This is a genomic window from Streptomyces sp. AC550_RSS872 (genome assembly GCF_019049285.1).
Classification (GTDB): domain Bacteria; phylum Actinomycetota; class Actinomycetes; order Streptomycetales; family Streptomycetaceae; genus Streptomyces.
Genome location: NZ_JAGMUL010000045.1, coordinates 56601 through 111822 on the forward strand (window position 1 = coordinate 56601; position 55222 = coordinate 111822).

Sequence of the window (55222 nt, forward strand, 5' to 3'; positions counted from 1 at the left end):
GTCGGAGACGTCGCAGCCGACCGCGATGGCCTTGCCGCCGGCCGCGGTGATCTTCTCCACGGTGTCCTTGCAGGCGGCCTCGTCGAGGTCGATCACGGCGACCGCGCGGCCCTCGGCGGCCAGTCGTACGGCGGTGGCGGCGCCGATGCCGCGCGCTCCGCCGGTGACCACGGCGACCCGCTGCTCAGTGGTGGACATGGATGACTCTCCTCGGGTGAGCGACCGCTTAGTACCTTCGATGGACGTGACGCTAGAAGCCCTGGCACGCGGTGTCAACGGCCACCGCGGGCATGTGATCCATTACCCGTTCCGTCAGCTGATCCGTCACTTCACCAACAGATCGAGCAACCGCTCCGCCTCGGCCGCCGGATCGGAGGTCAGTCCGGTGTGCACGGGGCCCGGCTGGACGACGGTCGAGCGGGGCGCGACCAGCCAGCGGAAGCGCCGCCCGGGATCGTCGCCCGCGGCCTGCCCCGCCGCCTCGCCGCCCGCGCAGACACCCTCGACGGCGCCGAGTGCGGCCCGCACCCCGGCGACGTCGGCGTCGGGGTCCAGCGCCCGCAGCCTGGCCTCGTCCAGGTGGGTCCGTGCGGCGACGAAGGAGCGGGCGCGGCAGTACACCAGCACGCCGGCGTTCAGACACTCCCCGCGCTCGATGCGCGGGACGACCCGCAGCAGCGCGTACTCGAAGACGTCCTGGGCGCGGGAACGGGTCCCCAGCGTGCGCTCGCTCACTTGATCCCCTCGATGCGTTCGTGGATGACGGCGGCCCGTGCGACCAGCGGCCGGGCGTACGCCCTGCGCAGCGCGTCCGCCGAGGCGAACCCCGGTTCGTCCGCCAGCCAGACCTCCGGGATCTCGGAGGTCACCTCGGCGAGCAGTTCCTCGGTGACGAACGGCGCCAACTCCGCGGCGGCCGCCCGCACGTCCGGTGCGAAGGAGGCGAGGGCATGGTCGGAGGCGTCGTACGGACGCGCCGCCGAGGCCCCGGCCCCGGGCCAGTTGTGCTGCCAGATCATGGTGGCGCCGTGGTCGATGAGCCATGGTTCGCCCTGCCACATCAGCAGGTTGGGGTTGCGCCAGGACCGGTCGACGTTGTTGACCAGGGCGTCGAACCAGACGATCCGCCCGGCGTCCTCGGCACTCACGTCGCATGCGAGGGGGTCGAAGCCGAGCGCGCCGGAGAGGAAGTCCATGCCGAGGTTGGTGCCGCCGCTGGACTTGAGGAGTCCCTGCACTTCCTGGTCGGGTTCGCCGAGCCCGAGCACGGGGTCGAGCTCCACCGTCACCAGCCGGGGCACCCGGAAGCCCAGCCTGCGGGCGAGTTCACCGCAGACGACCTCGGCGACCAGTGTCTTGCGGCCCTGTCCGGCGCCGCTGAACTTCATGACGTACGTCCCGAAGTCGTCGGCCTCGACGAGCCCCGGCAGCGAACCGCCCTCACGCAGCGGCGTGATATAGCGGGTCGCGATGACTTCTTTGAGCATCGCCCCAGGTTACTGGCGCGCAGGCGGGGGCGAGGGACGGGCCGGGCGGGCTGCGACAGGTTTGCGCCGACAGCGCATCGACAGCACTGGACAGTGAACCGACAGCTCCGCTTTACCCACCTCCTGGCCGGACCGGGTCAGGATTTCGACTGCGTCTGAACAGCCGGTCCCGAAGGACCGTACCTCTCGGCAGATCAAGAATCCGCGGAAGGAACGTCAGCATGACCAGCGAATCAGTTCAGCCGGTGTCGGGCCCGAGCCGCCGTACCGTCGTGGCGGCGGTCGGCGCGGCGGGGCTCGCCGCTGCGCTGACCGCGTGCGGGTCGGACGACGACGCGTCCGGCTCGGCCACCGAACAGGGTGCCCCCGCCGGCGGCGGCGCGAGCACCGAAGCGGGCGGCGGCTCGTCCACGGAGGCGGGCGGCGGCGGTGCGGCCCTCGCCAAGACCGCCGACATCCCGGAGGGCAGCGGCAAGGTCTTCAGCGACGAGAAGGTGGTGGTCTCGCAGCCGACGGCGGGCGACTACAAGGCCTTCTCGACGATCTGCACCCACCAGAACTGTCCGATGACCGACCTCAAGGAGGACACCCTGTCCTGCGCCTGCCACGGCAGTCAGTTCTCCGTTCTGGACGGCAGCGTGAAGAAGGGGCCGGCCACCCAGCCGCTGGCCGCCAAGGAGATCAGCGTGGCGGGCGACTCGATCACGCTCGCCTGACACGCGGACGCCTGAAGCCGTCCAGTACCTCGTCCGTGGTCGCGACCGTGGCGACCAGGGCGAGGGTGTGGCGGATCATCGCCGGGGTGTAGTCGGAGGGCACCCCGGCGACGGCGTCCCGGGGCACGACCACGACGTAACCCCGGTTCACGGCGTCGAAGACCGTGTTGGGGATCGCCACGTTGGCCGAGACGCCGGTGACGATCAGCGTGCGGCAGCCGACGTTGCGCAGCAGGGCGTCGACGTCGGTGCCCTGGATCGGGGACAGGCCGTGCAGACGGCGTACGACGAAGTCCTCCTCGGCGACCTCGATCGGCGCCGCCACGCGGACCGCCTCGCTGCCGGACAGCTGCTGGACGGGGAGCCGTTCGGCGGCGCGGAAGAGGCGGGCGTTGTGGCTCGCCCCCCGTCCGTCGGCGCGGCGTTCGGCGATCGCGTGGATCACCTGGACGCCGCTCTCGTGGGCGGCCGCGACCAGCCGGGCGATGTGGGCGAGGGTGCCCGAGGAGCGGGCCTCGGCGGCGAGTTCGGGCAGTGCGCTGTCCTGTCCGACGACGCCCTCCTGGCATTCGACGGTGAGCAGGACGGTGGTCGCGGGGTCGAGGAGCTCGCTGAGTTCGGCGTACGACGGCATGGATCCCCCTGGGCCGGACGGCGGCGTGGGCGGGCGAGCGTAGCCACGTTCGAGTCAGGACGGAACCACCATTGCCTCCGCGGGGAAGACGACTCATCCTTTTCTGACGTGATGTCAGAGGATCTCTCCTCTGGCACGACGTGAGAGAAGAGGGGGCCGCATGACCGTCACTCAGCGCCGGGGCCGGAAGATCATGATGACGCCCGGTGAGCTGGACGAGTTCCTCACCACCCAGCGCACCTGCCGGGTCGCCACGGTGTCCACCGATGGCTTTCCGCATGTCAGCGCCCTGTGGTTCGCCTGGGACGGCAACTCGCTGTGGCTGTACTCGGTCGTCCGCAGCAAGCGGTGGGCCGATCTGTGCCGCGATCCGCGGGTCGCGATCGTGGTCGACACGGGTGAGGAGTATGAGCAACTGCGGGGCGTCGAGCTGTCCGGCACCGTCGAGTTCGTGGGCGAGAGCCCTCGCGTCGGCGAGCTGCGCGCCGAACTCGACGTCCCCGAGACGCTGTTCGCGCGCAAGAACTTCGGCCTGGACGAGATGCCGCACGACGGCCGGCACGCGTGGGTGCGGCTGACGCCGGAGAAGATCGTGTCCTGGGACTTCCGGAAGCTGGGAGCGCTGTAAGCGGCAGGAGGCAGGCTGTAGGCGGTAGGCCGAGGCGGCGTCAGGAGACGTTCTCCCCCACTTCGCGCAGCGCCCGCACCGCCGCCCGGATCGACGGGCGGCGGTCGGCGTCGGCGCGCCAGACGACGTACACATGCCGCCGCACCCGCTGCTTCAACGGCACCGTCACCACCCCCGCGGGCATCGGATGGCGCCCCATCAGCGGCGCGATGCACACGCCGAGTCCGGCCGCGACCAGCGCGAGCTGGGTGTGGGTCTCGGGGGCGCGGTGGCCGAGAAGGGGCTCGATGCCCTTGGAGCGCAGCGTGAACATCAGCCACTCGTGGCAGAACTCGCCCTCGCCCCAGGTGATCCACTCGTCCTCGGCGAACTCGGCGAGGTCCACCTCGTCGCGGTCCGCGAGCCGGTGACCGACCGGCATCGCCACGTCGGCCGGATCGTCCAGGATGTGCGCCTTGACCAGGCCCTCGGGCAGCGCCATCGGCTTGTTGTACCAGTCGAGCACGACGGCCAGGTCGAAGTCGCCGCGGATCACCCCGGCGATGCCGTTCTCCGGCTCCAGCTCGCAGGAGCGCACGCGCAGCGCGGGGTGCTCGGCACGCAGGGCGGAGAGCGCGGACGGGAACAGCCCGCGCGCGGCGGTCGGGAACGCCGCCAGTCTCAGCTCGCCGACGACCTTGCCGCGCTGCGCCTCCAGGTCGGACTGGGCCAGCTCGACCTGCGACAGGATGCGCGAGGCGTGCTCGGCGAGCAGTCGTCCCGCGTCCGTGAGCCGTACGCCCCGGCCGTTCTTGGCGAGCAGTTGCTGGCCGACCTCGCGCTCCAGCTTGGACATCTGCTGCGAGACGGCGGACGTCGTGATGTGCAGGCCTTCCGCCGCGCCGCTGACCGAGCCGTGGCGGGCGAGGGCGTCGAGGGTGCGCAGGCGCTCCAGGTTCAACATGTAAGCAATACTACGAGATACCGGGTGCGAAATCTCGGTTGTGCTACGAAGTCGTGTGCCGCATTGTTGCTGCCATGACCACCGCCACCGACTCTCGTGCCCCGGCCCCCGCCCCTCCCCTCGCCGACTCCCGCCCTCGCCCCCGCGCGCGCCTCGACTGGCGTCTGCGTTTCGCCACCCTCTCGCTGATCTGGGGGTTCAGCTTTCTGCTGATCAAGGTGGGCACCCATGGCTACGCCCCCTTCCAGGTCACCCTCGGGCGGCTGGTGTTCGGTACGGCGGTACTGGCGGCCGCGATGGCGGTGAAGCGGGAGCGGTTGCCGCGCGGGGCGCGCACGTGGGGGCATCTGACGGTCGCCGCCTTCCTGCTCAACGCACTGCCGTTCTCGTTGTTCGCGTACTCCGAGCTGACGATTCCCTCCACGCTCGCCGGCATCTGCAACGCGACCTCGCCGCTGTGGGGCATGGCCCTGTCCCTGGTCGCGCTCTCGGAGGACCGGCCGACGCGGGTCAGGGTGGCCGGGCTCGGGGTCGGGTTCCTGGGTGTGCTGACGGTGCTCGGGGCGTGGCAGGGGTTTCATGGGCTGGATGCCACGGGGACGGTGATGGCGCTGCTGGCGTCGTTGAGCTATCCGATCGGGTGGATATACGTTCGCCGTACGTTGGCCGGCTCCAGTGAGTCGCATCTGTCGCTCACGGGGGCGCAGTTGTTGTTGGCGACGGTGCAACTGGCTGTGGTGACACCGGTGTTCACGTCCGTGCCGAGCAACTTCCCGGTGCTGCCCCTGCTCGCGATCGCGGGGTTGGGGGCGCTCGGTACGGGGCTGGCTGTGCTGCTTCAGTACGGGCTCGTGGCCGAGGTGGGGCCGACGACGGCGCAGATGGTGACGTACTTCATTCCGGTCATCGCGACGGCTGCGGGGGTTGTGGTGCTCGGGGAGTCGCTTCGGTGGACCACGCCGGTCGGGGCGGTGGTCGTTCTTGTGGGGGCGGCGCTTACTCAGGTGAAGCGGGGCGCCTAGCGAGGTGGGGGCAGGGAGTGACAGCGACTGCCGGTCGGATGTGGCTGGTCGCGCAGTTCCCCGCGCCCCCAAAGGCAGTTGGCTGCACCCCGTCTCTTTCCAGACGTAGCCCCTCGCCGGTGCGAGGCCAACCGCCGTCGCCACCGCGTCCGCTACTCACGTGAAGCGGGGCGCCTAGCGAGGTGGGGGCAGGGAGTGACGACGACTGCCGGTCGGATGTGGCTGGTCGCGCAGTTCCCCGCGCCCCCAAAGGCAGTTGGCTGCGCCCCGTCCCTCTCTAGACGTAGCCCCTCGCCGGTGCGGGGCCAACCGCCGTCGCCACCGCGTCCGCCAGCGGGGCAACCTCGTCGGCGGCGAGCGTCGCGATGGTGATGCGGATCCCAGGCGGCGCGCTCATGCGGAAGCGCGCGCCCGGGGCTACGGCCCAGCCCGCGTGCAGCAGGCGGGCCACCGCGCCCGTCTCGTCGGGTACCGGGACCCAGACGTTCAGGCCGCTCCGGCCATGGGCGGTGATGCCCCGGTCCGCCAGTGCGGCGATCAGGGCGTCCCGCCGGGTGCCGTACGCGGCTGACACCGACTTCGGGACGACGGCACCCTCGGCCCACAGCCGGACCAGGGCACGCTGGCCGAGGCGGCTGACCCAGCCGGGGCCGAGGCGTTGGCGGCCGCGGACCCGGTCGACGGTGACGGGGTCGCCGGTGAACACGGCGAGGCGGAGGTCGGGGCCATAGGCCTTGGCGGCCGAGCGGACGAAAGCCCAGGTGCGGGTGGTGCCGGCCAGGGTGTGCAGGGGGAGGTCGACGATGCCGTGGCCGTGGTCGTCCTCGACGAGCAGGACGTCCGGGTGGTCCCTCAGCACGGATCGCAGGGCACGCGCGCGTGCGGCGCTCACGACCGCTCCCGTCGGATTCTGCGCCCGGTCGGTGACGATCAGGGCGCGCGCGCCCGCCTCCAGGGCCCGGCGCACGTCGTCCGGGAGCGGACCCTCGTCGTCCACGCCGACCGGGGCCGTCCGCAGTCCGACGGCCGGGACGAGGTCGAGCAGGCTGCCCCAGCCGGGATCCTCGACGGCGACGGTGTCGCCGGGCTTGAGGTGGGCCGCGAGGACGCGCTCGATCATGTCGAGCGAGCCCGAGGTGACGGCGATCGGTCCGTCCGGAACGCCGTCGGCGTCGAAGGCGGCCCGCGCGGTGCGCGCCAGCTCCGGCTCCACGGCCGGGTCGCCGTACATGACCGGCTCCCGGTCGTTCTGCTCGGCGGCCGCCGCGAACGCCTGGGCCAGCGGTGGGAGCAGCAGCGGGTCCGGGTTGCCGCTCGCCACGTCCCGTACGCCTTCGGGTACGTCCACCCGGATGGACTCGCGCCCCGTCGTGGCCGGTTTGGGCCGCACCCGGCTGCCCCGCCGCCCGGCCGTCTCGATGACCCCGCGCTCCCGCAGGATCCGGTAGGCGGCCGCGACCGTGTTGGGGTTCACACCGAGCTCGACCGCCAACTCCCGCATGGGTGGGAGCAGTTGACCTGGCTCCAGCTCGCCGGCACCCACCGCGCGTTCGACGCTCGCCGCAATCTCTGCTGCGCGTCGCCCTTCGATCCGATATCCTCCTAGCACAAAGTAGATTGTGCACTAGTGCAATACAGAGTGCAAGAGCGCACCAGAAACGCAAGGGAGACCGTCATGCAAGGGACCGAAACGTCGACGTCGCCGGCCGCCGCCTACACACCGACCGGCCGCACCGTCCCGACCCGCTCCCCTGGCCGGGCGTCGTACGACAAGGAACTGGTGCACGCGATACTCGACGAGGCCTACGTCTGCCACCTCGGCTTCGTCCGCGACGGCGCGCCGGTCGTGCTGCCCACGTTGTACGGCCGGGTCGGCGAGACGCTCTATGTCCACGGCTCGACGGGCTCGCGCCCGCTGCGGATGACCGGGCAGGCGGACCCGGGGCTTGCGGTGTGCCTGACGGTCACGCATGTCGACGCGCTGATCCTGGCCCGCTCGGCGTTCCACCACTCGATCAACTACCGGTCCGTGGTGGTGCACGGCACCGCGTACGACGTGACGGACCCGGAGGAGAAGCGGGTCGCTCTGGACGCGCTGGTCGATCACGTCGTGGCGGGCCGGTCCCGCGACTCGCGGCCCGCCAACACGAAGGAGCTCGCCGCCACCGCCGTCATCCGCCTCGACCTCGACGAGGTCTCCGCCAAGCTCCGCACCGGCGGCGTGAACGACGAGCCCGAGGACCTCGCGCTCCCCCACTGGGCCGGCCTCGTCCCGCTGCGCAAGGGGTACGACGCGCCGGTCGCCGACCCCGGCCTGGCCCCCGGTACCGAGCTCCCCGACTACCTCGGGGCCCTGTGATGCTGATCCACCCCTGGGACGCACCCCGCGACGACGCCGAGTGGCAACGATGGCTGGCCGTCCACGACTTCGGGCAGCTCGTCGTCAACGGCCTGGACGGCGAACCGCCGCACGTCCAGCCACTGCATTTCGCGTACGACGGCGAGCGCGGCGAGGCCGTCACGCACCTGGCCCGACCCAACCCGATGTGGCCCGCGCTGCTGGCGAACCCCGAGGTCGTGCTGAGCGTGGTGGACGACTACGTCTATGTGCCCGGCCCCTGGCAGGCGGACCCGGACACCCCGCCCGAGCACGGCGTGCCGACCAGCTTCTACGCTGCCGTCCAACTCCGCTGCCGGGCCCAGGTCGTGGACGACCCGGCCGAGAAGGCCGAGCTGCTCAACCGCCAGGTCGGCCACTTCCAGCCCGAGGGTGGCTCCGCTGAAGTGACGCTCGACGAGGCTCCGTTCGGCCGCCTGCTGTCCGGCATCCGGGGCCTGCGTCTCGAAGTCACCGGCGTACGCGCCAAGTTCAAGTACGCGGGCAAGCGGACGAAGGAGGTCCAGGACCGGATCGCGACGAACCTGACCCAGCGGGCGGGCCCGGGTGACCCCGGGGCCCGCGAACACATACTGCGCCGCCGCCCGGCCTGAGCCTGGGGGTCTGGGGGGCGAAGCCCCCAGAAGGGGCGCGGGGCTGTGTCGATTTGCGGCTCCGCCGCGTGGGCGCGACCAGCCCCCACCCGCCCGCACCCGAAGAACAACCGGGATCCGGGGCGCAGCCCCCAGCAGGGGCGCGGGGCTGTGTCGGTTTACGGCTCCGCCGCGTGGGCGCGACCAGCCCCCACCCGCCCGCACCCGGGGTCGAAGGGGCGGAGCCCCTGGGGATGGGACGGGTAGGGGCGGCGGGGGCGAGGAACCGGGCGCCCCCACAGAAAGCTCCTGTCACGCCGACAGCCGTTGCGTCCCCCGTGCCTCCGCCAGAGCCAACCCCGTGACGGACCCCAGCATCAGCAGCGTGCCCGCGAGGGTCGGAGTCGTCAGGTGTTCACCGAGAAGGACGACGGCGAGCACCGCCGCGCTGACCGGCTCCAGCAGCATGATCACGGACACGGTGGCCGACCGCACCACGGCCGCGCCCGCGAAGTAGAGGGCGTACGCGAGCGCCGTGGGGACAGCCGCGATGTACATCAGGAGCCAGCCGAGCCGGACAGGGTCGGCCGTGTGCGGCACGAGGCCTTCGGCGAGGGCGAAGGGCAGCAGGCTCAGACTGGTCACCGCGAAGGCCCAGAGGGACGTACTGGCGGCGTCGGCCCCGCCGTCGCGACCCCACTTGCGGGTCAGCAGGGTCATCACGGAGTACGCGGCCGCGGACACCAGCGCCAGCAGCACGCCCCACGGCCGTACGGTCGCGCCCTCGCCGAGGGCCAGCACGGCGAGCCCGGCGAGCGCACCGGCCACGGCCGCGACGCCGCCACGCCCGAGCCGCTCGCCCAGGGCCAGCCGGGCGCCGAGCGCGATCAACACGGGTCCGGCGCCGAGGGTGACGACGGTGCCCACGGCGAGCCCGGTGGCGTCGACGGCAGCGAAGTAGGCCGTCTGGAACACGGCGAGCCCGATGCCCGTGACCCCGGCCCGCAGCGCCTTGCGGCCGAGGGGCTGGGACACGCCGGTGCCCCGAAGGGGGCGCGGACGCAGGAGGCGGACGGCGAGCAGCAGCACGAAGCCGGCCGCGCAGCGCCAGAAGGAGAGGGCGATCGGCCCCATGTCACTGGCCCGGTAGACCAGGGAGGCGGCGGCGCCCGCGGTGCCCCAGGCGGCACCGGCGACGATCAGACAGAGAAGGCCACGCCCGATGGGCAGGCCGGAGACAGCAGCGTTCGACACGAGTTCTTCTCCGCAGACAGGCAGAAGTTCTGGAAGGACCGCGGCTCAGCGGGGTCCGTGGACTTCGTCTGCGGGCAGCACCGTTCCGCCCGGCGTGCGGCCGGGCAGGCGTTCCGGAGGGCCCGCCTCAGGCGGCCGGAGGCGGAAGAACGAGCGTCGAAGGCATGTTCGGGACCTTATGCGAGCGTCGAGCGGCTGGACAAATCCCTTTCCGGCCCACCGCTCGCCACCGGTTCGGGGGAGCCCTTCGCGGGCGCCGACGACTGCGCGATGAAGGCACCGACCAGGACGATCACCCCGCCGACCAGCTGCGGGGCGGAGAGGTGTTCGCCGAGCAGGACCCAGGCGAGGACGGTCGCGATGACCGCTTCGAGGCAGGCGACGACACCGGCGACCTGCGGCGAGAGCCGGCGTACGGAGACGACGCCGGTGACGTAGGCGATGACCGTCGCGACGAGGACGATCCAGGACAGCAGCAGGGGCGCCGCGACCGGGGTGCCGTTCATGTGCGCCGTGCTGCCCAGCACGGACCAGTCCATCGTCCAGGGACGCGCCACGACCGTGAGGACGCCCGCGCCGACCAGGAGGCCGTACGCGATGACGCCCAGCGGGTCGGGGGCGTCGGCACCGGAGTCGCTGCCCTGGTCGGACAGGACGAAGTAGCCGACCTGGCAGCAGGCGGCGCCGAGCGCGAGGAGCAGGCCGAGCACGTCGAAGCTCAACCCCGACCAGACCTCCACGACACAGGCGAGCCCGCCGACCGCGAGGACGACACCGAGGGCGGCGGCGGGCGTGACGGGCCGTCGCTGCACGAACCGCACCCAGCCGAGGACCAGCGCCGGGGCGAGATACTCGACGAGCAGCGCCACCCCGACCGGGATACGGGATATCGAGGCGAAGTAGAAGGCCTGGACGCCGGCCACGCCGAGCAGTCCGAACCCGGCGAGCAGGGCGGGCCGGCGACGCAGCAGCGCCCGATGGCGTACGGCGAGCGGCAGCATCACGAGGGCCGCGCCGGCCACGCGCAGCCACACCACGTGAAGCGGGTCGAGCCCCGCCTCGATCAGCGGCTTGGCCGCGACCCCGGATCCGCCGAAGGCGACCGCCGAACCCATCGCCAGACCGAGCCCGACGCCCCTGCCCCGGCCGGCCCCACTGCTTTCAGACATACGCACCGGCACATGATGACAGGCGACGACATGAGCGTCACCCCCAATGACACCTGTCTCGCCGAGTGGACGGCGAGGGCGAGGGAGGTCGGCCTAGCGAGCCGTGTCGCCGCCGCCCACGCCATCGCCGACGCCGCCCACGCCACCGCCGCCGACGCACGCGTCACGTCGTTCGTCGAGCCGCGCGTACAGCGTGGTCGCGTCCACGCCGGCCCGGGCGAGCACCTCGACGGCGCGGGCCTGCGGGTCGGTCACGATCGCCGCGAGCAGGTCGATGCCATGGGCCTGCGGGTCGCCGCGCCGGGCGGCCCGTCGGGAGGCGTGTTCCATCGCGCTCGCCGCCAGCGGGGAGAAGCCCTCGCCGTCCCTCATCACGGGTACGGCGCCGGAGTCCTCGACGGTGCCCTGCCAGCGCAGGCCGTAGCCGATGGTGCGTTGCACGAGATAGCCGAGGAGGCGGGCGATCTGAGGGCCGTCGCCGAAGACGGCGTACACATCGCGGTCGTGCTCCAGAAGCGAGTGCAGCAAATGGGCCGTGTCGATCTGCCGGTCCCCGTCCCTGACCGCCCGGCGGCGGGCACCGGAGACCACCGCTGCCAGCTCGTCGCTGAGCCTGGCATCGTCCGCGGTGGCGGCCGGGCGCCGACAGTCCTGCTCCTGGGCCGACCGCCAGGGAGTACGGGGTTGCACATCCCCTACCCCATCAACCACTTCGAGCCGAGTCATCCCCGGGAGGAAGCATTTTCGCGTCCCACAGAGAGTGGACTCCGTCGGCCGATATCTCCTCCTTACGGATGAGATCACGCAGAGCACCCCCGAGGGGCGTGCGCCGCCTCGCCCTACGCCCTCTGCGCAACCATGGCGCCCCGCCCTGACGTCTTTGAGGGGCATGGAGCGCAGGTGCTGGCTGGTGTCTTTGTCTGCCGTCGATGGCAGACAGTACGTCTACCGCGTCTACGCACCGGAGGACGCCCTGCCCGCCGACCTGTTCTGGGAGGCGTGGCACTGCCATGAGGAGAGCGCGTTCCCACGCGCGTGGGACGTGTTCGACGCGGCGGTGATACGGATGGTGGGCTGAGCCGAGCCCGCCCCGCCCCGCCCCGCCCCGCCCCGCCCCGATGGACGCTGGATCCGTGGGCCGGGCCCAGGTCTCCACATTTTCTGACGGTTCATCAGTATTGAATGTTCCAGGCCCCAGGACTACGTTCCGCGACACCGTAGCCCGAGACGAAGGGGTGGTCGCATGGCCGAAGTCAGCGCGGAGGCACGCATCGAGGCACCGGCCGAGAAGGTCTGGGCACAGCTGACGGACTGGTCGGCGTACGGCGAGTGGAACGCGACCCACACCAGCTTTCCGGGCGGCGGCCCCACGGCCCTCGAAGTGGGCGGGACCTTCCAGGAGAACATGAAGCTGATGGGGTTCCCGGCCGAGGTCGAGTGGACCATCGAGGAACTGGAGCCGACGCGGGTGCTCGCCATTCGCGGCAAGGGCCCGATGGCGGTGACCGTGGCCACGCGCTACACGCTGACGCCGGACGGCGACGGCGGGGGCGCCACGACGGCCCGTATCGACGGGGAGTTCACGGGCGCGGCCGTGTCGCTGATGGCGGGCAAGCTCAAGGACTCGGCCACGGCGGCACTGAACGAGTCACTGCGCAAGCTGGCGGGCCTGGTGACCTGAGCGCCCTCGGCGCACCTTCTGGCCCCAGCGCACACCCCGAACGCGTCCTGGCCGCACACACCAGAACGTCAACACGAAGGCGCCCCGCGGTTCAGGCCACGGGGCGCCTTCACTCAGGACGGACGGGCCGCCGGACCGGCTCAGTCCTCATCGGCGAGGATGAGGTACAGCCTCTTGCGGGCGTCGTTGATGACGGTGAGCGCCTTCTCGCGCTGCTCCTTGCTGCCCGTCTTCCAGACCTGCCCGAAGGCCTCCATCAGACCGAATCCGGCCTGCCGGATCTCGCCGAGGGCCTCCCAGTCGACACCACGGGAGGCTTCCTCCCAGGGCGCCTCGGGCCCGGCCTCGGCCGCCTCGCGGCCCGACTCCGTGAGCGAGAACAGCTTCTTGCCGCCTTCGCTCTCACTGACGATCAGCCCCTCGTCCTCCAGCAGTTGGAGGGTGGGGTACACCGAGCCGGGGCTGGGCTTCCAGGCCCCGCCACTGCGCTCGGCGATCTCCTGGATCATCTCGTAGCCGTGCATGGGGCGGTCCTTCAACAGGGCGAGGATCGAGGCGCGTACGTCACCGCGCCGCGCCCTCCCTCGCGGTCCACCCCGGCCGCCCTTCGGCCCCCAGGGGCCGGGCCCGAATCCAGGCCCACCGAAACCACCACCGGGTCCGCCCGGCCCGAAGGGCCCGAACGCACCGCGGAGGCCTTCGAAACCGCCTCGGCCGTGGTGCCCGTGTCCACCATGCCCACGCTCGAATCCATGGGAACGCATCGCAATCACTCCATTCCATCGTTGATCTGTCGCGATGCCTCAACGATATATCGGAACAGTTCGCCTGACAAGGCCCACCGACGCCCGACGCCTGTCCTGTGACAGCGAATCTCGTTCGATTGCCACTGAACTTTGACCACCGGTACGTTCCTGCCACCGAACTTTGACCGTTGCGGTTGGAGGCGTGGTGGGGGCACCGGCTCATGCGTACGGAGATCCATCGTTATCCGCCTTTGAACTGGACTTTCTTGAGTCTGGTGAGCGTTGCCGCGGGCCGTTGGGCCAGTTGTGGAGTACGCGGTTCGAGGGCGTTCAGCCGGTACGTGAGTTCCGGTGGGCAAAGGGCGGAGAGAGCTTCCCGGGCTGGTACTTCGCGGCGACGACCAGCAGCCACGTGGGCTACGAGTCGTGGCTGGAGCGAGACTGCCTGATCTTGCTGGACCGTGATCCGGAGGTGGTCGGGATCGCCTCACAGCCCTTCTGGTTGCACTGGCAGGGCGGTCCGGAACAGCGTCGCCATGCGCCTGACTACTTCGTACGCCTTGCTGACGGGCGGGCCAGGGTGGTCGATGTCCGGTCCGCGGACCGGCTGGACGAGCGGACCGGGGAGGCGTTCGCAGCGACGCGTCGGGCCTGTGAGGCGGTGGGCTGGGAGTTTGCGTGGATGGGCACGCCCGAGCCGGTGTTCATGGCGAACATGCGCTGGCTGGCCCGCTACCGGCGGACCCGCTCGGGGCGCCCGGAGGGGGTGGCGGCCTCGCTGGTGGAGGTCTTCGAGGAGCCGCTTCCGTTGTGGTCGGGAGCCGGGCGGGTGGGCGACCGGCTGCAGGTCCTGCCGGTGCTGTTTCATCTGCTGTGGTCCGGGCGGCTGGGCACGGACCTGGAGTCCGCGGTGCTGGGGGCGGACAGTCTCGTTTGGGCCGAAGGGCGGGCGGCATGGGCAGGATGACGCGGCCGGGGCGGGTCGCGGTCGGTGACCGGGTGCGGTTCGAGGGCCGGATCCGCGGGGTGCTCGCCGTTGCCGCCCAGGCAGTGACGCTGGCGGAGGGCGAAGAGCGGTATCGGGTCGTGCCGTTGCTCGAGTTGTTCGCGGCGGCCGATTTCGAGGTCGTGGACAGCCCGGTTCGGATGCCGTTGCCGGCGGTCTCGCTGCTAGAGGCGTTTCCCGTCCGGGAGGTGGAGAGGGCTCTGTGGTGGGAGATCCACATTCTGGAGGTGCTGCACGGGCTGCCGCCCGAAGCGGAGCCCGGCACGGCGGTCCGGCCTGAGTACAGGCCGGACGGTCCTTGACCGCCCGGCAACGGGCGAAGGCCGCTGAGCTGACCGCCGCTGGTCACAAGGTCTCTGCCAGTACGGTCGCCCACCGTCGGCGTCGCTACCAGGAACGCGGGGTGCTGGGTCTGGCCGATCACCGGCCGGTCCGCAGGACGGCCGAGTTCGGAGAGGTCGACGATGCGGTGGTGGCCGCGATGCGGCAAGCGATCAAGGAAGCGGTGGACGCCTCGACCCGCACGGGGACGTTCATTTTGTGGCGGACCGGCGAGATCCTCAAGGAAGCACCTGGTGGGCAGGGAATCGGGCTTCCCTCGCAGCGGACGCTCTACCGGCTGCTGGCGAAGCTGACTTCGGGCACTCACACGTCCGGCTCGGCGGTGACCCGCCGGTCCAGGGCCCACGGGGCCACGACGCCGCACGGGGAACTGCCGGTGTTCGCACCGGGCGAGGTCATGCAGATCGGCTCCACGCCGCTGGATGTGCTGGTCCTGCTCGACAACGGCGTCACGGGCAGAGTCGAGCTCACCGCCATGATCGATGTCGCGACCAGGACACTGACCGCGGCGGTGCTGCGGCCGACCACGAAAGCTGTGGATGCCAGCGTGCTGCTGGCTCGCACCGTCACTCCCGAGCTGATGCGGCCGGGCTGGTCGGACGCGCTCAGGATGTCCCGCTCGGTGCTGCCGCACCGCAGGCTGCTGGCTCTGGACGAGCGGCTGGCCCATGCGGCGGCCCGACCGGTGATCGTCCCGGAGGTCATCGTCTGCGACCACGGCAAGGCTTTCCTCTCCCGCAACTTCGTCTCCTCCTGCCGGTTCCTGGAGATCGAAGTGCAGCCGGCCCATCAGGGCTCGCCCTTCGAGAAGGGGCATATCGAGAAGATGCTGGGCTCGGTGGCCACGCTGTTCGCGCAGTTCCTGCCCACCTACACCGGCCGCAGCAGCGACCACCGCGGCCGACACCTGGAACGCGAACGGGTGTGGTCTCTGCTGGAATTGCAGGAGCTTCTGGATGAGTGGATCGTCGCGAAGTGGCAGAACCGCAAGCACGACGGTCTGCGCGATCCGGTCCACCCGGGCCGGCTGTTCACGCCGAACGAGAAGTACGCCGCCTTGGTGGAGGCCTGCGGCTACGTCCCGGTCGCACTCAGCGGCGACGACTACGTCGAACTCCTGCCCGCGGAATGGCGGGTGGTCAACGACTACGGCATCCGGATCAAGAACCGCACCTACGACAGCCGGGCGTTGGGGCCGATGCGCCGCCAGAACTCCGGGGTCCGGGCGAAACGCGGCCTCTGGGAGGTCCATCGCGACCCCTACGACGTCTCCCGGATCTGGGTACGCAACCACCGCGGTGACAACGAGTGGGTCCCGGCCACCTGGAAGCACCTGAACCGGGCACCGGTCCCCTTCGGTGACCTGGCCTGGGACCACGTCAGCCACCAGCTGCCCCGCGCCACCGAGGCGGAGATCGCCGATGCGGTCGCCGCCCTGCTCACCCGGGCCCACGGCGGCCCGCAGAGCGAGCCCGGTCCCAAGCCCGGCAAGCGCGACCGGCGGGTGGTGGCCCGCACGAAAGCCGCAGGTCCGCTTACTCCGGCGTCCGTTGCCGTTGCTCAGGCGGAGCCGGAGGGCGAAGCGGACGAGAGCGAGGAGTCGGTGGCCGAGGTGATCCCGCTCGGACTGTTCGACCCGATGGAAGACCCCTGCAAGCGCTCATGACGGCATCGTCCGCTCTGCCTCAGGACTCCCAGCGGCACCTGACCACGATCGACGGCTGGCGCCGGTTCGTCGAAGGACCGCCGGGTCCGCCGCCCCGGCTGACCGACGCTCAGTACGACGCGCTGGGCGAGGCCGGCCAGGCGGCCTTCGACGAGGCCCGTCTTGACCATCACGGCCGTCTGCTGGTGGTCGCCACCTCCGTCGTCCGGCACACCGTCGCCACCGGCCGCCGCCTGGTCGTGCTGAACCGGCATGCGATCAGTGCACGCCGCGGCCTGATCGTCTCCGGCCCCGCCGGCACCGGGAAGACCATCGCAATCACCCAGCTCGGCCTGTCTCACGAGCTGCTGGACCGGGCCCGGCACCCCACCGCCACGGATCGCAAGCCGGTCATCTACATCACCGTCCCGCCCGCCGCGACACCCCGCATGATCGCGGCCGAGTTCGCCCGTTTCCTGGGGCTGCCGGTGATGGCCCGCATGAACATCACCGACCTCATCGAGTCCGTCGTCGGTGTCTGCACCGATGCCCGCACCGGCATGATCCTGGTCGACGAACTCCACAACATCTCGCTCACCACCCAGCACGGCGCCGAAGTCGCCGACACCCTCAAGTACTTCTCCGAGCGGATCCCCGCGACGTTCATCTACGCGGGCATCGACATCGAGCACGGCAGCCTGTTGACGGGCACCCGCGGAGCCCAGATCGCCGGCCGTTTCACCCTGATCCCCACCCGCCCCTTCCCTTACAACAGTGAGTGGCGGGGCCTGGTCGCCACCATGGAGAAGACCCTTGCCCTGCGGCGGCACCGGCCCAGCACCCTGGCGAGACTGGACCGCTACCTGCACGACCGCACCGGCGGCATGATCGGTGCCCTCTCCCACCAGATCCGCGGGGCCGCGATCGACGCGATCTTCAACGGCACCGAGAAGATCACCAAAGCCGGGCTGAAGGCCGTCCCGCTGGACGTCGCCGCCGAATCGCCTCACTTCCGCGGGCCCAGGTCCTCCCGATGACCCACGAGAACGTCCGCGTCCTGCCCTTCCAGGTCCGGCCCCGGTCCGGCGAAGGCATCCGGTCCTTCATCGTCCGCCTGGCCCACGCCAACCATCTTCCGCCCCGCTACCTGCGGACCTACCTCTGCGAACCGCCCGAGCATCTCGGTCTTCCCAGCTGGACACGGCTGGCCGCCGCGACCGGCCGCGACCCGGAGAGGCTGCTGACCACCCTGGAAACGAGGCGCTGCCTGGAGTGCGACGCGGAGATACCGCCCTCGGACGTCATCGGCCGCCAGGCCCTGCGCTGTTCCCAGGCCTGCCGCGAGAAGGCATACCGGAAACGGCACCCTCGCGCTCCAGTGCAGAAAGCTCCCTGCAGAGAGTGCGGCAAGAGCATGAAGATCCAGCCCGGACAGCGTTATCGCCTGTGTTCATCCACCTGCCGACGGGCCAACTACCGCAAACACGAAGAAAAGTGGTTGGCCGAGGCAGACTCAGCCGATCCATCCAGACCACGCGTCTGCCCGGTCTGCGACGGCCCGATGTTCTCAGCAGCACGCCGGACATGCTCAGACCGATGCCGCCAGCGAGCACGTCGCCAACAGCTCAAGCAGCCTCCTTCGAACCCACCTTCTCCACCGCCGGTGACACCGCCGGCACCGAAGCCCGCACCACCGCAGTCACCCGAACCGGCGCCCACGGCATCATCAAGACCCTGCGAGACCTGCGGAGGATCGCTACCACCAGGGCACTGCCAGGAACAACGACGGACATGCTCACAGCGCTGCCGCCAGAAGGCATACCGGCAACGGAAAACAGCACTCACCGCAGAAGAGACGGCCACCCGCCTGCTCGTGACCGTCACCGACGTCCTACGACCACCGCGCCTTCCCCTGGACGGCCCGTGATCTTCCGAAGCAGATCGAGAAAATCGCCTTGAACCTGTTCACCAGCCGCAGAGAACGGGTCTGCCGAACGCCGAAAGTAGACAGCACAGGAGACCGCAGCGGGCGCAAGACGGGAGTCCTCGGCCAGGCTTCCGCCGGGAGTCACAGGCCGCATACCTTGGACGATCGCCTCACCAAGAGGACGCGCGGCGACCGCTTCCAGGATGCGGATGGCACAGGCGTGCTCAGTTGGACTCGGCTCCCACTCGCTACTGTCGAATGCGGCATGCAGATCACGTATCTGTGTCGCTAAGTGCTCGATGTCGGCTGCCATGAGCCGACCATACTGAGTCTGCCGCTGACGCACCGGCGCTTCCGCGGTCCCCAGGCCACAGCCGCAGCGACCGCCTTTGGCAGCACGGGATGGTTGGCGGTCAAACTTCGCTGACAACAGTCAAACTTCACTGTCACAGGACACCCGACGCCCCTCCCCCGTGCTCTACTGCCGCCATGCCGCTCCTGCTGCTGGACCTCGACAACACCCTCGTCGACCGGGACGCGGCGTTCCGGGACGCCGCCGCCGGCTTCCTTGCCGGCCACGGCCTGCCCGCCTCCGACCTCGGCTGGGTGACGGCCACGGACGCCGGCGGCTACACCCCGCGACGCCGGCTGGCCGCGGCCATGGCCGCCCGATACGGGAGCGCGGTGCCGGACACCGCCATCCGCTCCCTGCTCGACACCGGCGGCGCCGACCGCGTGGTCCTGGCGCACTCCTCCCGCCGGGCGCTGGAACGAGCCGAGGCCGCCGGCTGGACGTGTGTGATCGTCACCAACGGCCGCGTCGCCCAGCAGGAGGCGAAGATCCGCAACACCGGGCTGGATCGGCTCGTCCAGGGCTGGGCCGTCTCCGAAGCCGTGGGCCGCAAGAAGCCCGAACCGGAGATCTTCCGGGCGGCGGCCGCATCCGTCGGCGTCCCCCTGACCGGCGCATGGGTCATCGGCGACTCACCGCACGCCGACATCGCCGGCGCCGACGCGCTCGGCCTGCGGAGCGTGTGGGTGGCAAACGGACGCGACTGGGCCCAGGACTCCTACCGGCCCACCCTTGTCTCCCATGACGTCGCCTCCGCCATCGGCCACGCCGTCGCCGCACCGCGCTGAAAGCCACGGGCGAACCCCGGCCCGCACCAGTACCCCCTCCCGAAAGCGGTCCAGCACCCCCGAATTGGCCTTGGCCGTCCGCTCCCCCGCACCCCTAGCGTCAGCGTCATGCGGATTCGAATCGTCGATGCCTTCACCGACCGTCCCTTCGCCGGAAACCCGGCCGGGGTCCTGCTTCTCGACGCCTTCCCGGACGACGACTGGCTCCAGAACGTGGCCATGGAGGTCAGTCACGCCGAGACGGCGTTCGCGCACCGGCTGCCCGAAGGCGGGGAGGCCGACTGGGCGCTGCGGTGGTTCACGCCGGTCGCCGAGGTGGCCATGTGCGGGCACGCCACGCTCGCCACGGCCCATGTGCTGCACAGCACCGGCGCCCACCTGGGGCCTGTGCGGTTCGCCACCCGAAGCGGCGTCCTCGTCGCCACGCCCGGCGAGGACGGCTCGATCACGCTGGACTTCCCGACCGCCCCGCTCACGCCCGTCGAGGTCCCGGCCGGGGTCGCTCAGGCGCTGGGCGCCGAGCCGCTCGTCGCCTTCGACACCGGCCCGAACGTCGGGGACCTGCTCGTCGAACTCACCGACGAGAAGACGGTTCACGCGCTGTCCCCCGACCTCGCCGCCCTCGGCGCCTGCTCCGAACGCGGCATCATCGCCACGGCCCGCGCCGAGGACCCCACGAGGGGCTACGACTTCGTCTCCCGTTGCTTCTTCCCGAACATCGGCATTGACGAGGACCCGGTCACCGGCAGCGCCCACACGGCCCTCGCCCCCTTCTGGTCCGAGCGCCTCGCCCGGGCCGAGCTCACCGGCCTCCAGGCCTCGCCCCGCTCCGGCCGCGTCCGCACGCAGCTGCGCGGCGACCGCACGCTGCTGAGCGGCGGCGCGGTCACCGTGATCGAGGGGGAGCTGCTCGCCTGAGCCGGCTCACGCCGTCGGCAGCCACCCGACCTTCCCGGCCAGCAGCGCGTACCCGACGAACGCCCCTATGTCGAGCAGGGAGTGCGCCACGACCAGCGGGCCGACCCGGCCCCAGCGCCGGTACAGGTAGACGAACACCACGCCCATCGCCATGTTGCCGAGGAAGCCGCCGATGCCCTGGTATAGGTGGTACGAGCCGCGCAGTACGGAGCTGGCCACCAGCGCGCTGCCGGGCGTCCAGCCCAACTGGCCCAGTCGGCGCAGCAGATAGCCGACGACGATGACCTCTTCCAGGATGGCGTTCTGAAGCGCCGACAGGATCAGTACCGGGTACTTCCACCACACGTCGGGCAGTGCCTCGGGCACCACGGTGAGGTTGAAGCCGAGGCCTCGGGCGGCCAGGTAGAAGGCGATTCCGGTGCTGCCGATCACCGCGGCGACGGCTGCTCCCCGGCCGAGGTCCGGCCAGGGGCGGGTGCGGTCGAAGCCGAGGGTGCGCAGGCTCTGCCCCTCACGCAGCAGGAAGTGCGCGACGAGGGCGACGGGGATCAGTGCCGTGGTGATTCCGAAGAGCTGCCACGCGAGATCCAGCCAGGGGCGGCCGGGGGCGGCCGAGGCATTGAGCGTGGCCGCCTGGTCCTTGAGGCCGCCCGGTTTGGTGACCGAGCCGACAAAGCTGATCAGGGCGGACACGCCGCTCGCACCGAGCGAAAGGCCCAGTACGAGCAGCGTCTCATCACGGAGGATCCGTCGCGAGGGCCGCTCATGCGGAAAAGATTCGGCCATGGGGCCTGCCTCGCCCTGCACACCTGCCTCCAGTGAGTAATTCCGCCTCATCCGCGACAGGGAGGGGCACCACCGTCATGGGACGTCACAGCTTGCCCGATCAGTATGGGCCGGGTGACATCGACCCCCTCGACGCGACGGTGCGGCACGAGGCTCGGCACCCCCTGCGTACCGCCCACGCGTCGGCCGTCACCCCAGCGGCACCGGCTCCAGCAAGCCGACCGGCCAGGTGTGGACCGGATCGCCGCGGTGCATGAGCTCGCGGTAGCGGCGGGTCGTGGCCGCCAGGGCCGCGTCCCTGGTCAGGCCCGCCTCCAGGGCCTGGTGGAAGGTGGCCGCCTGCCAGGACGCACCGTTCATCCGCCTGCGGCACCGCTCCTCGATGACGCCCAGGTAGAAGTCACGGTCGGCGCGCTCCACGCCCCACGCCTCCAGGCCGACCTCGGCCAGCGGCAGCAGTTCGTCGCGTACGAGGCTCACCGCGTCGACCTCGGTCGTCCCGCCGTACCGTCCACGCCGGGGCCAGCGCAGCCGCGCGTCGATGCCGTGCCTGCACGCCGCGTCGAAGTTGGCGGCGGCCGCCTCGAAGGGGAGCCGGGTCCACACGGGCCGTGACTCCTCGGCGAGGGCGCGGACGACGCCGTAGTAGAAGGCCGTGTTGGCGATGACGTCCGTGACGGTCGGCCCTGCGGGCAGGACGCGGTTCTCGACGCGCAGGTGCGGGACGCCGTCGGCGACGCCGTAGACGGGCCGGTTCCAGCGGTAGACGGTGCCGTTGTGCAGGACGAGTTCGGCGAGCGTCGGGGTGCCGCCGGCGTCGATGACCTCGAGCGGGTCCTCGTCGTCACAGATCGGCAGCAGGGCCGGGAAGAACCGCAGGTTCTCCTCGAAGAGGTCGAACGCCGAGGTGATCCACCGCTCCCCGAACCAGGTGCGCGGCCGTACGCCCTGGGCCTGGAGCTCGGGCGGGCGGGTGTCGGTGGACTGCTGGAACAGCGGCGGGCGCGACTCCCGCCACAGCTCGCGTCCGAACAGGAACGGCGAGTTGGCACCCACGGCGACCTGCGCGGCGGCGACCGCCTGGGCGGCGTTCCAGACGTCGGCGAAGCGGCCCGGGGTGACCTGGAGGTGCAGCTGTACGGAGGTGCAGGCGGCCTCGGGGGCGATGGAGCCGGAGGTGCAGGTCAGGTGCTCCACGCCGTCGATGTCGAGGGTGAAGTCCTCGCCGCGTGCGGCCACGATCTGGTCGTTGAGAAGGGTGTAGCGGTCGACGGCGGAGAGGTTCGAGGAGACCAGGTCGTCCCGGTCGAGTGTCGGCAGAATGCCGATCATCACGATTCCCGCGTCGAGCTCACCGGCTTTTCGGTCGGCATATGCCAATGATGTACGGAGTTCCTCCGCGAGCTGGTCGAATACCCGACCCTGGAGCCGGTGTGGGGCTATGTTGACTTCCAGATTGAACATGGCGAGTTCTGTTTGGAAATCGCGGCTCGCGATCCGCTCCAGCACCTGCATGTTCAGCATTTTCGGCATGCCGTCGGCACCGGTGAGGTTCAATTCGATCTCCAGCCCCATGAGGTTCTTGGGGCGGTCGAACCGCTTCTCCTCCAGCAGCCGCTCCAGGCCCGTCAGACACCGCCGCAGCTTCTCGCGGTAGTGCTGGCGATCGGACAGATCGAACCGACCTGCCACGACCTTCTCCCCCATCGAAGCTTCCCTCCTCGGATGGGCGGGCCCTGGGCCCGCCCGGCGGATCAGGCCGCCCGTCTCCCGGGTCAGGTGGGATGATGCCCAGCCGAAGCGATCGATAACGTCCCGCTTCGGCCCGGCGCCCGCTAGTCTGTCGGACGTGACCGGCGGCACATTCGCCAGGCATGCGGCACTCCGCAGTTGCGGACTCCTTACGAACTCGTGAAAAACGCCGACGAGAATTGGCCGTCCGCGCCCGGGGTGTTTTTCGAGGTCATCGCCGTATGATCGGCCGGCAATCAGGATGATTCCCGCATATCACCGGCCGAATGAACCCTTGCCGGGTGCACCGATATCGGCTAGATGAAACATCGTCTGAACACTCGTCGTATAAACTCCGCAATCAAGGCAGAGGGTTGGCGCCCACGGTCCCAGGACCTGTCGTCACGTGACGTACGGCAGGCCCCACTCACCCCCCTCGCGCTTCCCGACCCGGCCCCGCCTCTCTGACCTCCGTGAGCAGACAGCGCCGTCCGCCCCCGCCACGCCCTCGCGCCACCGGCTCTCCGAATGAGAGGCGACCCACCATGCCGCTGCATGTTCCCCCGGCTCCCGCGCCCGCACTTCGCTCCGTCCTCACCGCCCTCGGCTCGCCCACCGCGGTAAGTGAGGCCCGAACGCCCTCCCTGCGCGCCGCCCAGGGACCCGCCACACCCGAACTCCCGCTGCCCGTGCACGTCCTGGACGAGATCACCCCGGCAGGGGTGACCGCGACCCGGCTGGCCGGCTGGCGCTTTCTGATCCGCTGCGGGGAACGCGCGGTGGCCGCGGCCGAGACCCGGCTGACCCCGGACGGCTGGGCCTTCTCACACTTCTTCGAGGGGCCCTACATCGCGTCCACCGAGCGGGCGCTCCAGCAGGCCGAGACGATCGCACAGCCCTACCAGCCGCGCCTGCTGTCGTTCCCCGGCCTGTACATGCTCACGCTGTGGCTGCATGGCGACTGCACCGCGGACGGCGCCACCGGCCACCCCGCCGCCACGGACATCCTCGTACCGCTGGCCCCGGCCCCGCCCGGCATCGCGGCCCACCTGCCGCTCCGGGTCGCCGAGCTGCTCCCGGTGCTGACCCACCGGGCGACGCCGGCCCCGCTGCCGCCCCTGCCTCCGCTGCTCGGTTCGCCCGCCTGACAGCGCACCGCGCGAGCGCCCGCGTACCCCGCCGCCCCGTTCCGTCCGGGCGGCGGGGTGCGCCGCTGTCCGCCACCGGGATTAGGCTCGTATCGGACAACAGGAAATCGAGCCACGCACACACGCAATGGTTTCGCTCGTGCGAGCGACAATACGCTCGAACGAGCTTCTCGCGGCCTCCGGGCCACCCGGACTAGCCCTATCCGACCACTGGAAACCATCCGAAGTGACAGTGGAGTTGGGATGAACCGTCCGCGGCGGCGACGCGTCATCAACCTGTGAGAAAGCGGTGCTGCGAAATCCCTGCGGATCGACGCCCGTGGGGCAACACTGGGTTCCGACCGACTAATCACAACGGGGGCCGGCCATGAACGAAGCTTCACGCCGCGCGACAGACACGACCGTCACTACGGACACGACAGTCACCTCACACATCACAACAGAGCGAAAGATCCCTTCCATGTGCCAGCACCAGCCACCGTGCCCCTCAGCCGACTCCGCCGACCGGGAATCCGCCCGTCTCGTGGCGCACCACCCGGAGCAGGGGTGGAGCCTGCTGTGCAACGGTGTTCTCCTCTTCGAGGACACCGGTGAGCTCCTGCCGGACGGCCAGATCATCGCCCCGCACCGTCCGCTGGGCACCGGAAAGGTGATGACCGCCGCATAGCGCCACCGGGCGGAGTGACGAACGCCCGGAGTACTCCCAGGGGCCGGTCGCAGAACCTGACTGCGAGCCGGCCCCCACGTGTGACGGGAGATGGTCACTCACCGTAGCGGGGAGCTACTTCAGCGCTTCCGTCAGTGCGAAGTACGCCGGCTTCGGACGCAGCTGTTCGTCCCACGGGAGAGCCGCGCCCTCGCCCGGGAAGAACGCCGGGATCCAGCTGTACTTGTCCGTGTAGTCCCAGATCGTGATCCCCACGCACCGCCGCACCGCCAGACAGGCCTCGGTCATGTCCCGGTACCAGTCGGCCTGCTGGGCGAGCTTCTCCTCGGTCGCGGGCAGCTGCATCCGTACGTCGACCTCGGTGAGCGCCGTGTCGAGGCCGAGCCGGGAGAAGCGGCGGAGGTTGTCCTCCAGGGTGGTCGGATAGCCGTACTGGAGCGCCAGATGGGTCTGCAGGCCGAAGCCGTGCAGCGGGACGCCCTGTGCCTTCAGCTCCTTGGCCAGCTTGTAGTAGGCGTCGCTCTTGGGGCCGATCGCCTCGACGTTGTAGTCGTTGAGGTAGAGCCTGGCCTTCGGGTCGGCCTGGTGGGCCCAGCGCAGGGCGTCGGCGATGTAGCCGGGACCGAGCGTCTTGTAGAAGACCGACTCTCGGTAGGTGCCGTCCTCGTTGAAGGCCTCGTTGACGACGTCCCAGGCGAAGACCTTGCCCCGGTAGTGCCGTACCTCGGTCTGGATGTGCTTCTTCAGTACGGCCCGCAGCTCGGGCGCCGTCCACTCGCGGCCGGTGAGCCAGTCCGGCAGCTGGCTGTGCCAGACGAGGGTGTGGCCGCGCACCTTCTGGTGATGGGCGCGGGCGAGGTTCACGATCTCGTCGCCCTGGGAGAAGTCGAACACGCCCTGCTGCGGCTCGGTGGCGTACCACTTCATGCCGTTCCCCGGGGTGATCTGGTCGAACTCGCTGCCGAGGAGCGCCTTGTAGGGCTCGTCGACGAGCTCGGGGTTGTCGGTCGCGCTGCCGAAGTAGCGGCCGTGGCGCTGGGCGAGGTCGGCGAGGGTGGGCGGCTCGTGCCGTGCCTGGGCGGGCGGGCCCGCGCCGATCCCGGCGGCAACCAGGAGTGCGGCGAGGGCGCCGACGAGTCTGAGACGGTTCTTGCGCATGGTGCGACTCCTCACGTTGCGGATGTGTGGGTAGCCGTACGTCCGCCTGTACGCGTCACCCCTTGGTGGCGCCGGCGGTGAGGCCGCCGACGAGCTGGCGCTCGGCGACCGAGTAGAAGGCGAGCGCGGGGACCATGGCCAGCACCAGGTAGGCGAAGACGCGGGCGTAGTCCGCCGAGTACTGGCCCTGGTACTGCTGGACGCCGATCGGGATGGTCCACCAGGTGGAGTCGGTGAACACCAGCAGCGGCAGGAAGAAGTTGTTCCAGCTGGTGACGACGGCGAGGACCGAGACGGTGCCGAGCGCGGGCCGCGCCATGGGCAGCAGGACGCGCCAGAAGAACCCGAAGGAACTGCACCCGTCGAGCGTGGCCGCCTCCTCCAACTCGCCCGGGATCTCCCGGAAGAAGCCGCGCAGGATGATGATGGTCATCGGCAGCCCGAAGGCGGCCTGCGGAAGGATCACGCCGAGCGGGTTGTCCAGCAGGTTCATCGAGCGCAGCAGCAGGAACAGGGGCAGGGCCGCCACCGCGAAGGGGAACATCAGTCCCATGGTGAAGAGCGTGAACAGTCCCTCCCGACCGCGGAAGGCGAACCGCGCGAAGGAGAACGCCGAAAGCGCGGACACGGCCACGACCAGCACGGTCGTACCGATCGCGATCAGCGTGCTGTTGCCGATCAGCCGCCAGAAGTCCCCCGAGCCGAGGATCTCGGTGTAGTTGCCGGTCACCCAGGACTCGGGCAGACCCACCGGGTTGCGGGAGAGCTCGTCGGTGGACTTGAAGCCGGACAGCACGGCGTAGAGCAGCGGCACGACCATCACCGCGCCGACCAACACGAGGATCACGTGCAGCGGCAGGTTCTTCCTGCTGATGTTCCCCCCGGCCTTCCTGCCGGACCTGGCCGTCACTTGCCGCCTCCCCGCATCGTCGTAGTGGCTCCTTGGAGGTCGCGGCGGAGCACGAACCGCTGGTAGGCGAGGGCGAAGACGAGGCTGATGCCGAACATGGCCACGCTGATCGCGCTGGCGTAGCCGACCTGGTAGCGCTTGAAGCCGTACTGGAACATGGTCACGGCCATCGTCTCGGAGTGGTGGTCGGGGCCGCCCGCGGTGGTCACCCAGACCAGGTCGAAGAGCTGGATCGCCCCGATGACGGACAAGAACACGCTGATGCGCAGGGTGGGAGCGAGGAGCGGCAGGGTGACGCTGCGGAAGCGCTGCCAGGCGCTCGCGCCGTCGATCAGCGCGGCCTCGGTCAACTCCCGGGGGATGGACTGGAGTCCGGCCAGGTAGAGCATCATGTGAAAGCCGAAGTACTTCCACGTCATGACCAGGAACAGGGTGGCCATCACGGTGGACTGGTCGGCGAACCACTCGCCGCCGAGCCCGTCGAGGCCGATACCGCCCAGGACCTGGTCGGCGAAGCCGTCGCCGGGGGCGAAGATCATGCCGAACAGGACACCGGTGATCGCCTCGGACAGGACGTACGGCCCGAAGAACAGCATCCGGTAGAACGCCCGGCCGCGCAGCTTCTGGTTGAGCAGTACGGCCATGGCGAGCGCGAACGGCAGCTGGATCGCGAGGGACAGGACGACCAGGACCAGGCAGCGCCACAGGTCGCCGAGGAAGACGGGGTCGCCGAAGAGCCGGGTGAAGTTGTCGGCGCCGATGTAGTCGGACGGCATGCCGAAGCCGCCCCAGCGGAAGAAGGCCGCGTACAGCGCGAACATCATCGGCAGCAGCACCAGGACGAGGAACAGCACCAGTGCGGGCACCTGGAAGCCGACCGCGGTGAGCCAGTGCAGCAGCCGACGCCGGGCCCTCCCCCTGGCCGCGCCGGCGGTCGGGGGCGGGAGGTCGGCGCCGGGGCCGGGCTGCTTGTCGGCGGACGGCAGGAACGTGGAGGTCATCGCCGGCTACTGCTCTTCCTTCGCGGTCTTCGTGATCGACTCGGCGACCTGTTGCGGGGACTTGGACCCGGCGATGAGCGCGGCGACGCTGTCGTTGACCTCCTGGCCGACGGCGGGCGCGTAGGCCTGGTCGAGATAGAGCTGGAAGCCGGTGGCGCCCTTCAACTGCGCCTGCACGGCCTTGATGTTGGGGTCGGTGAGGGCGCTCTCGGCCGCCGGGACCACCGGGATGACGCCGGTCTTCTTGACCAGTTCGACGACCGTGGCCTCGGAGGCGAAGAACTTCAGGAAGTCGACGGCCGCTTGCGGCGCCCCGCTGCGCAGGGCGTGTCCGCCGCCCCCGCCGAACACCTCGGTGATCGTGCCCTTGCCGCCGTCGACCGCCGGGAACGGGAAGAAGCCGAGGTCGTCGCCGAGGCCCTTGCCGCTGTCCGCCTGCACGACCGGGGCCCACTGGCCCATGAGTTCCATCGCCGCCTTGCCGTTGCCGACGGCCGCGGCCTGCCCGGTGGGAGTGGAGTACGCGGCACCGAGGAAGCCCTTCTGGAACGGCTGGAGGTCGACGAGCTCCTGGAGGTGCTGTCCGGCCTGGACGAAGGGGTCGCCGGTGAAGTCCTTGTCGTCGTACGCCTTCTGGAGAGCGGGGGCGCCCGCGGTGCGCATCGCGAGGTAGGCCCAGTAGTACATGCCGGGCCACTTCTCCTTGCCGGCGAGGGCGAGCGGCGTGGTGCCCTTGGCCTTCAACTTCCCTACGGCGTCGAGGAATGCGGTCCAGGTGGTCGGCGGCTCGGTGATGCCCGCGTCCTTGAAGAGCGCCTTGTTGTACCAGAAGCCGATCATGCCCATGTCGAACGGGATGCCGTACACCTTCTCGTCGAGGATGTACGGCTCCTTCGAGACCGGCAGCAGGCCATCGGCAAAGTCTTTCGTACGGTCCGTGAGGTCCTCGACGAGCCCGGCCTCGACCTGCTGCCTGAGGACGCCGCCGCCCCAGGTGTGGAAGATGTCCGGCAGCTTCCCGGAGGAGGTCAGCGCCGTCATCTTGGCCTTGTAGGCCTCGTTCTCCAGCTGGACGATCTTTATCTTCACCTTGGGGTTCTGGGCCTCGAACTTCTTGGCCAGCGCGGCCCAGACGCTCTTGGCCGGCTCGGTCGTGGAGATGTTCCACCACTCGATGGTGGTCGTACCGTCCGACGACCCTCCGTCCGAGTCGCCGCCGCAACCGCTCAGTGCCGTCATGCCCACACCGGCCGCGGCGGAGACCGCCAGGAAGCCTCGGCGGGACAGTCCCGGGTCGCCCATCATGCGCTCCTCGAAAGTTTCGATCCGAATCCAGAAAGCTGCGTTGATGCCGCACCCTAGGGACAGCTTTCAAACGGTGGCAAGCCCTTGGACACAGTGAATCTGTCGCTGATCGTCAAGACAGAGGCAGCCGCTGGGTAACCAACGAAACATTCGACACAACTGGCGAACCTTACGCCGTGCCCGACAGCCCCCGTCGCGGGCACGCGCAGCGCCAACTTGCCGCTCCGGTGGGGGCCAGGGCCGGCTCGGCAGCTACGAAGCCACCACGGCCGGGGTCTCCGGCTCCCCCGGATTCCGTCCCCGCGCCATCCGCAGGCTCAGCACCATGGTGAGCCCGCCGCCGGGTGTGTCCTCGGCGTTGATCGTGCCGCCCATCGCCTCGGCGAAGCCGCGGGCGACCGCCAGGCCGAGCCCGACTCCCGCGCCGCGCGGGGCGTCGCCGTAGCGCTGGAAGGGCTCGAAGATGCGCCCCTTGGCGTCGTCGGGGACGCCTGGCCCGCGGTCCACCACCCGGACTTCGACACGGTCGGCGATGGCGCTGGCAAAGACCAGCACCGGCTCGTCCTGGCGGCTGTACTTGACGGCGTTCTCGACGACGTTGGCGACGACGCGCTCCAGCAGGCCCTTGTCCACGGAGACCATGGGCAGGGTCTCCGGGATGTCCAGTTCCACACTGTCCTCCGGGACCCCGCCGAGCGCCATCGGCACCACCTCGTCGAGGTCGATCTCGCGGATCAGCGTCGTGACCGTGCCGGTCTGGAGCCGGGACATGTCCAGCAGGTTGCCGACCAGGTGGTCGAGGCGGTCGGCGCCCTCCTCGATCGCCTCCAGCAGTTCCGCCTGGTCCTCCTCGGACCACTCGACGTCGTCCGAACGCAGCGAGGAGACCGACGCCTTGATACCGGCGAGCGGGGTACGCAGATCGTGGCTGACGGCGGCCAGCAGGGCCGTACGGATCCGGTTGCCCTCGGCCAGTTCCTTGGCCCGGTCGGCCTCGTGCCGCAGGCGCCTGCGGTCCAGGACGACCACGGCCTGGGCGGCGAAGGCGGCGAGCACCCGGCGGTCCTCGGCGGGCAGTATCCGGCCGGTCAGCGCGAGGGCCATGTGGTCGCCGACCGGCATGTCGGCGTCCGCGTCGTCGGGGCTCTGGCAGGGGCGGGGGCCCACGCTGCCCGCGCAGGTCCAGGGGGCGACGTCGCTCTCCCGTTCCAGCAGGGCCACCGACACCATGCCGAAGGTCTCGCGGACGCGTTCGAGCAGCGCCTCCAGGCTGGTCTCGCCGCGCAGCACGTTCCCGGCGAGGAAGGAGAGGATCTCCGACTCGGCGCGCAGCCGGGCCGCCTGATGGGTGCGGCGGGCGGCGAGGTCGACCACGGAGGCCACCGCCACCGCCACTCCGATGAAGATCGCGATGGCGACCATGTTCTTCGGGTCGGCGATGGTCAGCGTGTGGACGGGCGGAGTGAAGTACCAGTTCAGCAGCAGTGAGCCCACCACCGCCGACGCCAGCGCCGGCAGCAGGCCGCCGAGGAGTGCCGCCGCCACCGTCAGTGTCAGGTACAGCAACATGTCGTTGGCGAGGCCGACTTCGGGCGCGACATGCGTCAGCAGCAGGGTGAGGAGGACCGGGCCGAGCACTCCGACGAGCCAGCCCCGGACGATCCGTGACCGGCCGAGGCGTGTTCCCCGGGCGACGGGAAGTCCGCGCCCCTTGCCCGCCTCGTCGTGGGTGATCAGGTGGACGTCGAGGTCGGGGCCGGAGTCCCGGGCGACCGTGGCACCGACGCCGGGTCCGAGGACGTACTGCCAGCTCTTGCGGCGGGAGACGCCGAGGACGATCTGGGTGGCGTTCACTCCGCGGGCGAAGTCGAGCAGGGCCATGGGGACGTCGTCGCCGACGACGTGGTGGAAGGTGCCGCCGAGGTCCTCCACCAGGCCGCGTTGCACGGCCAGTTCCTTCGGTGACGAGGACGTCAGTCCGTCGCTGCGGGCGATGTAGACGGCCAGTACCTCGCCGCCCGCGCCCTTCTCCGCCAGCCGTGCGGCGCGGCGGATCAGGGTCCGTCCTTCCGGGCCGCCCGTGAGACCTACGACGATGCGTTCCCTGGACCCCCATATCGTCGAGACCTCGTGCTCGCTGCGGTAGGCGTTGAGGTACTCGTCGACCCGGTCGGCCACCCAGAGCAGGGCCAGTTCGCGCAGCGCGGTGAGGTTGCCGGGGCGGAAGTAGTTGGAGAGGGCCGCGTCGACCTTGTCGGGCCGGTAGATGTTGCCGTGGGCCATGCGCCGCCGCAGCGCCTGGGGCGACATGTCGACCAGCTCCATCTGGTCGGCCCGGCGGACCATCTCGTCGGGCACGGTCTCCTGCTGCCGTACGCCGGTGATGGACTCGACGACGTCGCCGAGGGACTCCAGGTGCTGGATGTTGACGGTCGATATGACGTCGATGCCCGCCGCCAGCAGCTCCTCCACGTCCTGCCAGCGCTTGGCGTTGCGCGAGCCGGGGATGTTGGAGTGGGCCAGCTCGTCGACGAGGGCCACCCGGGGCCGGCGGGTCAGGACGGCGTCGATGTCCATCTCCGTGAAGGAGGTGCCCCGGTACTCCAGTTCCCTGCGCGGGGTCTGTTCCAGGCCGTGCAGCATCACCTCGGTGCGCGGCCGGCCGTGGTGCTCCACGAAGGCGACCACGCAGTCGGTGCCGCGCTCCACACGCCGGTGTGCCTCGGACAGCATCGCGTACGTCTTGCCGACGCCCGGTGCCGCACCGAGATAGATCCGAAGCTTGCCGCGTGCCATGTTCACCCTTCGAAGCGGTAACCCATGCCGGGTTCGGTGACGAGATGGCGGGGGTGTGAGGGGTCCGCCTCTAGTTTTCGGCGCAGTTGGGCCATGTAGACGCGCAGATGGTTGGTCCTGCCGCTGCGGGAGCTGCCCCAGACCTCCTGAAGCAGCTGCTTCTGGGTGACGAGGCGGCCGGGGTGGGTCACCAGGATCTCCAGCAGATGCCACTCGGTCGGGGTGAGGCGTACTTCGCGGCCGCCCCGTACGACCTTTTTGGCCAGCAGATCGATGGTGAAGCCGGCCGTCGCCACCTGCGTCGCCCCGGGGAACGGGGAGGTGTGCTCGGTGCGGCGGACGGCGGCCCGCAGCCGGGCCATGAGCTCGTCCATGCTGAAGGGCTTGGTGACGTAGTCGTCGGCACCGGCGTCGAGTGCGGCCACCTTCTCGGCGGAGGCCGGCCGGGCCGACAGCACCAGGATCGGCATACGGGACCAGCCGCGCATGGCCCTGATGACGTCGAGGCCGTCCATGTCGGGCAGGCCGAGGTCGAGCATGACGACGTCCGGCTGACGCGCGGCCGCCAGCCGGAGGGCCGTGGTGCCGTCGGGCGCCGCGTCCACTCCGTACCGGCGTGCCTGCATGGTGATCACGAGTGCTCGTACCAGCTGGGGGTCGTCTTCCACGACCAGCACCCGGGTCATCGGTCAGTCGCCCTTTGTCAGTTCCCTGAGCGCGACGTTGAGTTCGAGGACGTTCACACGCGGCTCCCCGATGAAGCCGAGGGTGCGTCCGTCGGTGTGCTCGTCGACCAGCCTCTGCACCTGGGCGGCGGTGAGGCCGTTCCTCTCGGCGACCCGATGGACCTGGAGATCCGCGTACTGCGGCGAGATGTCGGGGTCGAGTCCGGAGCCGGAGGACGTGACCGCGTCGGCCGGCACGTCGGTCGGCCCGACCTTGTAGTCGGCGGTGGAGTTGTCCTTGACGACCTTGGCCTTCGCCGCCTTCACCCACTTGATCAGCTCGGGGTTGTCACCGGACCGGTTCGTGGCGCCGGACAGGATCAGCGAGTACTGGGTGTTGACCGAGTTCACACCCAGTCCGTTGGCCGGGCGGGGCTGGAAGTAGTCCAGGCTGTAGCCCTGTTGGCCGATCAGCGAGGAACCGACGACCTTGCCGTCCGCCTCGATCTGCGAGCCGTTCGCCTTGTTGTGGAAGAGGGCTTGGGCCACCCCTGTGACGGCCAGCGGATAGACCACGCCGGTGAGCACGGTCAACACCAGCAGCGCCCGCAGGCCCGCGGCCAGCAAACGACCGGTGTTCACAACGGAGTTGTTCATGATGGTTGTTCACCACGCTTCTGAGGGATTACAGGCCGGGGATCAGTGAGATGAGCAGGTCGATGAGCTTGATGCCGATGAAGGGCACGACCAGGCCGCCCAGCCCGTAGACGGTGAGGTTCCGGCGCAGCATCTTGTCGGCGCTGACCGGCCGGTACTGCACGCCCTTCAGGGAGAGCGGCACCAGCGCGACGATGATCAGCGCGTTGAAGATGACGGCCGACAGGATCGCGGAGTCCGGCGAGGACAGGCCCATGATGTTGAGCTTGTCCAGACCCGGATGGACGGCCGCGAACAGCGCCGGGATGATCGCGAAGTACTTGGCGACGTCGTTGGCGATCGAGAACGTCGTCAGCGCACCGCGCGTGATCAGCAACTGCTTGCCGATCTCGACGATCTCGATGAGCTTGGTCGGGTTGGAGTCGAGGTCGACCATGTTGCCGGCCTCCTTGGCGGCCGACGTACCGGTGTTCATCGCCACGCCGACGTCGGCCTGCGCGAGCGCGGGCGCGTCGTTCGTGCCGTCACCGGTCATCGCGACCAGCTTGCCGCCGGCCTGTTCCCGCTTGATCAGCGCCATCTTGTCCTCGGGAGTCGCCTCCGCCAGGAAGTCGTCGACGCCCGCCTCCTCGGCGATGGCCTTGGCGGTCAGCGGGTTGTCGCCCGTGATCATGACGGTCTTGATGCCCATACGGCGCAGTTCCTCGAACCGCTCCCGCATGCCCTCCTTGACGACGTCCTTGAGGTGGACAACGCCCAACACCCGTGCTCCGCCGGCGTCTTCGACCGCGACCAGCAGCGGGGTGCCCCCTGCCTCGGCGATGCGGTCGGCGAGCCGGTCCGCGTCGTCGGCGACCGTGCCGCCCTGCTCCCGCACCCAGGCGACGACCGACCCGGCGGCGCCCTTGCGGATCTTGCGCCCGTCGACATCCACACCCGACATCCGGGTCTGGGCGGTGAAGGCGATCCACTCGGCACCGGCCAACTCGCCCTGATGGCGCTCGCGCAGACCGTACTTCTCCTTCGCCAGGACGACGACGGAACGGCCCTCGGGCGTCTCGTCGGCCAGCGACGACAGCTGCGCGGCGTCCGCGACCTCGGCCTCCGTCGTCCCGCTCACCGGCACGAACTCGGCGGCCTGTCGGTTGCCGAGGGTGATGGTGCCGGTCTTGTCGAGCAGCAGCGTGGAGACGTCACCCGCCGCCTCGACTGCCCTGCCGGACATGGCGAGTACGTTGCGCTGGACCAGGCGGTCCATGCCCGCGATGCCGATCGCAGAGAGCAGAGCGCCGATCGTGGTCGGGATGAGGCAGACCAGCAGGGCGACCAGCACGACCAGCGTCAGGTGCGTGCCCGCGTAGTCGGCGAACGGCGGCAGAGTCGCCACGGCCAGCAGGAAGACGATCGTCAGGGACGCGAGCAGGATGTTCAGTGCGATCTCGTTCGGCGTCTTCTGCCGGGCCGCACCTTCGACGAGGTTGATCATCCGGTCGATGAAGGTCTCACCGGGCTTCGTCGTGATCTTGATGACGATCCGGTCGGAGAGCACCTTCGTGCCACCGGTGACCGCCGAACGGTCACCGCCGGACTCACGGATGACCGGGGCCGACTCCCCGGTGATCGCCGACTCGTCGACCGAGGCGACGCCCTCAATGACGTCGCCGTCACCGGGGATGATGTCACCGGCCTCGCAGACGACCAGGTCACCGATGCTCAGCTCGGTGCCGGCCACCTGCTCCTCACGGTCGCCGACGAGTCGGCACGCCACCGTGTCGGTCTTGGCCTTGCGCAGGGTGTCGGCCTGGGCCTTGCCGCGGCCCTCGGCGACGGCCTCCGCCAGGTTGGCGAAGATCACCGTCAGCCACAGCCAGACACTGATCGTCCAGCCGAACCAGTCACCCGGGTCCGCGAAGGAGAAGACGGTGGTCAGTACGGACCCGATCCACACCACGAACATCACGGGCGACTTGACCATCACCCGCGGGTCCAGCTTGCGGAAGGCGTCCGGCAGCGACCTGACCAGCTGCTTCGGATCGAAGAGGCCCGCGCCGACACGGCCTTCGGGAGACTTGTGCCCGGTGGGTACGTCGCTGTGCGGCGCCCGGGTGGGAGTGGCTGTGGACATGGAGTCCTCGTGATTCGTTACGTCGGTGCTCATCACGCCAGCCCCTCGGCCAGCGGACCCAGCGCCAGGGCGGGGAAGTACGTCAGACCGGTGATGACGATGATCGTGCCGACCAGCAGACCCGCGTACAGGGGCTTGTCGGTGCGCAGCGTGCCCGCAGTGGCCGGAACCGGATTCTGCTCGGCGAGCGAGCCGGCCAGCGCCAGCACGAACACCATCGGCAGGAAGCGGCCGAACAGCATGCACAGGCCGAGCGTGCTGTTGAACCACTGCGTGTCCGCGTTCAGACCTGCGAAGGCCGAGCCGTTGTTGTTGGAGGCGGACGTGTAGGCGTAGAGGATCTCGGAGAATCCGTGCGCCCCGCTGTTGGTCATCGAGTTGGCCGGGGTCGGCAGCGCCATCGCGAAGGCGGTGAAGACGAGCACCAGGGCGGGCGTGATGAGGATGTAGCAGGCCGCGAGCTTGATCTCACGGGTGCCGATCTTCTTGCCCAGGTACTCGGGCGTACGGCCGACCATCAGACCGGCGATGAACACCGCGATGATCGCCATGATCAGCATGCCGTAGAGGCCGGAGCCTGTACCACCGGGCGCGATCTCGCCCAGCATCATCCCGAGCATGGCGATGCCGCCGCCGAGGCCGGTGAAGGAGGAGTGGAAGGAGTCCACAGCACCGGTCGAGGTGAGCGTGGTCGACGTCGCGAAGATCGACGACGCTCCGACGCCGAACCGGACCTCCTTGCCCTCGTACGCCCCGCCCGCGAGGTCGAACGCCGGGCCGTGGTGGGCGAACTCGGTCCACATCATCAGGGCGACGAAGCCGACCCAGATGGTGCCCATGGTCGCGAGGATCGCGTAGCCCTGCCTGACCGAACCGACCATCAGGCCGAAGGTGCGGGTCAGCGCGAACGGAATGACGAGGATCAGGAAGATCTCGAAGAGGTTCGAGAACGGGGTGGGGTTCTCGAAGGGGTGGGCGCTGTTGGCGTTGAAGTAGCCGCCGCCGTTGGTGCCGATCTCCTTGATGGCCTCCTGCGAGGCGACCGCACCGCCGTTCCACTGCTGCGATCCGCCCATGAACTGCCCGACCTCGTGGATGCCGGAGAAGTTCTGGATCGCGCCGCAGGCCACCAGAACGACCGCGGCGACGGCCGCCAGCGGCACCAGGATGCGTACGACACCCCGCACCAGGTCGGCCCAGAAGTTGCCCAGTTCACCGGTACGCGAGCGTGCGAACCCGCGCACGAGGGCCACCGCAACGGCGATGCCCACGGCCGCGGAGACGAAGTTCTGCACGGCCAGACCGGCGGTCTGCACGACGTGGCCCATGGCCTGCTCGCCGTAGTACGACTGCCAGTTGGTGTTGGTGACGAACGAGACGGCGGTGTTGAACGCCTGGTCCGGGTCGATGGACTTGAAGCCGAGCGAACCGGGCAGGACGCCCTGGAGCCGCTCCAGCAGATAGAGGAAGAGGACACCGACGACAGAGAAGGCGAGGACGCCGCGCAGATACGCGGGCCAGCGCATCTCGGTGTCGGGGTTGGCACCGATGCCCTTGTAGATCCACTTCTCCACACGCCAGTGCTTGTCGGAGGAGTAGACCCTGGCCATGTAGTTACCCAGGGGTATGTAGGCGAGGGCCAGCGCGCCGATCAGGGCCAGCAGCTGGAGGACGCCGGCGAGGACGGGACCCATTTCTTGGCTCAGAACCTCTCCGGGAAGATCAGGGCGAGGACGAGATAGCCCAGCAGGGCGACGGCCACGACGAGGCCGACGATGTTCTCGGCGGTCACAGCTTCGTCACCCCCTTGGCGACGACAGCCACCAGCGCGAAGCACGCGACCGTGATGACGACGAAGGCCAGATCGGCCATCGTGGACTCCTGGAGTGGGGTTCGGTCGGACAGAGACGATTCGAGGAAACAGCTCGCGCAGCCGGATTCGGCCGCCGTTGACGCGTCCCTTACGGCGCTCTACGCGGCTTTGACGAGACTCATACGCGAGCGGCAGTGAGGGCAGGGGCCCGGTCAGGGCAGGGCGGGGCAGAGCCAGGCAGGGCAGGGCGGGGCAGAGCCAGGCAGGGCAGGGCAGGGCGGGGCAGAGCCAGGCAGGGCAAGGCGGGGCGCCCCCAGGGCAAGCGGAACCCAGTCGGCAGAAAACCGCCGCGCCGGTCTCCCGCTGCCACGCCCTCTCCGGCTCCGTCTCGGCGATCAGCACGGTGACCGGCCGGCCGGTTCGGACGCGATGACGGCACGGACGTAGGCGCCGATGGGACGGCCCAGACAAACTGCGCCGCTCACAGACCAGCCGCACCACCGGGCACCCCCGCCTCCCGCTCGGCCCAGGACCGCTCCAGCAGCGGCAGGTCGACAACACCGCGGGGTCCATGCGGAGACACCGGCGAGCCGCGAATGACGCCCGTCGACACCAGCCGCAGGAGCCACCCCACCCCGCCAGAAAGCACACACACCATGACGCTGCGTATCCGCCCCGCCCCACAAAGGCCGGCCGCCCACCTCCCTTACCTCCCAGTCGGCCCAGCCATCCCCGACCAGCACCGGAACGCGCATCTGAAGGTGCGGCCACGGCCGACATGCCGAGTCTTAACGGAAGCTTGACGCCCCCAGAGCCCCGATCCGCAGGCCCCTGCGTCACTCTCTGCTTACGCTGGTGCCGCCGTCCGCGTGATGGCCGGAACCACGCGCCGACCCGCACCTCAGGAGCACGCCGATGGCCACGACCGAACACCCCCCGCCCAGTCGCCTGCGCGCCTGGATGCTGGAGGGCCTGTCCGACATGGGCAAGGGCCATGCCCGCGAGGAACAGCAGGCCGAGACCGAGTCCAAGCTGGAGCACAAGGGCCAGCCCTGGTACCGCGTCATGTGCCTCACCGGCGTCGACTACTTCTCGACCCTCGGCTACCAGCCGGGCATCGCGGCCCTCGCGGCCGGCCTGCTGTCACCCATCGCCACGATCGTGCTCGTGGTCGTCACGCTGGCAGGGGCCCTGCCCGTGTACCGGCGCGTGGCCGAGGAGAGCCCCCACGGCCAGGGCTCGATCGCGATGCTGGAGCGGCTCCTGACCTTCTGGAAGGGCAAGCTCTTCGTCCTGACCCTGCTCGGCTTCGCCGCCACCGACTTCCTGATCACCATCACCCTGTCGGCGGCCGACGCCTCGACGCACCTGGTCGAGAACCCGCATCTGAACAGCGCCCTGCACGACAAGCAGATGCTGATCACCCTCATCCTCGTGGCCCTGCTCGGCGCGGTCTTCCTCAAGGGCTTCCTGGAAGCGATCGGCGTCGCCGTAGCCCTGGTCGGCGCCTACCTCGTGCTGAACGCCGTCGTGGTGGCCGTAGGCCTCTACCACGTCGTCACCGAGGGACACGTCGTGACCGACTGGTCCAATGCCCTCACGGCCGAGCACGGCAACATCTTCGTCATGATCGGCGTGGCCCTGATCGTCTTCCCCAAACTCGCGCTTGGCCTCTCCGGTTTCGAGACCGGCGTCGCGGTGATGCCGCACGTCAAGGGCGACCCGGGCGAGACCGAGGAGCAGCCGAAGGGCCGGATCCGGGACACGAAGAAGCTGCTCACCACCGCCGCGCTGATCATGAGCTGCTTCCTGATCGCGACGAGCTTCATCACCACGCTGCTGATCCCGGAGAAGGAGTTCGAGTCGGGCGGGCAGGCCAACGGCCGCGCGCTGGCGTTCCTCGCCCACGAGTACCTCGGTGGCGCCTTCGGCACGGTCTACGACGTCTCGACGATCGCCATCCTGTGGTTCGCCGGCGCCTCCGCCATGGCCGGCCTGCTGAACCTGATGCCGCGCTATCTGCCCCGCTACGGCATGGCCCCGCACTGGGCCAGGGCCGTCCGTCCGATGGTCATCGTCTTCACCCTGGTCGCCTTCCTGGTCACCTGGATCTTCGACGCGGACGTCGACGCACAGGGCGGCGCCTACGCCACCGGCGTGCTGGTCCTCATCAGCTCCGCCGCCATCGCCGTGACCATCGCGGCCCGCGAGGCCGGTCAGCGCAAGTGGTTCATCGGCTTCGCGGTCATCTCTGCGGTGTTCCTGTACACCACCGTCGTGAACGTCATCGAGCGCCCCGACGGTGTGAAGATCGGCGCCTGCTTCATCGCCGGCATCATTCTGGTCTCCCTCCTGTCCCGACTGGCCCGTGCCTTCGAGCTGCGCGTGACCGACGTGGCGCTCGACGACATGGCGGAACGTTTCGTCAGGGACATAGCCAGCCGCAGGATCCGCTTCATCGCCAACGAGCCCGACCGCCGGGACAAGGCCGAATACCGCGACAAGATCGAGCAGATCCGTGCCGACAACGACGTCCCCGACCAGGAGGACTTCGTCTTCGTCGAGGTGACGGTCACCGACCCGTCCGAGTTCGAGGCCGGCCTGACCGTACGCGGCGAGGTCCTGCACCACCGCTACCGCGTCCTGACCCTGGAGTCCTCCTCCATCCCCAACGCCCTGGCCGCCCTGCTCCTGCACGTCCGCGACACGACTGGCTGCATCCCGCACATCTACTTCGAGTGGACCGAGGGCAACCCCTTCGCCAACTTCCTGCGCTTCTTCCTCTTCGGCCAGGGCGAGGTGGCCCCGGTCACCCGCGAGGTGCTGCGCGAGGCCGAGCCGGACCGGGACCGCCGGCCCCGCGTGCACACCGGCTGAAACGGCCGCGCCCATCAGGATCGCGTCAAGATTGCACCGTAAGGCGTCAGAGCACCGCAGGAGCAGAGCCGTTCCGGCGCCTTGACCCCTACCGTCTGCACTGTGCAGGGAAGCGGACCGCGTCCGGCCCCGACCGGCGACCGCCACTGGCGTGGCAGTGCCCGGTTCGCCCTGGCTGCGCTCTGCTGTTCCTGGGCATGACCGTGCTGGTCGACCTGGACGGGGACACCCTGACCCCGGCCCGCACCCTGCTCTGGCTGGCCCTGACCGCCCTGCTCTTCACGATCCTCTTCCCCCAGCGCGTCACCGCGGGCCCGGGCTGGCTGGAGGTACGCGGCCTCGTACGCCGACAGGCCGTGCGCACGGACGAACTGGTCGCCGTACGTCGGCACGGCCGCGTCACCGCCCTCCTCACACTCCGCGACACAGACGGCTGCCGCCTGGACCTGGACCCACGCATCCTGATCGCCAACCCATTCCTCTGGCACGAACTGGACACCGGAGTCCGCCGCTCCCGCGAACGCGGAACCCTCCTCGAAGGCTCCGACGTACTGGAGCAACTGGCCCACCAGATCGACGACACAACGGCCCAGGCCGTACTCAGAGCCTCAGGCTTCTCCTGAACACCACGCCGCACCGACCACCGCTTCCACCCGACGATCCCCCCGACGCCCTGGCCGGAGGGGCGTTGCTTCAGGCAGCGGCCCAGGAATCTTCAGCCTGTCCGGCGTTTGAGGACGAGGCCCTTCGGGCCGAAGCGGGGGTCCAGGGGGCGGCAGCCCCTGGCGGGGTCGAAGGGGGCGGAGCCCCTTCAAGGGATGGGAAGGGTAGGGGCGGGGGCGAGAAAACCGCCCGTCGTAACGGACCGCCGGCCCTACAAGATCGGCCAGGCGACATCGCCGCACGCACCGCCATCGCATCGCATCGGTCAAGACCAGAGGTAGCGCTGACAACAACATGAACCGCACAAGGGCTCCGCCCCGGCCACACACGACCGGAACGGAGCCCTCCAGATTGCCTGCACCCGCAGCGTCGCCGCGCGAACGGCTTCCCCTACGAACGAACCCCGCGAACGTCAGCCCTCGTAAGCATCCATCGGCGGACAAGAGCACACCAGATTCCGGTCTCCGAAGGCCTGATCAATCCGCCGCACCGGCGGCCAGTACTTGTCGGCGACCGACCCCCCGGCCGGGAACACAGCTTCCTCACGGCTGTAAGCGTGCCCCCACTCCCCACCCAGCGCACCGGCAGTATGCGGAGCATTCCGCAGCGGATTGTCCTCGGCCGGCCACTCCCCCGCCCCGACCTTCTCGATCTCCGCCCGAATAGCGATCATCGCCTCGCAGAACCGGTCGAGTTCGCTCAGATCCTCGGACTCGGTCGGCTCGATCATCAGCGTCCCCGCCACCGGGAACGACATCGTCGGCGCATGGAAGCCGTAGTCGATGAGCCGCTTGGCCACGTCGTCGACGCTCACCCCGGTCGCCTTGGTCAGCGGCCGCAGATCGATGATGCACTCGTGCGCGACGAGCCCGCCCGGCCCGGTGTAGAGCACCGGGTAGTGCGGCTCCAGCCGCTTGGCGATGTAGTTGGCGGACAGCACGGCCACCTGCGTGGCCCGCTTGAGCCCCTCGCCACCCATGAGCCGCACGTACGCCCACGAGATCGGCAGGATCCCCGCGGAGCCCCAGGGCGCGGCCGAGATCGGCCCGACACCCGTCTCCGGCCCGGCGGCAGGCTGCATCGGGTGGTTCGGCAGATACGGCGCCAGATGCGCCCGCACACCGACCGGCCCGACACCCGGACCGCCACCACCATGCGGAATGCAGAAGGTCTTGTGCAGATTCAGATGCGAGACGTCACCGCCGAAGTGCCCCGGCTTGGCAAGCCCCACCAGCGCGTTGAGGTTGGCCCCGTCGACGTACACCTGCCCGCCGGCCTCGTGTACCTGCGCACAGATGTCGGCGACATGCTCCTCGAACACCCCGTGCGTCGACGGATACGTGATCATGAGCACCGACAGCTCGTCCCGGTGCTTCTCGATCTTCGCCCGCAGATCCTCGACGTCGATCTCACCGTCCTCGGCGGTCTTCACGACGACGACCTTCATGCCGGCCATCACGGCGCTGGCCGCATTGGTGCCATGGGCGGAGGACGGAATCAGACACACGGTCCGCTGCTCGTCGCCGTTGGCCCGGTGGTACCCGCGTACGGCGAGCAGTCCGGCCAGCTCACCCTGCGACCCGGCGTTGGGCTGCAACGACACCTTGTCGTACCCGGTGACCTCGGCGAGACGTTCCTCCAGCTCACGGATGAGCGTCAGATAGCCCTGCGCCTGCTCGGCGGGTGCGAAGGGGTGCAGCTGCCCGAACTCCGGCCAGGTGACCGGCTCCATCTCCGTCGTCGCGTTCAGCTTCATGGTGCAGGACCCCAGCGGGATCATGCCCCGGTCCAGCGCGTAGTCGCGGTCGGCGAGCCTGCGCAGATAGCGCAGCATCGCGGTCTCGGAACGGTACTGGTGGAACACGGGATGCGTGAGGAACTCGTCGCCGCGCAGCAGCCCGCCCGCCAGCGCGTCCTCGGTCACCGCGTCCAGCGCCTCGATGTCCCCCTCGACCCCGAACGCCGTCCATACGGCGCCCAGCTGGGCCCGGTTCGTGGTCTCGTCGCAGGCGACGGACACATGGTCGGCGTCGACGAGATACAGGTTGACGCCGTTCTGCCGGGCGGCGGCGACGATCTCGGCGGCCTTCGCCGGCACCCGCACGGTCAGCGTGTCGAAGTAGGAGCCGTGCACGACCTCGACCCCACCGGCAGCGAGCCCGGCGGCCAGGACGGAGGCGTACCGGTGCGTGCGCCGGGCGATGCCGCGCAGCCCCTCGGGCCCGTGGTACACGGCGTACATCCCGGCCATGACGGCGAGCAGCACCTGAGCCGTACAGATGTTGCTGGTGGCCTTCTCCCGCCGGATGTGCTGCTCACGCGTCTGCAAGGCCAGCCGATACGCCTTGTTCCCGTCCGCGTCCACGGACACACCGACGAGCCGCCCGGGCAGGCTGCGCGCGAACCTCTCGTGTACGGCCATGTAGCCGGCGTGCGGCCCGCCGAAGCCCATCGGCACACCGAAGCGCTGCGTCGTCCCGACCGCGATGTCCGCCCCGAGCTCACCGGGCGACCTCAGCAGCGTGAGCGCGAGCAGATCGGCGGCGACGGTGACGAGGGCGCCGAGCTCGTGGGCCTGCTCGATGACGGGCTTGATGTCGCGTACGACACCGGAGGCACCCGGGTACTGAAGGAGCACGCCGTTGATCTCACGGGAGGCGACATCGGCCGGAATCCCACCACTGAGGTCGGCGACGACAACCTCGACCCCCGTGGGCTCGGCCCGGGTCTCGATCACGGCGATGGTCTGCGGAAGCACATCCGCGTCGACCAGGAACAGCCCCTTCTTGTTCTTGCCCATGCGCCGGGACAGAGCCATGGCCTCGGCCGCGGCGGTCCCCTCGTCGAGCAGCGAGGCACCGGAGGTCGGCAGCCCCGTGAGGTCGGCGACCATGGTCTGGAAGTTGAGCAGCGCCTCGAGCCGCCCCTGCGAGATCTCGGGCTGATACGGCGTGTAGGCCGTGTACCAGGCCGGATTCTCCATGACGTTCCGCAGAATGACCGGCGGCGTGAAGGTCCCGTAGTAACCGAGCCCGATCATCGAATCGAGCACCTGATTGCGATCGGCGAGCGACCGCAGCTCGGCGAGCACCTCGGCCTCGGTACGCGCTCCCGGCAGATCAAGAGAGTCGGCGTTCTTGATCACATCCGGCACGGCGGCGGCGGTGAGCTCGTCGAGCGAGCCGTATCCGACGTGGGCGAGCATCTTGGCCCGAGCCTCATGATCAGGACCGATGTGACGCTGCTCGAAAGGGATCCCCTGTTCGAGCTCGGAGAGCGGAATGCGATGGGCGGTCATTGCGGAGGCCTCCTGGTCTGACACGACCTTCGAGGGGCACCACGGCGCGGGTACCCGGACGGCCTCCCCCTCTGTCATCTCAACCTGAGAGCTTCACCGGGTCGCCACAGAGCGCCCGGCTTTCACCGTCGGTGAGAGCGGAAGCCGTCGACACCCGCCCTGCTTTCCAGAGTGACCTCGTCCGTGCGGTACGTGTGCCTGAGAGATTCCGGGGAGGATTTGCTCCTTCGGCGCCTCCGGATGGGGTCCGGAGGACTCTCCCGCACGGGGTCAGCAGCCGCTAGCCAGCCTACCAGCGGGGTCAACGCACGGACCTTCGAGTGGCCGCGCTCACCAATCTGCCTTTTCGTAGTGCTTACGACTACTTTCGGATGAATTGCGACCAAGTGGAGGGCCCGTGCAGACCGACATCGATCCGCGCAATCTGATCGGCCGCAAGGCTTTCGACCGCAACGGCACCAAGATCGGCACCATCGACGAGGTCTACCTCGACGACGCGACCGGAGTGCCGGAATGGGCAGCAATACGCACCGGCCTGTTCTCCCGCGACGCCTTCGTCCCCCTGGAGCCCAGCGAACTGGTGGAGGGCAGCCTCCACATCCCCTTCGACCGCGCCCTGATCAAGGACGCCCCCGACTTCGGCGTGGGCCGCCACCTCTCCCCCGAACAGGAACTCCAGCTCTACCACCACTACGGCCTCGACGTAGCCCCTCCGCCCCCATCCCCGGACCGGGACTTCGGCAACGTCGCAGGCCTGGAAACCCCAGAAGGCAACGGCCCCAGACCAACCCACCCCCACTCCTGACCACGCTGCCCGCCGGCGCAGCACGAGCACCACGCCAGGTGGGACCCCCGGCATGCCTGACAACCCCACGAATCCTCCGCGGTCGGCAAATGCCGCGCGCCCACTTCTCCAACCCGCGCGTCCCTACCCCCTCCTGACCGGGCCCAAGGGCACGTCCCCCACTGCACCCTCCCCCGCCTCCCGCACCAGTCCAGCCCCCTTCACCGCTAAGGCCCCAGCAGCCCCAGACTCACCTGTTCCCTCACCTCCCCCAGTTCCTCCAGCTCTTCCAGGTCCCGCAGGCCTGGCCCGCACCAACGGCAACGGCTCCGCCCCCTCCAGCCCCGGATCATCAACCCGAAACGTCCGCACCCGCCCCGGCTCAGACGACTCAGGAGTCTCGAACCGCACGGTCACCCGACCAACGCCACTCCCCTGCACCCACCCGTGCCCGTACTCGACATGCCGCACATCGTGCCCCGCGACCCACCGCCGCTCCACAGGCTCCGCCACCCGCTCCTCACCAGCCGGCTCCTCCTCGCCGTCCGCCACGGAGTGCTCCGCACTCTCCCCCGCCACCTGCGCGAACAGATCCTCCTGCGTGTAGTCGGCCAGCCCGCTGACCCCCACCCCCAGCAGCCGTACCCCACCCGTCGTGTCCACAGATTCGAGCAGCCGAGCCGCAGCCTCCCGCACCACCGCCGGATCGTCCGTGGGCCCACGCAGTGTCTCTGAACGGGTCAGCGTGGAGAAGTCGTACCTGCGCACCTTGAGGACGATGGTCCGCCCGGACAACCCCGCCCCCCGCAGCCGCTGCACACACCGGTCGGCCAGTCGCTGCACCTCCAGCCCCACCCGCACCCGGTCATGGATGTCCACGTCATATGTGTCCTCGACCGACACCGACTTGGCCTCCCGCTCGGCGACCACGGGCCGATCGTCATGCGCCAGCGCCATGGCATACAGGGCATGCCCATGAGCCTTGCCCAGCAGGCGTACGAGCTCGTCCTCCCCTGCCTCGGCGATCTCGTCCACCGTGTGGATCCCAGCCCGTCTCAGATGGTCCCCTGTCGCCGGCCCCACCCCGGGCAAGGTCCGCACCGACATCGGCCCGAGCAACGCCCGCTCCGTCCCCGGCTCGATCACCACCAGCCCATCGGGCTTGGCCTGCTCCGAGGCGATCTTCGCGAGCATCTTGGACGCGGCCAGCCCCACCGATCCCGCGAGCCCCGTGACCGCCCGTATGTCGGCGCGCAACCTCGCCCCCACCAAGCGCGCCGACTCCTCGTCCCAGGCCGCACCCCCCGCCTCCAGATCCACGAAGGCCTCATCCAGACTCAACGGCTCCACCAGCGGCGACAACTCCCGCAGCAGCGCCATGACCTGCTCGCTGATGTCCCGGTAGATCCCGAAGCGCGGCACGAGATACGCGGCATTCGGCGCCAGCCGACGCGCCTGGGCCATGGGCATCGCCGAGTGCACCCCGAACACCCGGGCTTCATAGGAGGCGGTGGCGACGACTCCCCGCGGCCCGAGCCCGCCCACGACCACGGCCTTCCCGCGCAGGCTCGGCTTGGATGCCTGCTCCACCGAGGCGTAGAAGGCATCCATGTCGAGATGCAGGATCGTAGGCGCGTTCCTCACATCTCCGATGCTGCCTCACGCCACTGACAATGCCCCGCTACGACCGCCCGATCCACGGACCGCTCCACCACCCACCGCCTCGAACCGGCCAGGGAGTGCACCTCAGTACAACGGGCTCAGACCGCCCGGTTGCGCCGCCGAGCCAGCTCATCCGCCGGATTGTGCCCGACCAGCGTCTCCCCGGTGTCGATGCGCTCCCCGTGCAGCTGCGACAAGGCGCTCTCGACGTCCCGCCACACCACACCCACGGCGATCCCGAAGATCCCCTGCCCACCCTGAAGCAGCGCGTGCACCTCGTCCGGGGACGTGCACTCGTACACCGTCGCACCGTCGCTCATCAGCGTCATGCGCTCCAGATCGCGAAAGCCCCGCTCTCGCAGATGCTGGACAGCGGTACGGATGTTCTGCAACGACACACCGGTGTCGAGGAACCGCTTGACGATCTTCAGGACGACGACGTCCCGAAAGCTGTACAGCCGCTGCGTCCCCGACCCGTACGCGGGCCGCACACTGGGCTCGACCAGGCCGGTGCGCGCCCAGTAGTCCAGTTGCCGATAGGTGATGCCGGCGGCCGCACACGCCGTCGGACCCCGGTAGCCGATCTGCTCGGTCTCCATGGACGCCGCCCCTCCGCCGCTGCTCGGCACGGCCGTCGGTCGCTGCGGAGCGTGATCGGCCGCGCTGCCCTGAAGCGGGCTGCCGTGAAGCGGGTACGGGCCGCTCACCCCGAGACGTCCGGGGGCACCCCCAGCCGTACCGTCGCCGCTGCTGCTCACGCCGACCTCCGTCCTTGACCTGCCTTCTCGACGGTAGGCAGTCACCAGGGGTGCGTCAACGATCGCCACACTCGGCACGCCGAGTGATAATCACCCTAGGAGTGGTTTCCCGTGCCCCACCGCGGGGAAAGGCTAGCCGAATGTGCTCGGAGCGGGCCGCAGGACGCTCTCCCTGACCGCTGGCAAAAGCCGGCATTTGAGTTGTGACCGACTGTGGGCCGGACCCCGGTCCGCGAGTCCGCCTGATCGCCGCCCACGTCTCCTCACTGGCTTCGGGGCCTCACTGGCTGCTGGTGCCGAAGTCCTCGGGCGAGATCTGGTCGAGGAACTCGCGGAACTTCTCCACCTCGTCCTCCTGCTCGTCCGGGATCGCGATGCCGGCGTCGTCGAGCACCCCGTCGCTGCCGTAGATCGGCGTTCCGGTGCGCAGGGCCAGCGCTATGGCATCGGACGGGCGGGCGCTCACCTCGACGCCGCTGGCGAAGACCAGCTCGGCGTAGAAGACGCCCTCACGCAGGTCCGTGATGCGCACTTCGGTCAGCTCCTGGCCGACGGCCTCCAGCACGTCCTTGAACAGGTCGTGGGTCAGCGGTCGCGCGGGGGCCATGCCCTGCTGGGCGAAGGCGATCGCCGTCGCCTCCCCCGGCCCGATCCAGATGGGGAGGTAACGGTCGCCTCCCACTTCACGCAGGAGCACGATCGGTTGGTTGGAGGGCATTTCGACCCGGACACCTACGACATCGAGCTCGTTCACACAGCAACCCTAGGCCGTGCTCGGGACGTTTGGGTAGTCGGGCCGAGAACGGGTGGCCGATCCGGCCTTCCTGTGCATGCCCCGCTCAGGGCAGCCGCACCCCGAGAGCGGTCTGCACCAGCGCGGCATGCAGCTTCACGGTGAGGCCCGCCAGCTCCTTGGCACGCGCCTCGGCGTGAGCCCTGGTCTGCGGGTTGCGATGCCGCCTCAGCGGCGCCACGACCTGGTCCACGAGCCCGGCCTCGCGGTCGGCGGCGCCCTTCATCACCCGCAGATGCCTTGGCTCGATCCCGAACCGCCCCAGCTCGGCGACGAGCCCGGCCACCGTGACCGCCTCCGCGTCGTAAGCCCCGTCCGGCAGCGGAGTGATCAGTCCGTACGACTCCCACTCCGCGAGCTCCTGCTCGCCGATCTCGGCAGCGGCGAGCAGCGCGGCCCGCCCGATCCGGGCCGCCGTGGGCGCCTCAACGGACTCCAGGACCGTTTCTCCATCACGCTGGCGGCACACGGTCGGCAGCGCGGCGGCCTCACCGCGCTCCATGGCGTCCAGGTGCTCGCGGATCACCTTGAGCGGCAGATAGTGGTCCCGCTGCATCCGCAGCACATGGCCGAGCCGCTCGACGTCCTGCGCGCTGAACTTGCGGTACCCCGAGGGGGTCCGCTGCGGCTCGACGAGACCCTCCGACTCCAGAAAGCGAATCTTGGAGATGGTGATGTCAGGGAACTCCTCGCGCAGCACGTTCAGCACCGCGCCGATGCTCAGCAGCCGACTGTCCCTGGCGGCGATGCCGTGCCCGGCACCGCCGCTCGGTGTTTTCAGCATGGACCTTCCCTGGTTCTCCCCGGACGGGCTCCGGGGGAGGGTCAGTAGCCCCGCTGGCTCGCGTAGAAGACCAGCCGGTACTTGCCGATCTGCACCTCGTCGCCGTTGTTCAGAGCGACCTGGTCGATCCGCTCACGGTTGACGTACGTGCCGTTCAGACTGCCGACGTCGGCCACCGTGAACGAGCCGTCCTGCGCCCGGCGGAACTCCACGTGCCGGCGCGAGACCGTGACGTCGTCCAGAAAGATGTCACTCTGCGGGTGGCGCCCGGCCGTGGTCAGATCGCCGTCCAGCAGGAACCGGCTGCCCGAGTTCGGCCCACGGCGCACCACCAGCAGCGCGGAGCCCAGCGGCAGCGCGTCCACGGCGGCCTGAGCCTCGGGCGACAGCGCCGGGATCGGAGTCTGACCGGTGGTCTCGGCGTCGTAGGCCTCCAGACCGGAGATGGAGATCGTGGAGGTCGTCTCGGACGGACGCTCGGGCGTCGCACCGGCTCGCAGCGGCGCGCCACAGTTGGAACAGAAGCGGCTGTTCTCCGCGTTGCGGTTACCGCACCTCGTACACACCAGGGCCGACATCGGGGAAAACCCTCCACCCGTACTTGAGGTTGACGGTTGCCCGAAACCTATGCCGCCGGACTGGCCAGGGTCAACCGACGGCGCGCCCTGACCTCCGGAAATGTCACCGCCCGGCCCAGGGACCTGGTCCCGGAACAGGGGGCGCTGGCCCTCTTCGTCCCCCTGTGCGCGGTGACGAGCGGTCGCGTTGTCGCTACCCTCTCGCGCGCTCTTGCCGAACAACTTCGCAAACAACTTCACGGGCGATTCCCCTTGACCGAAACAGACCCGCCCGTGGGGCAGGACGAACCCTGACTGCACTCTCTGACCGACCCGGACATCCTCACAACGTCCGTCTCCACCAGACAGTTTCCACCACGCACCACCCATTCGGTGCGCCGACCCCCCGCAACCTCATGCCCTCGCCGGACGTCCCCCATGCACCCCCGGTTCACTGCGAGGACGACCGAGCGTAGTCAGGCCGCTTCGCCGCTCGCAAGGCGTCCACGACGATCTTGTCCGACCTCTCGATGGTCACGGTGGCCTGCTCCTTCTCGAGGGTCTGCACCACGCCTCCAGGGATGTTGAGCGCCGGTTCGAGGTCCTGCGGCTTGCCGATGACCTTGAAACGAACGGGAGCGTTGATCTTGTTCCCGTCGACGCTCACGCTGTTGCCCGCATCCGTCAGATAGGTGTCGGCGACGACGCGCACGCCGTTCACCTGGATCGCTTCCGCGCCGGCGGCGCGCAGCTCCTGGATCGCGTCGAGCAGCATGTCCGCTTCGACCGTCCCCTTCGTGTCCTCGATGGTCATGGTGATGCCGGGTCCCTGCGCGCCCACCGTGCCCGCCAGAATGCCGAGTTGCCTCTCCTTCTCGACCGTCTGCCTGCGGGCCTCCTCGGCCTGGTTCGAACTGTTCTCCAGCTCGTCGCGCTGCTTCTCGAGACCCTGCTTCTCGTCCTCAAGACGCTGAGTACGGTCATCCAGTTCATCGAGGATGCGAACGAGATCTTCCTGACGTGCGCCGCGCAGGGCACTGTCACCGTCACTGTTCGACGCGACCTGGACGGCCAGACCGAAGCCGAGGCCGAACAGCAGCAGGGCGACGATGAGTTGGGCCCTGGTGACCCGGAGCGGCCACAGCCCCTTCGCCAACCGCTGCCGGCCGGTCAGCTGGGGCGACTGCACCTCTGGGGCGCCGCCCACGGCCTCCGTCGCCTCCGCGGCCCGGACCTCCTCGGGCAGTTCCTTGCGCAGCCTGTTCTCAGCGGTCTCGTCGTGGTTGCTCATCGGCCTCACGCCCGGAACACGTGCCGACGGATCGCCGCGGCGTTCGAGAAGATACGGATGCCGAGCACGACGACGACACCGGTGGACAGCTGGGCCCCCACGCCCAACTTGTCGCCCAGGAACACGATCAGCGCGGCCACGACCACGTTGGACAGGAACGACACGACGAAGACCTTGTCGTCGAAGATGCCGTCGAGCATGGCCCGCAGGCCGCCGAACACGGCGTCCAGAGCCGCCACGACGGCAATCGGCAGATAAGGCTCGACGACCGCCGGAACCTCAGGCCGGACCAACAGGCCGGCCACGACTCCCACGACGAGGCCCAGTACGGCGATCACGATGTGCCCTTCTCGGTTTTCTCGGTGTTCGGCTGTGCGGTACGTACGATCACACTCGGTGCGGCGGGCAACCGGAGGTCGTCCTCCACGGAGATGCTGGTGCGGATGCCGTACTCCTCGCGCAGTGCATCCAGGTACAGCCCATTGGCGCTCGCCTGGAACCTGTCGCGGAGCCGCTCCCCGTCCCCCACCGCGAGCACGGCGTACGGCGGGACCAGCGGCTTGTTGTCGACCAGTATCGCGTCGCCCGCCGCCCTGATCGCGGAGAGCGCGGTCAGCCGCTGCCCGTTGATGGCGATGGCCTCGGCACCGGACTCCCACAGCCCGTTGACCACGCGCTGCATGTCCCGGTCCTTGACACGGCCGGTGTCGGAGAATCCCGACGTCCCGCGCGGGTCGCCGTCGGCGCCGGTACCGGCCTCCTTGGCGTCGTTCACGACCAGCTTCACGCCAGGCCCGTGCACCTCGACTGAGCCGGCCAGGATGCCCACGAGCTCCGACTGGTCGCTGCCGCCGGTCGCCTTGAGCGCCTCCCGCTGCCGCGCGCTGACATCGTCACGCAGCTTGTCGACGCTCTCTTCCAACCGATCCGCCGCCGCGGTCTCACGGTCGATACGGTCGACGAGTTCCTCGCGCTCCTTGGCCACGACGGGCGCCGCGACCCGCGCCTGCGCGGCGCCCACGGTCACCACGAGCGCCGCGAGCACCAGTCCGGCTGCGAGCCCCAGCTTCGCCCTGAGCGTCTTCGGCAGGCCGCCCTCGCCGGCGGCCTTCTTACGGGCGGCCGCCTCGGCATAGCCGTCGTCGAGGCTGTGATCCATGACGTTGGTGAGCAGCGACATGGACGCGTCCGGACGCGGGGGGCGCGTAGGTGTGCTCCGAACGGGGGGCTGCGGCATGCCGCACATCGTCGCACGTCGCCACCGATACCTCCGAATGGCCCCACCGGCGTGCCGGACGGGCCCCTTGAGGAGGCCCGTCCGGCACGCGCGTGGTCCGTGCTTCAGTGACCGGCGCTGTCCACGACCGCCGCCCATTCATCGAGCAGGGCCTGTGCGGACGCGTCGTCCGGCCCTTCCGCCCACAGATGCGTGACCGCCTCCGCCGGGTCGGGAAGGACCATCACCCAACGCCCGTCGGTCTCCACGACCCGCACACCATCAGTTGTGTCGACAAAGCGATCTCCGGCAGCTTCCACGACCCGCCGCATCACAAGCCCCTTGACGGCCCACGGAGTCGCAAGATCCCGCTTGATGACATGTGCCCGCGGGATCCGCGCATCGATCTGGCTGAGCGTGAGCTGCGTACGCGCCACCAGGCCGATCAGCCGCACAAAGGCCGCCGTACCGTCGAAGACGCTGCTGAACTCCGGAACGATGAACCCGCCCTTGCCGTCACCACCGAAGATCGTCGTGTCATCGCGGCCGACCCGGGTCAGGTCGTCCGGCGAGGTCGTCGTCCACTCCACCTGCGTCCCGTGGTACGCCGCCACCTGCTCGGCGATCCTCGTGGTGGTCACCGGAAGCGCCACGCGGCCACTGCGCCGCTCTGCGGCCACGAGGTCCAGCATGACCAGCAGGGCACGGTCGTCCTCGACGATCCGCCCCTTCTCGTCGACCAGCGACAGCCTCTCGCCGACCGGGTCGAACCGCACGCCGAACGCCGCCCGGGCGGAAGCCACGATCTCTCCCAGCCGCACCAGCCCCGACCGCCGCGCATCCGCCGACTCCGTGGGCCTGGACTCGTCGAGCCCGGGATTGATGGTCAGCGAGTCCACACCGAGCTTGCCGAGCAGACTGGGCAGCACAAGCCCCGCACTGCCGTTCGAGGCGTCGACGACGACCTTCAGCCCCGACTCCGAAATCCCCGTCGTATCGACGTTCCGCAGCAGCGATCCGGTGTAGGAGTCGAAGACACTGGCCGGAAAATGCAGGTCCCCGATCTCACCCGGGAACGCACGCCGGTACTCCTGCCGCGCGAACACCCGGTCCAGCTTCCGCTGACTGCCTTGCGACAGGTCGGCTCCTCGCCCGTCGAAGAACATGATGTCCACGGAATCCGGCACTCCGGGCGTCGTCCGGATCATGATCCCACCGGCACTACCCCGCGCGGTCTGCTGCCGCGCCACGGGCAGCGGTACGTTCTCCAGGTCGCGTACGTCGATGGCGCTGGCCTGCAACGCGGAGATCACCGCCCGCTTCAACGCCCGGGCACCACGGGAGTGGTCGCGGGCCGTCGTGACGGTGGACCCCTTCTTCAGGGTCGTCGCATAAGCGCCGGCAAGGCGAACGGCAAGCTCGGGCGTGATCTCCACGTTCAGGATCCCGGAGACACCACGGGCCCCGAAGAGATGCGCCTGGCCCCTGGACTCCCAGATCACCGAGGTGTTGACGAAGGCGCCGGCCTCAATGGTCTTGAACGGATAGACCCGCACATTGCCCTGGACGATCGATTCTTCACCGATCAGGCACTCGTCCCCGATGACCGCGCCGTCCTCGATCCGGGCGGCGCGCATGATGTCGGTGTTCTTTCCGACGACGCAACCCCGCAGATTGCTGTGCTGCCCGATGTACACGTTGTCGTGGACGACAGCCTTATGCAGAAACGCCCCGCTCTTCACGACGACGTTCGATCCCACGACAGTGTGCTCCCGGATCTCCGCACCGGCCTCGACCTTGGCATAGTCCCCGATGTAGAGAGGTCCACGCAGAACGGCATCCGGATGCACCTCGGCGCCTTCCGCCACCCACACACCCGGGGAGATCTCGAAGCCGTCGATCTCGACGTCGACCTTGCCCTCCAGGACGTCGGCCTGCGCCTTCACGTAGCTCTCGTGAGTACCGACGTCCTCCCAATAGCCTTCCGCAACGTACCCGTAGATCGGCTTGCCTTCCTTCATCAACTGCGGGAAGACATCGCCGGACCAGTCCACGGGAACGTCGGCCTCGACATAGTCGAAGACCTCGGGCTCCATGACGTAGATACCGGTGTTCACGGTGTCCGAGAAGACCTGCCCCCAGGTCGGCTTCTCGAGGAAGCGCTCGACCTGTCCTTCCTCATCCACGATCGTGATACCGAATTCCAGTGGATTGGGTACACGCGTCAGACAGACCGTGACCAGCGCACCCTTTTCCTTGTGGAAATTGATCAGCTCGGTGAGGTCGAAGTCGGTCAGGGCATCACCGGAGATGACAAGGAAAGCATCGTCCTTCAACGCCTCTTCGGCGTTCTTGACGCTTCCGGCGGTACCGAGTGGCTTCTCCTCATTGGCATAGCTGAGCTCCATTCCGAGCTCTTCACCGTCGCCGAAGTAGTTCTTGACCAGAGAGGCCAGGAACTGCACTGTCACGACGGTCTCATTCAGACCATGCCTTTTGAGCAGCCTCAGAACGTGCTCCATGATCGGCCGGTTGGCCACCGGCAGGAGCGGCTTGGGCATGCTTGAGGTCATGGGACGAAGGCGCGTGCCTTCACCCCCGGCCATCACGACGGCCTTCATGTCGGAAGCGTCCTCCTCGAAGAGACGACGGTTTAGCCGACTTCACCCGTCCAGATTGTCCCGCACTTTTCCACTGCGGGCCATCGAGCCGCTACGGCCGCTTCAATCCGCGAGTTCAATCGGCCATGGCGTCCGCACGGACCAGACGGCGGACTTGTACCACGTAGAGGACTCCTGCCCACCAGTACAGCGTCGTACCCCATCCGGCGAACGCCCATCCGAAAATAGCAGCCAGTGACGGGATCCATCCACTTCCGTCACTGAGCAGCAACAGCGGGAAGGCATACATCAGGTTGAAGGTGGCGGCCTTGCCAAGGAAGTTCACTTGCGGCGGCGGATAGCCATGCCGCCTGAGGATGCCCACCATGATCAGCAGAACCAGCTCACGCGCCAAAAGTACAGCCGTCAACCAGACGGGCAGAATCTCGCGCCAGGTGAGACCGACCAAAGTCGAGAGAATGTAGAGCCTGTCGGCCGCGGGGTCGAGAAGCCGGCCGAGGCTGCTGATCTGGTTCCAGCGCCGCGCGAGCTTGCCGTCCAGGTAGTCACTGACGCCACTCAAAGCCAGCACCAGGAGTGCCCAGCCGTCACTCTGCGGCCCACCGAACTCAGGCCTGAGAATCAGCCACAGGAACAGCGGCACGCCAAGTAGCCGCGCCATGCTGAGGATGTTGGGGATGGTGAGGACCCGGTCCGTCTGAACGCGAGTCTCCTGGACCTCCACCCGGGGGCCTCCTGTGGGAAACGTACTGAAGATGCCCCCTGACCCTACCTCAACGCAAAAAAGCTCTGGCCCTCGGGCTGTAAGCCCAAGAGCCAGAGCTCTAAAAGGAGTTCGGCGGCGTCCTACTCTCCCACAGGGTCCCCCCTGCAGTACCATCGGCGCTGTAAGGCTTAGCTTCCGGGTTCGGAATGTAACCGGGCGTTT

At 69.3% G+C, this 55222-nt stretch carries 52 protein-coding genes, 1 rRNA gene and 1 riboswitch (1 of these 54 running past the window's edge); of the genes, 18 read left to right on the forward strand and 35 right to left on the reverse strand.

Annotated features, from left to right (window positions below):
- The 3 genes from fabG to KUM44_RS20435 all read right to left on the reverse strand — a co-directional run.
- Positions 1–198 carry the beginning of a 3-oxoacyl-ACP reductase FabG gene (fabG, locus tag KUM44_RS20425; protein WP_217209622.1) on the reverse strand. It extends 564 nt beyond the left edge of the window, so the window shows 198 of its 762 coding nt (coding positions 1–198); it begins with the start codon at positions 196–198; its stop codon lies off the left edge, out of view.
- A 126-nt stretch (positions 199–324) separates the two neighbouring features.
- A complete protein-coding gene (locus tag KUM44_RS20430; RefSeq protein ID WP_217209623.1) occupies positions 325–735 on the reverse strand; it encodes a DUF3037 domain-containing protein in 411 nt (136 codons plus the stop codon).
- Positions 732–1487: a HipA family kinase gene (locus KUM44_RS20435; protein WP_217209625.1), complete on the reverse strand. Its 756-nt coding sequence runs from the start codon at positions 1485–1487 to the stop codon at positions 732–734. The genes KUM44_RS20430 and KUM44_RS20435 overlap by 4 nt, the downstream gene beginning before the upstream one ends.
- A gap of 221 nt (positions 1488–1708) precedes the next feature.
- On the opposite strand from KUM44_RS20435, the gene KUM44_RS20440 reads away from it, so the two are divergent.
- Positions 1709–2203: a Rieske (2Fe-2S) protein gene (locus KUM44_RS20440; RefSeq protein WP_217209627.1), complete on the forward strand. Its 495-nt coding sequence runs from the start codon at positions 1709–1711 to the stop codon at positions 2201–2203.
- On the opposite strand, the gene KUM44_RS20445 is transcribed toward KUM44_RS20440, so the two are convergent.
- Positions 2190–2837 (reverse strand): cysteine hydrolase, encoded by a 648-nt coding sequence (locus tag KUM44_RS20445; RefSeq protein WP_217209629.1) that lies wholly within the window; start codon positions 2835–2837, stop codon positions 2190–2192. The two genes, KUM44_RS20440 and KUM44_RS20445, sit on opposite strands and share 14 nt — an antisense overlap.
- A gap of 160 nt (positions 2838–2997) precedes the next feature.
- Here KUM44_RS20445 and KUM44_RS20450 point away from each other — a divergent pair, with 160 nt between their 5' ends.
- Positions 2998–3465 (forward strand): pyridoxamine 5'-phosphate oxidase family protein, encoded by a 468-nt coding sequence (locus KUM44_RS20450; RefSeq protein ID WP_217209630.1) that lies wholly within the window; start codon positions 2998–3000, stop codon positions 3463–3465.
- 40 nt (positions 3466–3505) lie between these two features.
- Here the strand turns inward: KUM44_RS20450 and KUM44_RS20455 are convergent, their stop codons facing one another.
- Positions 3506–4408, reverse strand: coding sequence for a LysR family transcriptional regulator (locus KUM44_RS20455; protein ID WP_217209631.1), 903 nt, complete (start codon positions 4406–4408; stop codon positions 3506–3508).
- A gap of 74 nt (positions 4409–4482) precedes the next feature.
- Between KUM44_RS20455 and KUM44_RS20460 the strand changes: the two genes are divergently transcribed.
- Positions 4483–5430, forward strand: coding sequence for a DMT family transporter (locus KUM44_RS20460; RefSeq protein WP_374202056.1), 948 nt, complete (start codon positions 4483–4485; stop codon positions 5428–5430).
- A gap of 277 nt (positions 5431–5707) precedes the next feature.
- Here KUM44_RS20460 and KUM44_RS20465 read toward each other — a convergent pair whose 3' ends face one another.
- Entirely contained in the window at positions 5708–7039 is a 1332-nt protein-coding gene (locus KUM44_RS20465) for an aminotransferase class I/II-fold pyridoxal phosphate-dependent enzyme (RefSeq protein ID WP_217209633.1), read from the reverse strand.
- 66 nt (positions 7040–7105) lie between these two features.
- Between KUM44_RS20465 and KUM44_RS20470 the strand changes: the two genes are divergently transcribed.
- Both KUM44_RS20470 and KUM44_RS20475 read left to right on the forward strand, forming a co-directional pair.
- Positions 7106–7789 (forward strand): pyridoxamine 5'-phosphate oxidase family protein, encoded by a 684-nt coding sequence (locus KUM44_RS20470; RefSeq protein WP_217209635.1) that lies wholly within the window; start codon positions 7106–7108, stop codon positions 7787–7789.
- Positions 7789–8421 (forward strand): FMN-binding negative transcriptional regulator, encoded by a 633-nt coding sequence (locus KUM44_RS20475; RefSeq protein ID WP_217209637.1) that lies wholly within the window; start codon positions 7789–7791, stop codon positions 8419–8421. The genes KUM44_RS20470 and KUM44_RS20475 overlap by 1 nt, the downstream gene beginning before the upstream one ends.
- A gap of 291 nt (positions 8422–8712) precedes the next feature.
- Here the strand turns inward: KUM44_RS20475 and KUM44_RS20480 are convergent, their stop codons facing one another.
- The 3 genes from KUM44_RS20480 to KUM44_RS20490 all read right to left on the reverse strand — a co-directional run bounded on the left by KUM44_RS20480 (position 8713) and on the right by KUM44_RS20490 (position 11513).
- Positions 8713–9654: a DMT family transporter gene (locus KUM44_RS20480; RefSeq protein ID WP_217209639.1), complete on the reverse strand. Its 942-nt coding sequence runs from the start codon at positions 9652–9654 to the stop codon at positions 8713–8715.
- A 176-nt stretch (positions 9655–9830) separates the two neighbouring features.
- Positions 9831–10823 (reverse strand): EamA family transporter, encoded by a 993-nt coding sequence (locus KUM44_RS20485; protein WP_254389802.1) that lies wholly within the window; start codon positions 10821–10823, stop codon positions 9831–9833.
- Positions 10824–10916: 93 nt separating this feature from the next.
- Positions 10917–11513, reverse strand: coding sequence for a Clp protease N-terminal domain-containing protein (locus KUM44_RS20490; protein WP_308402674.1), 597 nt, complete (start codon positions 11511–11513; stop codon positions 10917–10919).
- Positions 11514–11733: 220 nt separating this feature from the next.
- Here KUM44_RS20490 and KUM44_RS20495 point away from each other — a divergent pair, with 220 nt between their 5' ends.
- Both KUM44_RS20495 and KUM44_RS20500 read left to right on the forward strand, forming a co-directional pair.
- Complete coding sequence (locus KUM44_RS20495) at positions 11734–11901, forward strand: hypothetical protein (RefSeq protein WP_308402675.1); 168 nt, start codon at positions 11734–11736, stop codon at positions 11899–11901.
- A gap of 165 nt (positions 11902–12066) precedes the next feature.
- Positions 12067–12504 carry an SRPBCC family protein gene (locus KUM44_RS20500; RefSeq protein ID WP_217209647.1) on the forward strand — a complete coding sequence of 146 codons (438 nt, stop codon included), beginning with the start codon at positions 12067–12069 and terminating at the stop codon, positions 12502–12504.
- A gap of 140 nt (positions 12505–12644) precedes the next feature.
- Here the strand turns inward: KUM44_RS20500 and KUM44_RS20505 are convergent, their stop codons facing one another.
- Entirely contained in the window at positions 12645–13268 is a 624-nt protein-coding gene (locus tag KUM44_RS20505) for a PadR family transcriptional regulator (protein ID WP_217209649.1), read from the reverse strand.
- A gap of 238 nt (positions 13269–13506) precedes the next feature.
- On the opposite strand from KUM44_RS20505, the gene KUM44_RS20510 reads away from it, so the two are divergent.
- From KUM44_RS20510 to KUM44_RS20520, 4 genes are read left to right on the forward strand one after another with little or no spacing between them, the layout of a single operon-like run.
- Entirely contained in the window at positions 13507–14217 is a 711-nt protein-coding gene (locus KUM44_RS20510) for a TnsA-like heteromeric transposase endonuclease subunit (RefSeq protein ID WP_254389820.1), read from the forward strand.
- Positions 14205–14558, forward strand: a complete 354-nt coding sequence (locus tag KUM44_RS45540) for a hypothetical protein (RefSeq protein WP_254389803.1) — start codon at positions 14205–14207, stop codon at positions 14556–14558. The genes KUM44_RS20510 and KUM44_RS45540 overlap by 13 nt, the downstream gene beginning before the upstream one ends.
- A complete protein-coding gene (locus KUM44_RS20515) occupies positions 14555–16264 on the forward strand; it encodes a Mu transposase C-terminal domain-containing protein (protein ID WP_254389804.1) in 1710 nt (569 codons plus the stop codon). Before KUM44_RS45540 ends, KUM44_RS20515 begins: the two co-directional genes overlap by 4 nt.
- A complete protein-coding gene (locus KUM44_RS20520) occupies positions 16261–17280 on the forward strand; it encodes an AAA family ATPase (protein WP_217209653.1) in 1020 nt (339 codons plus the stop codon). Before KUM44_RS20515 ends, KUM44_RS20520 begins: the two co-directional genes overlap by 4 nt.
- 843 nt (positions 17281–18123) lie before the next feature.
- Here KUM44_RS20520 and KUM44_RS20525 read toward each other — a convergent pair.
- The gene (locus KUM44_RS20525) at positions 18124–18483 is read right to left on the reverse strand and encodes a hypothetical protein (RefSeq protein ID WP_217209655.1); all 360 of its coding nucleotides are present in this window, start codon (positions 18481–18483) and stop codon (positions 18124–18126) included.
- Between the two features lie 176 nt (positions 18484–18659).
- Between KUM44_RS20525 and KUM44_RS20530 the strand changes: the two genes are divergently transcribed.
- Positions 18660–19310 carry an HAD family hydrolase gene (locus KUM44_RS20530; protein WP_217209656.1) on the forward strand — a complete coding sequence of 217 codons (651 nt, stop codon included), beginning with the start codon at positions 18660–18662 and terminating at the stop codon, positions 19308–19310.
- A gap of 108 nt (positions 19311–19418) precedes the next feature.
- Positions 19419–20228, forward strand: coding sequence for a PhzF family phenazine biosynthesis protein (locus KUM44_RS20535; RefSeq protein ID WP_217209657.1), 810 nt, complete (start codon positions 19419–19421; stop codon positions 20226–20228).
- 6 nt (positions 20229–20234) lie between these two features.
- On the opposite strand, the gene KUM44_RS20540 is transcribed toward KUM44_RS20535, so the two are convergent.
- Positions 20235–21014: a CPBP family intramembrane glutamic endopeptidase gene (locus tag KUM44_RS20540; protein WP_254389805.1), complete on the reverse strand. Its 780-nt coding sequence runs from the start codon at positions 21012–21014 to the stop codon at positions 20235–20237.
- A 189-nt stretch (positions 21015–21203) separates the two neighbouring features.
- Positions 21204–22721, reverse strand: coding sequence for a glutamate-cysteine ligase family protein (locus tag KUM44_RS20545; RefSeq protein ID WP_217209658.1), 1518 nt, complete (start codon positions 22719–22721; stop codon positions 21204–21206).
- A 569-nt stretch (positions 22722–23290) separates the two neighbouring features.
- Here KUM44_RS20545 and KUM44_RS20550 point away from each other — a divergent pair.
- Positions 23291–23893: a hypothetical protein gene (locus KUM44_RS20550; protein ID WP_217209659.1), complete on the forward strand. Its 603-nt coding sequence runs from the start codon at positions 23291–23293 to the stop codon at positions 23891–23893.
- A 460-nt stretch (positions 23894–24353) separates the two neighbouring features.
- Positions 24354–24560: a DUF5999 family protein gene (locus KUM44_RS20555; RefSeq protein ID WP_030053671.1), complete on the forward strand. Its 207-nt coding sequence runs from the start codon at positions 24354–24356 to the stop codon at positions 24558–24560.
- Between the two features lie 114 nt (positions 24561–24674).
- Here KUM44_RS20555 and KUM44_RS20560 read toward each other — a convergent pair whose 3' ends face one another.
- The 10 genes from KUM44_RS20560 to kdpF form a co-directional block, all read right to left on the reverse strand.
- Positions 24675–25718 (reverse strand): endo-1,4-beta-xylanase, encoded by a 1044-nt coding sequence (locus KUM44_RS20560; RefSeq protein ID WP_217209660.1) that lies wholly within the window; start codon positions 25716–25718, stop codon positions 24675–24677.
- 55 nt (positions 25719–25773) lie between these two features.
- Positions 25774–26628, reverse strand: a complete 855-nt coding sequence (locus tag KUM44_RS20565; RefSeq protein ID WP_374202057.1) for a carbohydrate ABC transporter permease — start codon at positions 26626–26628, stop codon at positions 25774–25776.
- Positions 26625–27629, reverse strand: coding sequence for a carbohydrate ABC transporter permease (locus KUM44_RS20570; protein ID WP_217209661.1), 1005 nt, complete (start codon positions 27627–27629; stop codon positions 26625–26627). The genes KUM44_RS20565 and KUM44_RS20570 overlap by 4 nt, the downstream gene beginning before the upstream one ends.
- 6 nt (positions 27630–27635) lie before the next feature.
- On the reverse strand, positions 27636–28931 hold the full coding sequence (locus KUM44_RS20575; RefSeq protein ID WP_217209662.1) for an extracellular solute-binding protein: 1296 nt from the start codon (positions 28929–28931) through the stop codon (positions 27636–27638).
- Between the two features lie 255 nt (positions 28932–29186).
- Positions 29187–31730, reverse strand: a complete 2544-nt coding sequence (locus KUM44_RS20580) for a DUF4118 domain-containing protein (protein WP_217209664.1) — start codon at positions 31728–31730, stop codon at positions 29187–29189.
- A 2-nt stretch (positions 31731–31732) separates the two neighbouring features.
- A complete protein-coding gene (locus KUM44_RS20585; protein ID WP_217209666.1) occupies positions 31733–32416 on the reverse strand; it encodes a response regulator in 684 nt (227 codons plus the stop codon).
- Positions 32417–32419: 3 nt separating this feature from the next.
- Entirely contained in the window at positions 32420–33052 is a 633-nt protein-coding gene (locus tag KUM44_RS20590; protein ID WP_217209667.1) for a potassium-transporting ATPase subunit C, read from the reverse strand.
- Positions 33053–33080: 28 nt separating this feature from the next.
- Positions 33081–35210 carry a potassium-transporting ATPase subunit KdpB gene (gene kdpB, locus KUM44_RS20595; RefSeq protein ID WP_217209668.1) on the reverse strand — a complete coding sequence of 710 codons (2130 nt, stop codon included), beginning with the start codon at positions 35208–35210 and terminating at the stop codon, positions 33081–33083.
- Entirely contained in the window at positions 35210–36871 is a 1662-nt protein-coding gene (kdpA, locus tag KUM44_RS20600; RefSeq protein WP_217209669.1) for a potassium-transporting ATPase subunit KdpA, read from the reverse strand. The genes kdpB and kdpA overlap by 1 nt, the downstream gene beginning before the upstream one ends.
- A gap of 8 nt (positions 36872–36879) precedes the next feature.
- Entirely contained in the window at positions 36880–36969 is a 90-nt protein-coding gene (gene kdpF / locus KUM44_RS20605) for a K(+)-transporting ATPase subunit F (protein WP_016434100.1), read from the reverse strand.
- 936 nt (positions 36970–37905) lie between these two features.
- On the opposite strand from kdpF, the gene KUM44_RS20610 reads away from it, so the two are divergent.
- Together KUM44_RS20610 and KUM44_RS20615 are read left to right on the forward strand one after the other, a co-directional pair.
- Positions 37906–39867 (forward strand): amino acid transporter, encoded by a 1962-nt coding sequence (locus tag KUM44_RS20610; protein ID WP_217209670.1) that lies wholly within the window; start codon positions 37906–37908, stop codon positions 39865–39867.
- 197 nt (positions 39868–40064) lie between these two features.
- A complete protein-coding gene (locus tag KUM44_RS20615; RefSeq protein WP_254389806.1) occupies positions 40065–40490 on the forward strand; it encodes a hypothetical protein in 426 nt (141 codons plus the stop codon).
- Between the two features lie 452 nt (positions 40491–40942).
- Here the strand turns inward: KUM44_RS20615 and gcvP are convergent, their stop codons facing one another.
- Positions 40943–43828: an aminomethyl-transferring glycine dehydrogenase gene (gene gcvP / locus KUM44_RS20620; protein ID WP_217209671.1), complete on the reverse strand. Its 2886-nt coding sequence runs from the start codon at positions 43826–43828 to the stop codon at positions 40943–40945.
- A gap of 176 nt (positions 43829–44004) precedes the next feature.
- Positions 44005–44101: riboswitch (glycine riboswitch) on the reverse strand.
- A gap of 124 nt (positions 44102–44225) precedes the next feature.
- Between gcvP and KUM44_RS20625 the strand changes: the two genes are divergently transcribed.
- Positions 44226–44633, forward strand: coding sequence for a PRC-barrel domain-containing protein (locus KUM44_RS20625; protein WP_217209672.1), 408 nt, complete (start codon positions 44226–44228; stop codon positions 44631–44633).
- A gap of 123 nt (positions 44634–44756) precedes the next feature.
- Here KUM44_RS20625 and KUM44_RS20630 read toward each other — a convergent pair whose 3' ends face one another.
- The 11 genes from KUM44_RS20630 to rrf all read right to left on the reverse strand — a co-directional run.
- Positions 44757–46256: a DNA polymerase IV gene (locus tag KUM44_RS20630; RefSeq protein WP_217209674.1), complete on the reverse strand. Its 1500-nt coding sequence runs from the start codon at positions 46254–46256 to the stop codon at positions 44757–44759.
- A 116-nt stretch (positions 46257–46372) separates the two neighbouring features.
- Positions 46373–47032: a MerR family transcriptional regulator gene (locus KUM44_RS20635; RefSeq protein WP_217209675.1), complete on the reverse strand. Its 660-nt coding sequence runs from the start codon at positions 47030–47032 to the stop codon at positions 46373–46375.
- A 280-nt stretch (positions 47033–47312) separates the two neighbouring features.
- Positions 47313–47786, reverse strand: coding sequence for a bifunctional nuclease family protein (locus tag KUM44_RS20640; RefSeq protein ID WP_004002801.1), 474 nt, complete (start codon positions 47784–47786; stop codon positions 47313–47315).
- Between the two features lie 85 nt (positions 47787–47871).
- Positions 47872–48609 carry a MerR family transcriptional regulator gene (locus KUM44_RS20645; RefSeq protein ID WP_217209676.1) on the reverse strand — a complete coding sequence of 246 codons (738 nt, stop codon included), beginning with the start codon at positions 48607–48609 and terminating at the stop codon, positions 47872–47874.
- A gap of 41 nt (positions 48610–48650) precedes the next feature.
- Complete coding sequence (locus KUM44_RS20650; protein WP_217209677.1) at positions 48651–49556, reverse strand: FHA domain-containing protein; 906 nt, start codon at positions 49554–49556, stop codon at positions 48651–48653.
- A 61-nt stretch (positions 49557–49617) separates the two neighbouring features.
- On the reverse strand, positions 49618–50457 hold the full coding sequence (locus KUM44_RS20655) for a DUF881 domain-containing protein (protein ID WP_217209678.1): 840 nt from the start codon (positions 50455–50457) through the stop codon (positions 49618–49620).
- A gap of 5 nt (positions 50458–50462) precedes the next feature.
- Positions 50463–50795 (reverse strand): small basic family protein, encoded by a 333-nt coding sequence (locus KUM44_RS20660; RefSeq protein WP_003988855.1) that lies wholly within the window; start codon positions 50793–50795, stop codon positions 50463–50465.
- On the reverse strand, positions 50792–51703 hold the full coding sequence (locus KUM44_RS20665; protein ID WP_217209679.1) for a DUF881 domain-containing protein: 912 nt from the start codon (positions 51701–51703) through the stop codon (positions 50792–50794). The genes KUM44_RS20660 and KUM44_RS20665 overlap by 4 nt, the downstream gene beginning before the upstream one ends.
- Positions 51704–51798: 95 nt before the next feature.
- Positions 51799–54294, reverse strand: coding sequence for a mannose-1-phosphate guanyltransferase (locus KUM44_RS20670; protein ID WP_217209680.1), 2496 nt, complete (start codon positions 54292–54294; stop codon positions 51799–51801).
- Between the two features lie 115 nt (positions 54295–54409).
- Entirely contained in the window at positions 54410–55018 is a 609-nt protein-coding gene (locus KUM44_RS20675) for a CDP-alcohol phosphatidyltransferase family protein (RefSeq protein WP_217209681.1), read from the reverse strand.
- A gap of 109 nt (positions 55019–55127) precedes the next feature.
- Positions 55128–55222: ribosomal RNA gene (rrf, locus tag KUM44_RS20680) — 5S ribosomal RNA — on the reverse strand; the annotation flags it as partial.

Bases quoted from the DNA above. Each gene is read 5' to 3' on its own strand.
- KUM44_RS45540 (WP_254389803.1), top strand. From the start codon at position 14,205: ATGGGCAGGATGACGCGGCCGGGGCGGGTCGCGGTCGGTGACCGGGTG.
- kdpB (WP_217209668.1), bottom strand. From the start codon at position 35,210: ATGAGCACCGACGTAACGAATCACGAGGACTCCATGTCCACAGCCACT.
- KUM44_RS20445 (WP_217209629.1), bottom strand. From the start codon at position 2,837: ATGCCGTCGTACGCCGAACTCAGCGAGCTCCTCGACCCCGCGACCACC.
- KUM44_RS20610 (WP_217209670.1), top strand. From the start codon at position 37,906: ATGGCCACGACCGAACACCCCCCGCCCAGTCGCCTGCGCGCCTGGATG.
- KUM44_RS20500 (WP_217209647.1), top strand. From the start codon at position 12,067: ATGGCCGAAGTCAGCGCGGAGGCACGCATCGAGGCACCGGCCGAGAAG.
- KUM44_RS20540 (WP_254389805.1), bottom strand. From the start codon at position 21,014: ATGGCCGAATCTTTTCCGCATGAGCGGCCCTCGCGACGGATCCTCCGT.
- KUM44_RS20580 (WP_217209664.1), bottom strand. From the start codon at position 31,730: ATGGCACGCGGCAAGCTTCGGATCTATCTCGGTGCGGCACCGGGCGTC.
- KUM44_RS20645 (WP_217209676.1), bottom strand. From the start codon at position 48,609: ATGCTGAAAACACCGAGCGGCGGTGCCGGGCACGGCATCGCCGCCAGG.
- KUM44_RS20535 (WP_217209657.1), top strand. From the start codon at position 19,419: ATGCGGATTCGAATCGTCGATGCCTTCACCGACCGTCCCTTCGCCGGA.
- KUM44_RS20665 (WP_217209679.1), bottom strand. From the start codon at position 51,703: ATGTGCGGCATGCCGCAGCCCCCCGTTCGGAGCACACCTACGCGCCCC.
- KUM44_RS20590 (WP_217209667.1), bottom strand. From the start codon at position 33,052: ATGAACAACTCCGTTGTGAACACCGGTCGTTTGCTGGCCGCGGGCCTG.
- KUM44_RS20560 (WP_217209660.1), bottom strand. From the start codon at position 25,718: ATGCGCAAGAACCGTCTCAGACTCGTCGGCGCCCTCGCCGCACTCCTG.
- KUM44_RS20520 (WP_217209653.1), top strand. From the start codon at position 16,261: ATGACGGCATCGTCCGCTCTGCCTCAGGACTCCCAGCGGCACCTGACC.
- gcvP (WP_217209671.1), bottom strand. From the start codon at position 43,828: ATGACCGCCCATCGCATTCCGCTCTCCGAGCTCGAACAGGGGATCCCT.
- KUM44_RS20550 (WP_217209659.1), top strand. From the start codon at position 23,291: ATGCCGCTGCATGTTCCCCCGGCTCCCGCGCCCGCACTTCGCTCCGTC.
- KUM44_RS20485 (WP_254389802.1), bottom strand. From the start codon at position 10,823: ATGTCTGAAAGCAGTGGGGCCGGCCGGGGCAGGGGCGTCGGGCTCGGT.
- KUM44_RS20440 (WP_217209627.1), top strand. From the start codon at position 1,709: ATGACCAGCGAATCAGTTCAGCCGGTGTCGGGCCCGAGCCGCCGTACC.
- KUM44_RS20505 (WP_217209649.1), bottom strand. From the start codon at position 13,268: ATGCGTTCCCATGGATTCGAGCGTGGGCATGGTGGACACGGGCACCAC.
- KUM44_RS20575 (WP_217209662.1), bottom strand. From the start codon at position 28,931: ATGGGCGACCCGGGACTGTCCCGCCGAGGCTTCCTGGCGGTCTCCGCC.
- KUM44_RS20470 (WP_217209635.1), top strand. From the start codon at position 7,106: ATGCAAGGGACCGAAACGTCGACGTCGCCGGCCGCCGCCTACACACCG.
- kdpA (WP_217209669.1), bottom strand. From the start codon at position 36,871: ATGGGTCCCGTCCTCGCCGGCGTCCTCCAGCTGCTGGCCCTGATCGGC.
- KUM44_RS20615 (WP_254389806.1), top strand. From the start codon at position 40,065: ATGACCGTGCTGGTCGACCTGGACGGGGACACCCTGACCCCGGCCCGC.
- KUM44_RS20570 (WP_217209661.1), bottom strand. From the start codon at position 27,629: ATGACCTCCACGTTCCTGCCGTCCGCCGACAAGCAGCCCGGCCCCGGC.
- KUM44_RS20455 (WP_217209631.1), bottom strand. From the start codon at position 4,408: ATGTTGAACCTGGAGCGCCTGCGCACCCTCGACGCCCTCGCCCGCCAC.
- KUM44_RS20555 (WP_030053671.1), top strand. From the start codon at position 24,354: ATGTGCCAGCACCAGCCACCGTGCCCCTCAGCCGACTCCGCCGACCGG.
- KUM44_RS20530 (WP_217209656.1), top strand. From the start codon at position 18,660: ATGCCGCTCCTGCTGCTGGACCTCGACAACACCCTCGTCGACCGGGAC.
- KUM44_RS20450 (WP_217209630.1), top strand. From the start codon at position 2,998: ATGACCGTCACTCAGCGCCGGGGCCGGAAGATCATGATGACGCCCGGT.
- KUM44_RS20585 (WP_217209666.1), bottom strand. From the start codon at position 32,416: ATGACCCGGGTGCTGGTCGTGGAAGACGACCCCCAGCTGGTACGAGCA.
- KUM44_RS20655 (WP_217209678.1), bottom strand. From the start codon at position 50,457: ATGAGCAACCACGACGAGACCGCTGAGAACAGGCTGCGCAAGGAACTG.
- KUM44_RS20475 (WP_217209637.1), top strand. From the start codon at position 7,789: ATGCTGATCCACCCCTGGGACGCACCCCGCGACGACGCCGAGTGGCAA.
- KUM44_RS20670 (WP_217209680.1), bottom strand. From the start codon at position 54,294: ATGAAGGCCGTCGTGATGGCCGGGGGTGAAGGCACGCGCCTTCGTCCC.
- KUM44_RS20460 (WP_374202056.1), top strand. From the start codon at position 4,483: ATGACCACCGCCACCGACTCTCGTGCCCCGGCCCCCGCCCCTCCCCTC.
- KUM44_RS20545 (WP_217209658.1), bottom strand. From the start codon at position 22,721: ATGGGGGAGAAGGTCGTGGCAGGTCGGTTCGATCTGTCCGATCGCCAG.
- KUM44_RS20435 (WP_217209625.1), bottom strand. From the start codon at position 1,487: ATGCTCAAAGAAGTCATCGCGACCCGCTATATCACGCCGCTGCGTGAG.
- KUM44_RS20650 (WP_217209677.1), bottom strand. From the start codon at position 49,556: ATGGGTGGTGCGTGGTGGAAACTGTCTGGTGGAGACGGACGTTGTGAG.
- KUM44_RS20525 (WP_217209655.1), bottom strand. From the start codon at position 18,483: ATGGCAGCCGACATCGAGCACTTAGCGACACAGATACGTGATCTGCAT.